This is a genomic window from Cellulosimicrobium sp. SJTW-1 (genome assembly GCF_047716875.1).
Lineage (GTDB): Bacteria > Actinomycetota > Actinomycetes > Actinomycetales > Cellulomonadaceae > Cellulosimicrobium > Cellulosimicrobium funkei.
This window is the reverse complement of sequence record NZ_CP136680.1, coordinates 1-57,487: the sequence shown is the minus strand read 5'-3', so window position 1 is coordinate 57,487 and position 57,487 is coordinate 1. Positions and strand designations below refer to the sequence as shown.

51 protein-coding genes and 3 tRNA genes (1 of these 54 cut by a window edge) are annotated in these 57,487 nt (G+C 72.4%); 24 read left to right on the top strand and 30 right to left on the bottom strand.

The window, feature by feature from the left end; translation table 11 throughout:
- The 4 genes from RSE42_RS00270 to RSE42_RS00255 all read left to right on the top strand — a co-directional run.
- Positions 1–229 carry the 3' portion of a hypothetical protein gene (locus tag RSE42_RS00270; RefSeq protein ID WP_415297585.1) on the top strand. It extends 413 nt beyond the left edge of the window, so only the last 229 of its 642 coding nucleotides appear in the window; its start codon lies off the left edge, out of view; its stop codon occupies positions 227–229.
- Positions 230–293: 64 nt separating this feature from the next.
- On the top strand, positions 294–902 hold the full coding sequence (locus RSE42_RS00265) for a DUF1992 domain-containing protein (protein WP_415297584.1): 609 nt from the start codon (positions 294–296) through the stop codon (positions 900–902).
- A gap of 95 nt (positions 903–997) precedes the next feature.
- Entirely contained in the window at positions 998–2,146 is a 1,149-nt protein-coding gene (locus RSE42_RS00260; protein ID WP_415297583.1) for an alpha/beta hydrolase, read from the top strand.
- A 163-nt stretch (positions 2,147–2,309) separates the two neighbouring features.
- Positions 2,310–2,918 (top strand): VanZ family protein, encoded by a 609-nt coding sequence (locus RSE42_RS00255; RefSeq protein WP_415297582.1) that lies wholly within the window; start codon positions 2,310–2,312, stop codon positions 2,916–2,918.
- On the opposite strand, the gene RSE42_RS00250 is transcribed toward RSE42_RS00255, so the two are convergent.
- Positions 2,901–3,425 carry a low molecular weight protein-tyrosine-phosphatase gene (locus RSE42_RS00250; protein WP_415297581.1) on the bottom strand — a complete coding sequence of 175 codons (525 nt, stop codon included), beginning with the start codon at positions 3,423–3,425 and terminating at the stop codon, positions 2,901–2,903. The two genes, RSE42_RS00255 and RSE42_RS00250, sit on opposite strands and share 18 nt — an antisense overlap.
- 86 nt (positions 3,426–3,511) lie before the next feature.
- Here RSE42_RS00250 and RSE42_RS00245 point away from each other — a divergent pair, with 86 nt between their 5' ends.
- On the top strand, positions 3,512–4,420 hold the full coding sequence (locus RSE42_RS00245; RefSeq protein WP_198163138.1) for an SDR family oxidoreductase: 909 nt from the start codon (positions 3,512–3,514) through the stop codon (positions 4,418–4,420).
- A gap of 358 nt (positions 4,421–4,778) precedes the next feature.
- Here RSE42_RS00245 and RSE42_RS00240 read toward each other — a convergent pair whose 3' ends face one another.
- Complete coding sequence (locus RSE42_RS00240) at positions 4,779–5,627, bottom strand: class I SAM-dependent methyltransferase (protein ID WP_085386948.1); 849 nt, start codon at positions 5,625–5,627, stop codon at positions 4,779–4,781.
- A gap of 195 nt (positions 5,628–5,822) precedes the next feature.
- Between RSE42_RS00240 and RSE42_RS00235 the strand changes: the two genes are divergently transcribed.
- Genes RSE42_RS00235 through RSE42_RS00225 form a run of 3 tightly spaced genes read left to right on the top strand, consistent with a single transcriptional unit; the run spans position 5,823 to position 8,376 of the window.
- Positions 5,823–6,827, top strand: a complete 1,005-nt coding sequence (locus RSE42_RS00235; RefSeq protein ID WP_137281383.1) for a hypothetical protein — start codon at positions 5,823–5,825, stop codon at positions 6,825–6,827.
- On the top strand, positions 6,824–7,639 hold the full coding sequence (locus RSE42_RS00230; protein ID WP_085386949.1) for a hypothetical protein: 816 nt from the start codon (positions 6,824–6,826) through the stop codon (positions 7,637–7,639). The genes RSE42_RS00235 and RSE42_RS00230 overlap by 4 nt, the downstream gene beginning before the upstream one ends.
- Complete coding sequence (locus tag RSE42_RS00225) at positions 7,636–8,376, top strand: hypothetical protein (protein WP_144722894.1); 741 nt, start codon at positions 7,636–7,638, stop codon at positions 8,374–8,376. The genes RSE42_RS00230 and RSE42_RS00225 overlap by 4 nt, the downstream gene beginning before the upstream one ends.
- Before the next feature lie 35 nt (positions 8,377–8,411).
- On the opposite strand, the gene idi is transcribed toward RSE42_RS00225, so the two are convergent.
- Entirely contained in the window at positions 8,412–9,008 is a 597-nt protein-coding gene (gene idi / locus RSE42_RS00220; RefSeq protein WP_086150146.1) for an isopentenyl-diphosphate Delta-isomerase, read from the bottom strand.
- A 183-nt stretch (positions 9,009–9,191) separates the two neighbouring features.
- On the opposite strand from idi, the gene RSE42_RS00215 reads away from it, so the two are divergent.
- The 4 genes from RSE42_RS00215 (at position 9,192) to RSE42_RS00200 (ending at position 13,411) form a co-directional block, all read left to right on the top strand.
- A complete protein-coding gene (locus RSE42_RS00215) occupies positions 9,192–10,286 on the top strand; it encodes an iron chelate uptake ABC transporter family permease subunit (RefSeq protein ID WP_144722895.1) in 1,095 nt (364 codons plus the stop codon).
- Positions 10,283–11,365: an iron-enterobactin ABC transporter permease gene (gene fepG, locus RSE42_RS00210; RefSeq protein ID WP_253705713.1), complete on the top strand. Its 1,083-nt coding sequence runs from the start codon at positions 10,283–10,285 to the stop codon at positions 11,363–11,365. The genes RSE42_RS00215 and fepG overlap by 4 nt, the downstream gene beginning before the upstream one ends.
- A 116-nt stretch (positions 11,366–11,481) precedes the next feature.
- On the top strand, positions 11,482–12,264 hold the full coding sequence (locus RSE42_RS00205) for an ABC transporter ATP-binding protein (RefSeq protein ID WP_031315990.1): 783 nt from the start codon (positions 11,482–11,484) through the stop codon (positions 12,262–12,264).
- A gap of 91 nt (positions 12,265–12,355) precedes the next feature.
- On the top strand, positions 12,356–13,411 hold the full coding sequence (locus tag RSE42_RS00200) for an ABC transporter substrate-binding protein (RefSeq protein WP_144722897.1): 1,056 nt from the start codon (positions 12,356–12,358) through the stop codon (positions 13,409–13,411).
- Here the strand turns inward: RSE42_RS00200 and RSE42_RS00195 are convergent.
- From RSE42_RS00195 to RSE42_RS00185, 3 genes are read right to left on the bottom strand one after another with little or no spacing between them, the layout of a single operon-like run.
- Positions 13,336–14,418 (bottom strand): squalene cyclase, encoded by a 1,083-nt coding sequence (locus RSE42_RS00195; protein WP_144722898.1) that lies wholly within the window; start codon positions 14,416–14,418, stop codon positions 13,336–13,338. The genes RSE42_RS00200 and RSE42_RS00195 overlap by 76 nt on opposite strands.
- A gap of 39 nt (positions 14,419–14,457) precedes the next feature.
- Positions 14,458–15,834 carry a permease prefix domain 1-containing protein gene (locus RSE42_RS00190; RefSeq protein ID WP_415297580.1) on the bottom strand — a complete coding sequence of 459 codons (1,377 nt, stop codon included), beginning with the start codon at positions 15,832–15,834 and terminating at the stop codon, positions 14,458–14,460.
- Positions 15,834–16,208: a PadR family transcriptional regulator gene (locus tag RSE42_RS00185; RefSeq protein WP_415297579.1), complete on the bottom strand. Its 375-nt coding sequence runs from the start codon at positions 16,206–16,208 to the stop codon at positions 15,834–15,836. Before RSE42_RS00185 ends, RSE42_RS00190 begins: the two co-directional genes overlap by 1 nt.
- A 90-nt stretch (positions 16,209–16,298) precedes the next feature.
- On the opposite strand from RSE42_RS00185, the gene RSE42_RS00180 reads away from it, so the two are divergent.
- On the top strand, positions 16,299–16,748 hold the full coding sequence (locus RSE42_RS00180) for a DUF6389 family protein (RefSeq protein WP_415297578.1): 450 nt from the start codon (positions 16,299–16,301) through the stop codon (positions 16,746–16,748).
- A 123-nt stretch (positions 16,749–16,871) separates the two neighbouring features.
- Here RSE42_RS00180 and RSE42_RS00175 read toward each other — a convergent pair.
- Positions 16,872–16,955, bottom strand: a tRNA-Leu gene (locus tag RSE42_RS00175).
- A 400-nt stretch (positions 16,956–17,355) separates the two neighbouring features.
- On the opposite strand from RSE42_RS00175, the gene RSE42_RS00170 reads away from it, so the two are divergent.
- The 7 genes from RSE42_RS00170 (at position 17,356) to pknB (ending at position 26,961) form a co-directional block, all read left to right on the top strand.
- The gene (locus RSE42_RS00170; protein ID WP_021480387.1) at positions 17,356–18,063 is read left to right on the top strand and encodes an FhaA domain-containing protein; all 708 of its coding nucleotides are present in this window, start codon (positions 17,356–17,358) and stop codon (positions 18,061–18,063) included.
- Between the two features lie 10 nt (positions 18,064–18,073).
- Entirely contained in the window at positions 18,074–18,577 is a 504-nt protein-coding gene (locus tag RSE42_RS00165) for an FHA domain-containing protein (protein ID WP_034652653.1), read from the top strand.
- Between the two features lie 6 nt (positions 18,578–18,583).
- Positions 18,584–20,014: a Stp1/IreP family PP2C-type Ser/Thr phosphatase gene (locus tag RSE42_RS00160; protein WP_171467149.1), complete on the top strand. Its 1,431-nt coding sequence runs from the start codon at positions 18,584–18,586 to the stop codon at positions 20,012–20,014.
- Positions 20,014–21,654, top strand: a complete 1,641-nt coding sequence (locus RSE42_RS00155) for an FtsW/RodA/SpoVE family cell cycle protein (RefSeq protein ID WP_415297577.1) — start codon at positions 20,014–20,016, stop codon at positions 21,652–21,654. Before RSE42_RS00160 ends, RSE42_RS00155 begins: the two co-directional genes overlap by 1 nt.
- Positions 21,651–23,117 (top strand): peptidoglycan D,D-transpeptidase FtsI family protein, encoded by a 1,467-nt coding sequence (locus tag RSE42_RS00150; protein WP_415297576.1) that lies wholly within the window; start codon positions 21,651–21,653, stop codon positions 23,115–23,117. Before RSE42_RS00155 ends, RSE42_RS00150 begins: the two co-directional genes overlap by 4 nt.
- Positions 23,114–24,775, top strand: a complete 1,662-nt coding sequence (locus tag RSE42_RS00145; RefSeq protein ID WP_415297575.1) for a protein kinase domain-containing protein — start codon at positions 23,114–23,116, stop codon at positions 24,773–24,775. The genes RSE42_RS00150 and RSE42_RS00145 overlap by 4 nt, the downstream gene beginning before the upstream one ends.
- A gap of 110 nt (positions 24,776–24,885) precedes the next feature.
- On the top strand, positions 24,886–26,961 hold the full coding sequence (pknB, locus tag RSE42_RS00140) for a Stk1 family PASTA domain-containing Ser/Thr kinase (protein WP_396049789.1): 2,076 nt from the start codon (positions 24,886–24,888) through the stop codon (positions 26,959–26,961).
- A 116-nt stretch (positions 26,962–27,077) separates the two neighbouring features.
- Here pknB and RSE42_RS00135 read toward each other — a convergent pair whose 3' ends face one another.
- The 4 genes from RSE42_RS00135 to RSE42_RS00120 are packed head-to-tail and all read right to left on the bottom strand — an operon-like array spanning position 27,078 to position 29,504.
- Positions 27,078–27,737 carry an aminodeoxychorismate/anthranilate synthase component II gene (locus RSE42_RS00135; RefSeq protein WP_076404157.1) on the bottom strand — a complete coding sequence of 220 codons (660 nt, stop codon included), beginning with the start codon at positions 27,735–27,737 and terminating at the stop codon, positions 27,078–27,080.
- A complete protein-coding gene (locus RSE42_RS00130) occupies positions 27,734–27,928 on the bottom strand; it encodes a hypothetical protein (RefSeq protein ID WP_034650515.1) in 195 nt (64 codons plus the stop codon). The genes RSE42_RS00135 and RSE42_RS00130 overlap by 4 nt, the downstream gene beginning before the upstream one ends.
- Entirely contained in the window at positions 27,928–28,707 is a 780-nt protein-coding gene (locus RSE42_RS00125; protein WP_061268265.1) for a class E sortase, read from the bottom strand. Before RSE42_RS00125 ends, RSE42_RS00130 begins: the two co-directional genes overlap by 1 nt.
- Positions 28,704–29,504: a DUF881 domain-containing protein gene (locus RSE42_RS00120; protein ID WP_251177172.1), complete on the bottom strand. Its 801-nt coding sequence runs from the start codon at positions 29,502–29,504 to the stop codon at positions 28,704–28,706. Before RSE42_RS00120 ends, RSE42_RS00125 begins: the two co-directional genes overlap by 4 nt.
- Before the next feature lie 321 nt (positions 29,505–29,825).
- On the opposite strand from RSE42_RS00120, the gene RSE42_RS00115 reads away from it, so the two are divergent.
- Positions 29,826–30,077: a cell division protein CrgA gene (locus RSE42_RS00115; RefSeq protein ID WP_021483485.1), complete on the top strand. Its 252-nt coding sequence runs from the start codon at positions 29,826–29,828 to the stop codon at positions 30,075–30,077.
- A gap of 106 nt (positions 30,078–30,183) precedes the next feature.
- On the opposite strand, the gene RSE42_RS00110 is transcribed toward RSE42_RS00115, so the two are convergent.
- A complete protein-coding gene (locus RSE42_RS00110; protein ID WP_241005661.1) occupies positions 30,184–30,993 on the bottom strand; it encodes a rhomboid family intramembrane serine protease in 810 nt (269 codons plus the stop codon).
- Positions 30,994–31,100: 107 nt separating this feature from the next.
- Positions 31,101–31,640, bottom strand: coding sequence for a peptidylprolyl isomerase (locus RSE42_RS00105; protein WP_021483785.1), 540 nt, complete (start codon positions 31,638–31,640; stop codon positions 31,101–31,103).
- Positions 31,641–31,780: 140 nt separating this feature from the next.
- Between RSE42_RS00105 and RSE42_RS00100 the strand changes: the two genes are divergently transcribed.
- Positions 31,781–32,947 carry a hypothetical protein gene (locus tag RSE42_RS00100; protein WP_308821213.1) on the top strand — a complete coding sequence of 389 codons (1,167 nt, stop codon included), beginning with the start codon at positions 31,781–31,783 and terminating at the stop codon, positions 32,945–32,947.
- A 287-nt stretch (positions 32,948–33,234) separates the two neighbouring features.
- Here RSE42_RS00100 and RSE42_RS00095 read toward each other — a convergent pair whose 3' ends face one another.
- Positions 33,235–33,627, bottom strand: coding sequence for a very short patch repair endonuclease (locus RSE42_RS00095; protein ID WP_354804997.1), 393 nt, complete (start codon positions 33,625–33,627; stop codon positions 33,235–33,237).
- A gap of 210 nt (positions 33,628–33,837) precedes the next feature.
- On the opposite strand from RSE42_RS00095, the gene RSE42_RS00090 reads away from it, so the two are divergent.
- Positions 33,838–34,671, top strand: a complete 834-nt coding sequence (locus RSE42_RS00090) for an HNH endonuclease (protein WP_415297574.1) — start codon at positions 33,838–33,840, stop codon at positions 34,669–34,671.
- Here the strand turns inward: RSE42_RS00090 and RSE42_RS00085 are convergent, their stop codons facing one another.
- The 11 genes from RSE42_RS00085 to gyrB form a co-directional block, all read right to left on the bottom strand.
- The gene (locus RSE42_RS00085) at positions 34,672–36,132 is read right to left on the bottom strand and encodes a DNA cytosine methyltransferase (RefSeq protein WP_354804994.1); all 1,461 of its coding nucleotides are present in this window, start codon (positions 36,130–36,132) and stop codon (positions 34,672–34,674) included.
- 212 nt (positions 36,133–36,344) lie between these two features.
- A complete protein-coding gene (locus RSE42_RS00080) occupies positions 36,345–36,623 on the bottom strand; it encodes a hypothetical protein (protein ID WP_043651527.1) in 279 nt (92 codons plus the stop codon).
- 2 nt (positions 36,624–36,625) lie between these two features.
- A complete protein-coding gene (locus tag RSE42_RS00075) occupies positions 36,626–37,492 on the bottom strand; it encodes a hypothetical protein (protein ID WP_415297573.1) in 867 nt (288 codons plus the stop codon).
- Entirely contained in the window at positions 37,489–38,598 is a 1,110-nt protein-coding gene (locus RSE42_RS00070) for a hypothetical protein (RefSeq protein WP_389300931.1), read from the bottom strand. The genes RSE42_RS00075 and RSE42_RS00070 overlap by 4 nt, the downstream gene beginning before the upstream one ends.
- Positions 38,595–41,438, bottom strand: a complete 2,844-nt coding sequence (locus RSE42_RS00065; RefSeq protein WP_415297572.1) for a Z1 domain-containing protein — start codon at positions 41,436–41,438, stop codon at positions 38,595–38,597. The genes RSE42_RS00070 and RSE42_RS00065 overlap by 4 nt, the downstream gene beginning before the upstream one ends.
- Positions 41,439–41,916: 478 nt before the next feature.
- A tRNA-Ala gene (locus RSE42_RS00060) sits at positions 41,917–41,989 on the bottom strand.
- Positions 41,990–42,027: 38 nt separating this feature from the next.
- A complete protein-coding gene (locus tag RSE42_RS00055) occupies positions 42,028–42,147 on the bottom strand; it encodes a DLW-39 family protein (RefSeq protein WP_415297571.1) in 120 nt (39 codons plus the stop codon).
- A gap of 27 nt (positions 42,148–42,174) precedes the next feature.
- Positions 42,175–42,248, bottom strand: a tRNA-Ile gene (locus RSE42_RS00050).
- Positions 42,249–42,375: 127 nt separating this feature from the next.
- Positions 42,376–43,377, bottom strand: coding sequence for a DUF3566 domain-containing protein (locus RSE42_RS00045; RefSeq protein WP_415297570.1), 1,002 nt, complete (start codon positions 43,375–43,377; stop codon positions 42,376–42,378).
- Positions 43,374–46,013, bottom strand: a complete 2,640-nt coding sequence (gene gyrA / locus RSE42_RS00040) for a DNA gyrase subunit A (protein ID WP_396050517.1) — start codon at positions 46,011–46,013, stop codon at positions 43,374–43,376. Before gyrA ends, RSE42_RS00045 begins: the two co-directional genes overlap by 4 nt.
- Before the next feature lie 183 nt (positions 46,014–46,196).
- On the bottom strand, positions 46,197–48,272 hold the full coding sequence (gene gyrB / locus RSE42_RS00035; protein ID WP_031315400.1) for a DNA topoisomerase (ATP-hydrolyzing) subunit B: 2,076 nt from the start codon (positions 48,270–48,272) through the stop codon (positions 46,197–46,199).
- 561 nt (positions 48,273–48,833) lie between these two features.
- On the opposite strand from gyrB, the gene RSE42_RS00030 reads away from it, so the two are divergent.
- On the top strand, positions 48,834–50,396 hold the full coding sequence (locus RSE42_RS00030; RefSeq protein WP_114552591.1) for a hypothetical protein: 1,563 nt from the start codon (positions 48,834–48,836) through the stop codon (positions 50,394–50,396).
- Positions 50,397–50,486: 90 nt separating this feature from the next.
- Here the strand turns inward: RSE42_RS00030 and RSE42_RS00025 are convergent, their stop codons facing one another.
- The 5 genes from RSE42_RS00025 to dnaA all read right to left on the bottom strand — a co-directional run bounded on the left by RSE42_RS00025 (position 50,487) and on the right by dnaA (position 57,487).
- On the bottom strand, positions 50,487–50,987 hold the full coding sequence (locus tag RSE42_RS00025) for a DUF721 domain-containing protein (RefSeq protein WP_061268303.1): 501 nt from the start codon (positions 50,985–50,987) through the stop codon (positions 50,487–50,489).
- A 106-nt stretch (positions 50,988–51,093) separates the two neighbouring features.
- The gene (recF, locus tag RSE42_RS00020) at positions 51,094–52,398 is read right to left on the bottom strand and encodes a DNA replication/repair protein RecF (protein ID WP_061268277.1); all 1,305 of its coding nucleotides are present in this window, start codon (positions 52,396–52,398) and stop codon (positions 51,094–51,096) included.
- A 37-nt stretch (positions 52,399–52,435) separates the two neighbouring features.
- Positions 52,436–53,374 (bottom strand): phosphogluconate dehydrogenase (NAD(+)-dependent, decarboxylating), encoded by a 939-nt coding sequence (gene gnd, locus RSE42_RS00015; protein WP_034651935.1) that lies wholly within the window; start codon positions 53,372–53,374, stop codon positions 52,436–52,438.
- Between the two features lie 53 nt (positions 53,375–53,427).
- Positions 53,428–54,558, bottom strand: a complete 1,131-nt coding sequence (gene dnaN, locus RSE42_RS00010) for a DNA polymerase III subunit beta (protein WP_034651929.1) — start codon at positions 54,556–54,558, stop codon at positions 53,428–53,430.
- 1,507 nt (positions 54,559–56,065) lie between these two features.
- On the bottom strand, positions 56,066–57,487 hold the full coding sequence (gene dnaA / locus RSE42_RS00005; RefSeq protein ID WP_043651559.1) for a chromosomal replication initiator protein DnaA: 1,422 nt from the start codon (positions 57,485–57,487) through the stop codon (positions 56,066–56,068).

Genomic DNA, 57,487 nt, shown 5'->3' with positions numbered 1-57,487 from the left:
CCCGACGGCGAGCCGCGCCGTGGGCGTGACGGCGTGGGTCGTGCTCGCGGTCGCGGTCGTGACGCAGGTGCCGCAGCTGCTCGAGGTGGCGTCGCAGTTCACCGGGTGGACGCCGCCGTTCGTGCCGGACCTCCCGGGGCCGGTGAACACGGTCCTCACGGTGGGCGGCGTGCTGGCCGCCCTCGACCGGGCCCTGCGCCGCCGGTACCACCCGCTCCTCGACGGCTGAGCTCTCCGCTCGTCCGGCCGGACCGGGGCTGCCTACGCTGGGCGGAGACGACGAGGAGGTGCTCGTGTTCCGACGACGTTCCCGCACCCCGGACGACGACCCCGTCCGGCGGGCCGCGCAGTACCGGGTCGAGCGGGAGGCCGCGCGCGAGGCCGCGGAGCGGGAAGCGTCCGACGACGACCCCGCCCGCCGTGAGCCCGTGGACGCGCCGGGCGAACCCGGCACGCGCGGCGCGGCCGAGGCGCGCGAGGACGACCTCCCGGCCGGGGGCCCACGTCGTGTACGACCCGAGGACCGTGCGATGTACGTCGACACGGTGATCGACCAGGCCGTCCGGCGCGGCGAGTTCGACGACCTCCCGCTCGCGGGCAAGCCGATCCCCGGGCTCACGGGCACGCACGACCCGGACTGGTGGCTCAAGTCGGTCATCGAGCGCGAGCAGCTCACCGGTCTCGGGCCGCCGGCGATGCTCCTCAAGACCGAGGACCGCGAGCTCGACGACCGCCTCGACCGCGAGCTCGACGAGAAGGCGGTCCGCGAGATCCTCGCCGACTTCAACGCGCGCGTCGTCGACGCCCGTCGTCAGCTGCTCGGCGGGCCGCCCGTCGTGACCCCGACGCGCGACGTCGAGCACGAGGTCGCGCGCTGGCGCGCCCGCCGCGCCGCCCGCTGACCACCGGAACCGACTCGACCGGACCCGACCCCGCCCGACCGGTCCGCGACCCGCCGGGCGGGCGGTCGTCGTCGGGCCCGCCTAGGGTCAGCGGAATGGCGGACTGGCAGCCCGACGTCCTGGGCGACGACTACGAGCAGCTCACGCTGCCGCTCTCGCCCGACGAGGAGGGCGAGGTCGTCGCGACGCTCGTGCGGCGTCGGCGCCCGGGGCCCGACCCGTACCTCGACGTGCTGTACGTGCACGGCTGGTCCGACTACTTCTTCCAGACCGAGCTCGCCGACTTCTGGGAGGCGCACGGCGCGCGGTTCCACGCGCTCGACCTGCGCAAGTACGGCCGCAGCCTGCGGCCCGGCCAGACGCCCGGGTTCGTCGCCGACCTCGCGACGTACGACGAGGACATCGAGGCCGCGCTCGTCGCGATGGGCCACCGGGGCGACGGGCGGTCCCCGCGCGAGGTCGTGCTCATGGGCCACTCGACCGGCGGCCTGACGCTGAGCCTGTGGCTCGCGCGCCACCCCGGGCGCGCGGCGGCGCTCGTCCTCAACAGCCCGTGGCTGGAGTTCCAGACGCGCGAGGTCGGCCGACTCCTGCTCGAGCCCGTGATCGGCGCGCGCGCCCGGCTCACGCCCACGCGTCCGCTGCCCAACGTCGACCTCGGCTTCTACACGCGCTCCGTGAGCAAGGAGTTCGGCGGCGAGTGGTCGTACGACCTCGCCTGGCGTCCGCAGCACGGTTTCCGGACGACGCCCGCGTGGCTGTCCGCCGTCTTCCACGGCCAGCAGACGGTCGCGCGCGGCCTCGGGATCGGCGCCCCCGTGCTCGTCCTGCTCTCGGCCCGGAGCACGCTGCTGCCCCGCTGGTCGCCCGAGATGATGCGCACGGACACCGCGATCGATGTCGACGGCGTCGCGCAGCGCTCGGTCCAGCTCGGCGACCTCGTCACGGTCGCGCGCCTCGACGGCGCCCTGCACGACGTCGTCCTCTCCTCCCGGCCCGTGCGCGCGCTCGCCTACGGGCGGATCGCGCAGTGGGTCGGGGCGTACCTGCCGCGGCCCGCCCCCGTCACGTCGCCCGTGCCCGACGCCGCCGCCCCCTCTCCCCGCGGCGCGCCGCGCGCGACGGGCGGCGTGGGCCGCGCGCTCGGCCGGCTCGGTGCCACGGTGCGTCACGCGGGACGGTCCGTCGCGCGGTCCGTGGGCACCGCCGTCGGGACGCTGCGCGGGCGGACCCGCCGCCGCTGACGCTCGACGACACCCGATGAACCTCGGGCGGCGCGCCCCGGTCCACCCGCAGGGGGAGGGCGCCGCGGCCGGGGTCGCACCGTCGGGGGATCTCCCGGGTGGCGGGGCACCGCTACCGTCGGCGACGTCGTGCGTGGCGTCGTCAGCTGAAGGAGCGGTTCGAGTGTTTCGCGAGGTCCCCGTCCTCCCCGTCGTCGTCCCGCTGGGGGCGGTGGTCCTCGGGCTGCTGCTGTGGCGCCTGCACCGGTCCGGTCGTCTCACGCTGCCGCGGGCCGCCGTCGCGCTCGCGCTCGCCGTCTACGCGGCCGGGGTCGTGGCGAACACGGTGTTCCCGATCTTCCTCGACAAGCCGGCGAGCAGCGCCGCGTGGGACGCCCACCTGGTCCTCGTGCCCCTCGTGGACTACGAGGTCGCCGACGCGGTGATGAACGTCCTCGTGTTCCTGCCGCTGGGCGTGCTCCTGCCGCTCCTCCTGGCGCGGCCGTCGTGGTGGCGCGTCGTGCTCACGGCAGCGGCGTTCAGTCTCGCGATCGAGGTCACCCAGTACGTCACCTCGCACCTGCTGGGTGGCGGTCACGTCGCGGACGCCAGCGACCTGCTCTTCAACGTCGTGGGCGGCGCGCTCGGCCTCGGGCTGTTCACCGTGCTGTGCCGCGTCCCCGCGCTCGACGCGTTCTTCGACCGCTTCCGCTGGTCCACGGCGCCGCGGCCGCGCGGGTCGCGCGGCGACGGGACGGACGCCCGTCGCGCGCGCTCAGCCGTCGAGCTCTGAGCGCACGAGGTCCACGATCCCGTCGGCCGCGGCCTCGACCTCGGCGAGGCAGTCCTCGAAGTCCTGCTGCCCGCCGTACCAGGGATCGGCGATGTCGAGCACGTGCTCGGACCCGCCCGGCTCGACGCGCGGCGCCGCCGGGTCGAACGAGCGGTACAGGCGCACCGGCGCCGACGCGTCGAGACGCCGCAGCGCCCGCGCGTGCTGGGCGGTCATCGCGAGCACGAGGTCACGCGCGGCGAGGTCGCCCGCGCGCACCTGACGCGCCCGGTGCGTCCCGTCGACGGCGTACCCGTGCTCGGCCAGGACGGCCCGGGCGCGGCGGTCGATCGGGTTCCCCCGCTCCTCGTCGCTGATCCCGGTCGAGTCCACCACGACGCGGTCGCCGAGACCGGCCGCCTCGAAGCGGTCGCGCAGCACCACCTCGGCCATGGGGGAGCGGCAGATGTTGCCGGTGCAGACGGTCATGACGCGGTAGGGCCCGGGGCGGGTCTCGGCACTCGACATGGCCCCATTCTGCGCGAGGAGGGCGTTCCCCTCCCGTCCAGGTCGGTCGTCGGGCGGCCCGTGACCAGGGCGCCTACCGTGAGGAGATGATGATCGGGGCGGGGTCGGGACGGGTCGCCGTGACGGGCGCGAGCGGTCTCCTGGGGTCGAAGCTCGCGTTCCGGCTCGCCGCCGAGGGCGCGCCGCAACGCCTCGTGGTGCGCGACGCCGCCCGCGCGCCCAGCCTGGGCGACGACCCGCTGCCGGAGTCGGACGTCGCCGTCGTCGCCGGGTACACGGACACGCGCGGCATGGTCGAGGCGTTCACCGGCGTGGACACGGTCCTGCTCGTGTCCGCGCGCGAGGACGTCGACCGCGTCGCGCAGCACCGCGCGGCCGTGGACGCGGCCGTCGCGGCGGGCGTCCACCGCATCGTCTACGTGTCGTTCGTGGGCGCCGCCCCCGACGCCGTGTTCACGTTCGCGCGCGACCACTGGCGCACCGAGGAGTACATCCGCGCGACGGGCGTGCGGCACACGTTCCTGCGCGACAACCTCTACCACCGCGGGCTCGCGCTCATGGTGGGCGACGACGGCGTGATCCGCGGCCCCGCGGGCGACGGGCGCGTCGCGTCGGTCTCGCACGACGACATCGCCGACGTCGCGACCGTCGTGCTGCTCGACGCCGACGCGCACCGCCACGACGGCGTCACCTACGACGTCACGGGCCCCGAGGCGCTCACGCTCGCCGAGGTCGCGGCCGAGCTGTCGTCGGCCACGGGCCGCGAGATCACGTACCACCCCGAGACCGTCGACGAGGCGTACGCGTCGCGCGACCGGTACGGGGCGCCGCGGTTCGAGGTGGACGGCTGGGTGTCGTCGTACACGGCGATCGCCGCGGGCGAGCTCGCGCACGTGAGCGACACGGTCCCGCGGCTCGTCGAGCGACCCGCGCAGTCGTTCGCCGCGTGGCTCGACGACTACCCCGAGGAGTGGGCACACCTGCGCCCCGCCTGACCCCGGTGACCCGGCGGGTCGCTCCACGGCGGTTCCACGCCGTGGGCGAAAACCCCTGGCGTGGCCGCGGGAGGCGGACGTACCGTCGTCGTACACGCGAAAGGAGGTGGTCCTGGAAGTGAAGATTCTTCGGACTCGTGAGGTGGTTGCGCGCTAGTCGTCGCGCAACCGATCCAGCAACGGACCGGATGCGGTGAGCCCGTGAACCGGGCGGGGTCTCCCGAGGGGAGCCCCCGGCGGCGAGCGAGTACCACGCAACCACCGGAGCCCGCGGGTGTCGTGCCCTCGTCCAGCACGACAGGAGGAACCCTCCAGCCCGCGGGCTTCTTGCTGCCCGCACGCCGACGCTGAGTCGGCGTCAGAAGGGCTTGCGCGCGACCACGAGGAAGCGCGGCGCCTCGTCGACGAACTCGTGGCCCGCGGCGAGGTGCAGGTGCAGGGCGCGCAGGGGCGCCTCGTAGCGCGCGACCGCCTCGGGCGAGAGCGACGCGAGCTCCGGCACCTGCCAGGCCATGAGCCGCAGGTACCAGAGCAGGGCGGACAGGTCCCGGAACCGGCGCAGGCCCTCGTGCTCGCGCGCGGCGTCGACCACGAACCCGGCCTCGCGGAGCACCTCGACCGCGGCGTCGAGCGTGACCGAGTCCGGGTCCCACGCCGGCTCGGCACCGAGCGCGGTGCTCAGACGCACGCCGTCGCGCGAGTCGGCCTGCTGCGTGAGGAAGACGCCGCCCGGCTCCAGGACGCGGAGCACCTCGTCCGGGTCGAACTCCTCGTGCCGGTCGAGGACGACCGCGAACTGGCCGTCGAAGAACGGCAGGAGCTGCTCGTCGTCGCCCTCCACGGGCCGCACCTCGACGCCGAGGGGCTCGAGCCGCCGTCGGGCCACCGGCAGGTTCGGGGCCCAGCCCTCCGTCGCCGCGGAGCCCGCGGGGAACGGGCCGAGCGTGGAGAGGAGCTCGCCGCCGCCCGTGCCGAGGTCGAGCACGGGCCCGCGCCCGCTCGCGACGAGCTCGCGCGCGAGCGCCACGTAGTCCCACGGCAGCGGGTCCTCGACGACGCGGCCCGCCACGGGGGAGAGGTCGAACCCGACGACCGGGACCGCGCGGGCCCACGCGACGTGCTCCTCGAACGAGGCGTCCCGGGCGGGCACCGGCGCCTCGCTCGCGCGGTCGGGGGTGGCGGGGGTGTCGGGTACCGCGTCAGGCATGGGTCGATTGTCACCCGCCCGGGCGCCGGAGCCGAACGCGAGCGGTGCGCGGGCGCGGGCGCGCCACGACCCGACGGGGAGGACTCCCCATCGTCCGCACCACGGCGCGCACGATAGCCTCCCCGGTGCCCGCCTCGCGCGTCCCGGACACCGGGTGCCGGCGGGCCGGACGACCGACGAGGGGACGAGGACGACGTGAGCGGTATGTGGGGCGCGGACGTCAACGAGCTGCGGAGGCTGGCGCAGTCGCTGCGGTCCGCCTCCGACCAGCTCGTGAGCACGACGTCCGAGGTCAGCGGCCTCGTGGAGGCGGCGGGCCGCTGGCAGGGCGGCGACGCCGACCAGTTCCGCAGCGAGTGGACCGGCACGTCCGTCGCGCTGCTGCGCGGCGTGAGCCAGACGCTCTCCGAGGCGTCGCAGGCCGTCCTGCGCCACGCGGACCAGCAGTTCGCGACGAGCACCGAGGGCGGGTCCATCCCGTCCCCGGGCGTCCCCGGGCCCGGCGTGCCGACCGGCCCCGGCGGCGGCCCTCCCGGCGCGGGCGACCCGCTCGACGGGTCGATCTGGGACGTCGGCGACACCGCGCTGTCCGCGTGGGGCGCCGGGAGCGGCGCGTGGATCGCGTACCGCACCTTCCTCGCCGCGCGCGGCTTCCTCGACGCGAGCCGGCTCGCGGCGCTGTCGCCCGCGGCGGCGAGCGCCCTGCAGCTCACGCGCGGGATGGCGGTCGGGGACGCGCTGAGCGTGCTCGGGCGGGCCACGACGTTCTCCCGGTTCATGGGCTTCGCCGGCGGTGCAGCCGGCGTGGTCGGCGGCATCAACCAGATCGTCAACACCCAGTACGACGGCGTGCGCGGCGGCGTCGACCGCGGCATGGGCGTCCTGTCCGTGATCGGCGGCGCGGGCACCATGGCGATCGCGGCGGGGCTCCTCACCAACCCGGTCGGCATCGCGGTCGTCGCGGGCGCGGCGGCGGTCGCGGGCGTCTGGGCGCTCGGCAACCTCGTCTACGACAACTGGGACTCGATCACGGGGTTCTTCTCGGACCCGGGCCCGTACCTCGCGGACGGCTGGAACGACGTCACGAGCTTCGTCGGGGACGCGGCCGATACCATCGGCGACGTCGCGTCCGACGTCGGTGACGCGATCGGCGACGGGCTCTCCGCCGCCGGCGACTTCATCGGAGGCCTCTTCTCGTGACCCAGCAGCCGACCATGCAGTGGTCCGCGGCCGACATCGCGGCCGCCGAGCAGACGCTCGCGCGCACGGCGCCCGGCGAGGTGACGCACGTCGTCACGCTCACGGACGAGGAGGTCGCGATCCTCGACGGGCTCCAGAACCCGCAGCTCGTCCCGCTGCCCTGGCTCGACGCGCAGGAAGGCGCGGACCGCACGCTCGTGGGGCGCGTGGCCCTGCGGTCGCTGCTCGCGCGGGGTCTCGTGGTGCCGTCCGACGAGGAGCGCCCGCCCGGGCCGGGCGGCGAGCCGCAGGTCGGGATCGACGCGGTCCCCGAGGTGACGGGCCCGCTCGTGCTGCGGCGTACGGCGTCGGCCATCCTCTCCGCGGACCGCACGACGGCGCTCGGCAAGCACTGGGTGTACGTCTACCTGCACGACGAGGACCGGGTGCTCGAGGAGGAGGTCGGGCCGAGCGGCCACCACTCCTTCAGCGTCTACCCGCTCGCCGAGCTCGCGGGGCGCCTCGCGGTGTTCCTCGACCCCGCGGCGAAGGCCGTGCTCGACGGCCGCGCCCGCACCTTCACGACCGAGCAGTTCGCCGCGGAGGCCCGCACGTCGCCGGAGCTCTCCGGAGCGGTCGCCGTCACGGTGCTCGGGGCGGTGCGCGCAGGCTCGGACACCCTCGTCCGGGTGAGCGTCTACGCGACGCCGGACGGCGTGTACGTCGTGCGCGGCGGCGAGCACGACGCCGACGGCGCGCCCGTCACGCTCGAGCTGTCGGAGGTCGGGCCGGCGACGCTGCGCCGCCTCCCCGCCGAGCTGCTCGGCCGATGACGGCCGCGCCGACCGGCGACCGCGCGACGCGCAAGGTGCGCCACTGGGCCGACGCGTCGCGCCTCGGCCGCCTGCGGCACGTCGAGGCCGCGACGCCGAACGGCCCCGCGTGGGCCGTGGTCCTCGTTCTCGTGCTGCTCGCGCCGGTCGCCAGCCTGGCCGACGGCGAGGTCGTCGCCGCGGCCGTCCTGCTCGTGGCCGTCGCCGCCGTGCTCGGCGTCCTGCTGTGGTTCCTGGGCTCGGAGAAGCTGCTCGTGCTCGACGGCGGCATCGTCGTGGGCTCGTTCGCACCGTTCCTGCGCCCGACGGTCATCCCGTGGTCGGGGATCGACCCCCGCACGGTGTCCGCCGTCGTGGGCAACCAGCGCACGATCGGGCTCCTCCTGGCCGACCGCGGCGTGAGCGGCGCGTCGCGCACGGTGCTCTGGTCGCGCCGGCCGGTCACGTTCCTGGCGGTGTCGCCGGTCGTCGCGCGGCACGCGTGGGCGCAGGGCCAGCCCGTCGACCTCGCGACCGCCCCCGGCTTCGACCTGTGGGTCTTCTCGACGCGGCGGCCGTCCCGGCAGGCGCCCCTGGTGCACGCGCTCGCCGCCGCGATGCACGACGCGCGGGTCCCCGGCGCCGACGCGGTCCTGCCGCACGCGCTCCCGCCGCGGCGGCTGCGCTCGACCGCCGAGGACGCCGACCACCTGGGCATCCCCGAGCGGTTCCGCCGCGCGCAGCTCCGGCGCGTCTGACTCCTCGCCCCTGCCCGGTCGCGGGCCGGGCGCGGTCAGGCGGAGGCGGGACCGAAGGCCGCGGCGAGGGGCGCCGTCGGACCGTCGCCGGCCGTGCTCGCGCCGCCCAGCGCGCCGACCTGGAGCACCATCCACGGGCTGAACGCCCACGGCGTGGCGGCGACCCCGCGCGCGACGTCCCGCGGGTCGGCCCAGGCGAGCTCCATCACCTCGTCGGGGTTCGCCTCGACCGGGCCCGCAGCCCGGGCGGCGTAGACGGGGCAGATCTCGTTCTCCACGACGCCCGACGCGTCGACGGCCCGGTAGCGGAACCCGGGGACCGCGACCTCCAGGTCCGCGATCTCGAGCCCGAGCTCGTGCCGCGCGTGGCGGACGATCGACTCCTCGGTCGACTCCGTCCAGCGCGGGTGGCCGCAGAACGAGTTGGTCCACACGCCGGGCCACGTGCGCTTCGCGAGCGCGCGCCGCGTGAGGAGCAGGCGGCCCGCGTCGTCGAGCACGTAGCAGGAGAAGGCGAGGTGCAGGGGCGTCTCGGTCGTGTGGACCGCGGCGCGCTCGAAGGTACCGGTCCGGCGACCCTGGTCGTCGACGGTGACGACGTGGTCGGCGGCGACGGGGACGTGCGAGGTCATGCGGCCACTCTCGCACACGCCGCTCGCGGACCGGCAACCCCCTCCGGCAGCGACGGTGAGCGGGGTCACTCCACCGGGTTCGCGGACGACCTTGCCGGACCCTCCGGGGCGTGAATTAAGGTGAGGGTAACCTCACTCGTGTTGACCCGCCGGGCCGAGCGCCCCCGAGCAGATCCGAGCACCATGACCTCGCCCGCGACCGCCGCCACGACGGCCGACGTCCCCGGCGGCACGGCACCGGCCGGGACCGACCCCGCCGACCGCCCGGCCGGGGTCGCCCGCACGAACGCGGGGCGCAGCGTCGGCCTCCTCGTCGCCCTCGCGGTCCTCGTGCTCGCGATCGTGCTGAGCCTCGTCGTCGGCTCGAAGCCGGTCCCGCTCGGCACGGTCTGGGACGCCCTCACCGGCTACGACGGCTCGGGCGACCACGTGATCATCCGGGACCTGCGCCTCCCGCGGACGGTCGTCGGGCTGCTCGTCGGCACCGCGCTCGGCGTCTCGGGCGCCCTCATCCAGGCCATGACACGCAACCCCCTGGCCGACCCGGGCATCCTCGGGGTCAACGCGGGCGCCGCGTTCGCCGTCGTGCTGGCCGTCGCGTTCCTCGGGCTCACGGACATCGGGTCGTTCATCTGGTTCGCGTTCGCGGGCGCCGTCGTCGCGACCGTCGCGGTGTACGCCATCGGGTCGCAGGGCCGCGGGGGAGCGACGCCCGTGCGCCTGACCCTCGCGGGGGTCGCGCTGGGCGCGGTGCTCGGCGGTGTCTCGCAGGGCATCACCCTGCTCGACCCGGCGGCGTTCGACCGCATGCGCTTCTGGGGCGCTGGCTCGCTCGCGGGCCGCACGATGGAGATGGCGGGGACGATCGCCCCGTTCGTCGTGATCGGGCTCGTCATCGCGCTCGTCGTCGCGCGCCCGCTCAACACCGTCGCGCTCGGCGACGACCTCGCGAGCTCGCTCGGCGCGCACGTCGGGCGCACGCGCGTGCTCGTCGGCGTCGCGGTCATGCTCCTGTGCGGCGCGGCGACGGCCGCGGCCGGGCCCATCGCGTTCGTCGGCCTCATGGTGCCGCACGTCGCGCGGTGGACGGTCGGCCCGGACCAGCGCTGGATCCTCCCGTACTCGGCGGTGCTCGCGCCCGTCCTGCTGCTCGTGTCCGACGTCGTCGGCCGGGTCGTCGTCATGCCGGGCGAGCTCCAGGTCGGGATCGTCACGGCGTTCGTCGGTGCCCCGGTCCTCATCGCGCTCGTGCGCCGCTCGAAGGCGAGCGGGCTGTGAGCGCCCCGGTGCAGGACCGTCTCCCGGCCGGGGCGGACCGGCGCGTCGACTTCGGCCGCCCGACGCGCGTCGTGCGCGGCCGGGGCGTGAGCCTGCGGCTCGACCTGCGCACGCTCGCGGTGTGCGGGGCGCTCCTGCTCGTCGCGCTGGCCGTCGGCGTGGTGGCGCTCACCACCGGCGACTACCCGCTCACCGTGCCGCAGGTGCTCCAGGCGCTCGTCGGCGCGGCCGACGGCCCGGTGCACATGGTCGTCGTCGAGTGGCGCCTCCCGCGCGCGCTCATGGCGCTCGTGCTCGGCGCGGCGCTCGGCGCGAGCGGTGCCATCTTCCAGTCGCTCACGCGCAACCCGCTCGGCAGCCCCGACGTCATCGGCTTCAACACGGGCGCGTACACCGGGGCGCTCGTCGTCATCATGCTGCTCGGCGGCGGGTACGTCGGCGTGGCGGCGGGCGCGCTCGTCGGCGGGATCGTCACCGCGGGGGTGGTGTACGTCCTCGCCTACCGGCGCGGCGTGCAGGGGTTCCGCCTCATCATCGTCGGCATCGCGGTGTCGGCGATGCTCGCGTCCGCCAACCAGTGGCTCATCGTCAAGGCCGACCTCGAGACGGCGATGGCCGCCGCCGTGTGGGGCGCGGGGTCGCTCAACGGCATGACGTGGGCGCAGGCGGTCCCCGCGTGCGTGCTCGCCGCGCTCCTGGCCCTGCCGCTCGTGTGGCTCGCCCCGCGCATGGGCCTGCTCGAGCTCGGGGACGACGCCGCGGCCGCCCTGGGCCTGCGCAGCGAGCGGGTGCGGCTCGCGCTCGTCGTCCTCGGCGTCGCGCTCACCGCGCTCGTCACCGCGGCGGCCGGCCCGATCGCGTTCGTCGCGCTCGCCGCACCCCAGCTCGCGCGCCGCCTCACGGGCAGCGCGGGCGTGCGCATCCTGCCCGCCGCGTGCATGGGCGCGGTGCTCCTGGCCGCGAGCGACCTCGTCGCGCAGCGCGCGTTCGCCCCGACCCAGCTCCCCGTCGGCGTCGTCACCGTGAGCGTCGGCGGCGCCTACCTCGTCTGGCTCCTCGTCCGCGAGGCCCGCAAGTGACCCCGACCCCGCAGACCGGAAGGACCCCGGTGGCACCCACCCAGCTCGCGGACGCCCCGCACGACGCGGCCGCGCCCGGCACCGCCGACCGCCCCGCGGCCCCCACCGCCGACCGCCTGCACGCCGACGGCATCACCGTCGGCTACGACGACCGCGTCATCTCCTCGGGGCTCGACGTGACGATCCCCGACGGCTCGTTCACGGTGATCGTCGGGCCGAACGCGTGCGGGAAGTCGACGCTGCTGCGGGCGCTGTCGCGCCTGCTCAAGCCGTCGCAGGGCGAGGTCGTGCTCGACGGCCGCTCCATCTCGTCCATCCCCGCGAAGGAGGTCGCGCGCCGCCTCGGCCTCCTGCCGCAGTCGTCGATCGCGCCCGAGGGGATCACCGTCGCAGACCTCGTCGCGCGCGGGCGCTACCCCCACCAGAAGCTCCTGCGCCAGTGGTCGCGCGAGGACGAGGCGGCCGTGGTCGCCGCGCTCGCCGCGACCGGCACCACGGACCTGTCTGGCCGGCTCGTCGACGAGCTGTCCGGCGGCCAGCGCCAGCGTGTGTGGGTCGCGATGGTCCTCGCGCAGGAGACGCCCCTCCTCCTGCTCGACGAGCCGACGACGTTCCTCGACATCGCCCACCAGATCGAGCTGCTCGAGCTGTGCGCCGACCTCAACCGGGACCGCGGGCACACGCTCGTCGCCGTCCTGCACGACCTCAACCACGCGTGCCGCTACGCGACCCACCTCATCGCCATGAAGGACGGCGCGATCGTCGCCGAGGGCGCGCCGGGCGAGGTCGTCACGGCCGAGCTCGTCGAGGACGTGTTCGGCCTCCCGTGCCGCATCATCGCCGACCCCGTGACGGGCACCCCGCTCGTCGTGCCCGAGGGCCGGCCCCGCCGCGCCTGACGCGGCCCCGTTCTCCCGGTCGGACCACCCCGCCCGACCGGCCCCCCACCGTCCTGCGCTCGCCCGCACCGCCTCGTCGGAGGAGCACCGCATGACCCGCACGACCCGTCCCTCGTCCACCCTGCCCGGCGCGCCCCGTGCGCGGCGCCGGCCCGCGCGCGCGGTCGCGGCGGCCACGCTCGCGCTCGGTCTCACGGCCGTCGTCGCGGCGTGCTCCCCGGGCACCGACGCGGGCTCCGACGGCGCCGGGGACGACCAGCCGTCCGCGAGCGCCGACGGCTGGTCGTGGACGTCCTCGGGCCACGGCACGACGTACGAGCTCGACGAGGCGCCGGACCGCCTCGTCGTCGACGGCTACTCGGCCGCCGCGCTGTGGGACTACGGCGTGCGGCCCGACGGCGTGTTCGGGTACGGCTTCTCCGACACGGGCGCGCTGTCGATCGGCAACGCGCGGGTCGACGAGATGGAGGTCGTCGGCACCGACGCCGAGCTCAACCTGGAGAAGCTGCTCGCGCTCGACCCCGACCTCGTGATCGGGTTCGGCACGGAGGACGGCACGGCGTGGCGGTGGTGGGACGAGAAGATCACCGAGGAGGCGACCGCCGTCGCGCCGTTCGTCGGGATGAAGTTCTCCGGCCGGCCCGTCGTCGAGGTGATCGAGGACTACGCGTCGCTCGCGGAGGCGCTCGGCGGCGACGCGGACACCCCGGAGGTCGCGGAGGCGCGCGCCGCGTTCGACGAGCGCCTCGACACCCTGCGGGCGATCGCCGCGGAGAAGCCGCTGACGATCCTGCCGCTCAACGGGGCCGAGGAGCTGTGGGTCGGGCAGCGGACCCTGGGCCAGCTCGCGCTGCTGGAGGAGCTGGGCTTCACGATCGGCGGCCCGCAGGACCAGCAGGCCTGGGCGGAGCTCAGCTGGGAGCGCGTGCCGGACTACCCGGCGGACGTCGTGCTCAGCTACACCGGCTCCGACGAGGCCATGGCGGCGAACCCCGTGTACGCAGGCCTGCCCGCGGTCCAGGCGGGGCAGGTCGTGGGCTGGGACGACAAGCGCCCGTTCACGTGGGCGAGCTACGTCGAGTGGTTCGACGAGCTCATCGCGGTGCTCGACGGCGCGGAGGTCGTCTCCGGGCCGCCCGCGTCCTGACCGTCCCACCAGTCGAGGACGACGGTCGCGTGGTACGTGAGCCAGCGTGACGGTTCGCCCGCGGGCGCGTCGACTTCGAACCACACGCGGCCCGGATGGCGCCGGCCCTGGAGCCAGGTGCCGTCCGGGCGCCGCGCGCGGCGGACGTGCTCGACCGCGTCCGCCGCGCGCGGGTCCGGCGGCGTGCCGTCGAGCAGCGACGCGGCGCGCAGGTAGACCAGCGCGTTGAGCACGCTGTAGTACCAGCGGAACGGGTAGGCGAGGCGGAACGCCCAGTCCCCGACGGGCTCGCCGGTGCCGAGCCGGCGGAACAGGCCGCGGCGGAGCAGGTACTCCTCGCCGGCGCGGCGCGCGGCGCGCAGCTCGTCCGTGGCCCCGGCGTGCTCCTGGTAGGCGAGGAGGCCCTTCAGCGCGTTGAGCGTCGAGTGGTACGACGACACGGTCGCGCCCTCGACCCACGCGCAGTTCCACCCGCCGTCGGGCAGCCGACCGTCGAGGACGGTGCGGAGCAGCGCCGTCACGTCGACGCCGAGCCACGCGCCCGCGGCGAGCGTGTACCCGTTGATGCACCAGTCAACCTCGCCACCCCAGTAGGGCAGGTCGTCGTACTCCCAGCGGCAGTGCTCGGCGAGCAGCTCGGGCGTGCGGCGCGCGCGGAGCACCTCAGGGTCGAGACCCCACTCGCGCAGCGCGACGAGCGACCAGGTGGTCGCGGTCCAGGGCTGGCCCTCCTCGGGCCTGCCCTCGGCGTCCGGCGGGGCCGCGCCGTCCCCGCCGACGTCCGCGGGGAAGTACGCACCGCCCGCCCACTGCCCGTCCGGGTCCTGGTGGCCGAGCAGCCGGGCGCCGAAGCCCTCCGTCGCGACGCGCGCCCGCGTCGCCCGCCACACGGAGGGCGGGGCGTGCACGACGTCGCGCTCCACCTGCCAGCGCAGCGCCGGGTCGGCGTCGAGGAGCCAGCCGACGACGTCGTCGTCGACCGGCCCGCCGGACGGTCGGTCGGCCATCCCGTCACGCTACCCCCGGGGACGGCCGACCGCCGTCGGTCAGACGAAGCCGAACACGGGCGGGAACACGAGGGCGACGACCGCCGCCCACGCCGCGTAGACGGGGAGGAAGCGCGTCTGCCACGCGACGAGGTCGGCGAACGGCCGACGCCCGCGGAGGAACGCCGTCGCGAGCACGGCCGACCACGCGAGGTGGACGAGCAGCAGGAGGTTGAGCCCGAGCGCCGCCGCCTTGTTGGGGCTGACGCCGAACTCGGCGATGCGCGTGAGCATCGCGGTGAGCGCGACGGCGTCGACGGCGAGCGCCGCGCCGACGAGGACCACCAGGAGCCCGTCGAAGAACGACCCGGGCGCGAGCGGGTCGCGGGCCGAGACGGAGTAGAGGAGCAGGCACAGGACGAGCACGAGGATCGCGTCCATGAGGATGAGCAGCTCACGGTCCACGGCCGCGAGGTTCCCCGCGGTCGCGAGGACGACGAACGCGGCGAGGAGCATGACGAGCGTCAACGGCGTGAACACGCGCGTGAGCACGGGCGCGATGTTCTCGACGACGTTCTGCTTGGCCTCGACGAGCCACGCGGCCACGATGAGCGCCGCCGGCACGCACAGGGTGAGGATCCAGGTGTCGAGGTAGGGCTCGAGGTCGACGCCGGCGAGCGAGAAGACCCCGATCGTCAGGCCGAGCAGCACCCCGCCGCCGAGCGCGATGAGCGTGTAGTACACGGCGAGCTCGCCCGTGAACCGCACGAAGTCCATGCGACGCGCGTCCGAGCGCCACCGCCCGCCCACGTAGGCGAGCCCGACGACGGACCACAGCGTCACCGGGGCGGCGAGCGCCGCGAGGACGAACGTCGCGTCCGTGGGCGCGAACGGGTACACGTTGAGCACGACGCCCAGCACGACGAACGGCACGACGAGCGCGCCGACGACACGCAGCGTCACCTGGCGCTTCCACGCGAGGTAGGCCGTGAGGAACGGCAGCACGAGGAGCCCGACGTTGAGGCCGACCGTCTCCCAGGGCAGGAGCACGGTCGCGACCTTGACCGTGACGCCCACCGCGACGGCGAGCCCGAGCACGACCGCGAGCTCGCGCCACGAGCGGGTGCGGCCGGGCTGCTGGCCCACGAGGACGAGCTGCTTCCACAGGCGCTCGGAGTGCTCCTGCGCGAACTCGCGCGACAGGTCGTCGAGCGTGCCCATGCGCTTCACGGCGACGAGGAACGCCTCGTCGTCGTCGAGGCCCGTCGCGCGCAGGTCCTCGACCCGCTCGCGCAGGTGGTCCTCCATCTCGTCGACGTCCGCGGCGGAGATCGCCTCCCGGCGCCGGACGTACCCGCGCCACTGGTCGATCTGCGCCTCGAGCGCGGCGTGCGGGCCGGGGCTCGCGCCGCCGGCCGGCGCGGTCGTGGCGCCCATCAGGCCCACCCCTCCGCGACGCGCGGCGGGCTCTGCAGCCCGTCCTGGGCGGAGCGCCACACCTGCTGGAGCGCGTGCGCGACGACGTCCCACTGCGCCTGGCGCTCGACGAGCGCCTCGCGCCCCGCGACCGTGATCGCGTAGTGCTTGCGACGCCGGCCGATGTCGGACGTGCCCCACGACGCCTCGACGAGCCCGAGGCGCTCCAGCCGGTGCAGCAGCGGGTAGAGCATGCCGTCGGTCCACTGCATCCGGCCGCCCGAGAGCTCGTCCACGCGCTTGAGGATCGCGTAGCCGTAGGACTCGCCGTCGGCGAGGATCCCGAGCACGAGCGGGGTGGCCGAGGCGGCCACGAGGTCCTTGTCGATACGCATAACGCTCCTATGCCTAGTTGTTCTAGGGTTTACGACCCTAGCAGATCTAGGGTTGGCCTCGGCAGGCGTGTCCGGCGCTACCGTGGCGCGATGGACGCCGCGACCCACGCCCGCCTCGTGCGAGCCCACCTCGACGCCGCGACGCCGGAGGCCGTGCGCCGCCTGCGCGCCGTCGTCGACGCGCTCCCGGACCGCGCGGAGGAGATCGTCGTCACCGTCTTCCCCGACCAGGACGGCGAGGGCACGTTCGACGTCGTCGTGTCGCTCGACGGCCCCGACGCCGCCGTGCTCGACCGCGCGATCGCGCCGCACCGCACGCTGTTCGAGGTCGTGCACGGCGAGGACGGCCCCGTCCCGGACGTGCCGCTCGTCGCGCCCGGCCGCGAGCCGTACGACGCGCGCGACGTCGTCGTCGACACCGCCGCCGACTGGGTCGTGGAGGTGTGGGACGCCGCAGCGCGCGGCAGGTCGCGCGTGCCGGGCGTGGTGGAGGGGCACGACGGCTACGGCACCTCCGTGCCGCGCGCGCTCGCGCCGTGAGCGGGGGAGCCGGGCCACGCCTGGTCCCCGGGGGCGACCCCCGAAGGCGCCGCTTGGAGGAAGAGCAAGGGCCGGGAATGCGAAAGTCCCGGTCAGGGACGACCTGACCGGGACCTCGTCACGTGCGCGAGGGGGGAGTTGAACCCCCACGCCCTTTCGGGCACACGGACCTGAACCGTGCGCGTCTGCCTATTCCGCCACTCGCGCGTGCCGCAGAAGACTAGCACGGCGCGGGCGACCGACCGGCACCGCGCCGTCCTGCGTGACGCCCGCCACCCGGACGCACCGCGGCGCGGCCCCGTCGCCGACCACGACCTTCGTCGCCCTCGAGCACGTCGTCGCTCCCGGGAAGAGCGGCGAGACGACGGCAACCTCGTGCTCGGCGGGGGAGCGGACGCCCGACGTTCACACGCTCCACCACGAAAGCGCCACATCCGTCCGGTAATCGTCCGACGAAACGGGCCTGCTGGTCCGACGCGATCGATACGATCTAGGTAGTCTGCCCGGACGCGGGTGCGCGGGGGGCCACCGGAAAGGGCGCCGGCAGAGCAGACGAGATCCGCGCGGCGTCAGCCGCGGCACGAGCGAGCACGAGGGAGGAGGTGGCATGGGAGTCCTGGACCGCTTCGAGAAGGGCGTCGAGCGCGTCGTGAACAACGCCTTCGCCAAGGTCGGGCGCAGCGAGGTCAAGCCCGTCGAGCTCGCGAGCGCGCTGCGGCGCGAGGTCGACGACCGCGCCGCCGTCGTCGACCGCGAGCGCACGGTCGTGCCCAACGAGTTCACCATCGAGCTGTCGGTGGACGACTTCGGCCAGGTCGAGGGGTGGGGCGCGGAGACGCTCGCCGACGAGCTGGCCTCGAACGTCACCCAGTACGCCGCGTCGCAGCACTACGCGTTCGTCGGCCCCGTGAGCGTGAGCTTCGAGCAGAACGACACGCTCGACGTCGGCCGCTTCCAGCTGCGCTCGGCGAGCGTGCGCGGCAACGTCGCCCCCGCCACGACGGCGTCCCCGAGCACGCGCCACCCGCTCGTCGACATCGACGGGCAGCGCTACCTGCTCACCGGCCCGGTCACCGTGATCGGCCGCGGCTCGGAGGCCGACATCGTCGTCGACGACCCTGGCGTCTCGCGGCGCCACCTGGAGATCCGCGTGACCCCGGAGGGTGTGATCGCGACGGATCTCGGCTCCACGAACGGGCTGTTCGTCGAGGGGCACCAGGTGCCGGCCGCGACGCTGCTCGACGGGAACTCCCTGACGATCGGCCGGACCCGCATCATGTTCTGGACCGGCGCGTCCGACAACGAGGAGTGGTGATCCGGCCCGCATGACCGATCTCACGTTCACCCTGCTCCGGCTGGGCTACCTGGTGCTGCTCTGGGTGTTCGTGCTCTCCGCGATCGGGGTGCTGCGTCGGGACCTGTACGGCACGAAGATCACGCCGCGCCGCGGCAAGAAGGGCGGTCCGGCCCCGGCCGCCCGCCCGACGTCGGGCCCCACCCCCGCCGCCCCGGAGCCGTCGCGGCCCGCCGCGCCCGCGGGACCGTCGCGGCTCGTCGTCACCGCCGGCCCGCTGACCGGCACGACGATCCCGCTCACGACGTCGTCGATCCTCATCGGCCGCGCGCCGAGCTGCACGCTCGTCCTCGACGACGACTACTCGTCGTCGCGCCACGCCCGCATCTTCCCGCAGCACGGGTCCTGGTTCGTCGAGGACCTGGGCTCCACGAACGGCACCTACGTCGAGGACCAGCGGATCGCCCAGGTCACCCCCCTGGGCCCGGGGACGCGGGTGCGGATCGGTCAGTCCGTCGTCGAGCTGCAGAGGTAGCCCGCAGTGAACATCGCCCTGCGCTACGCCGCGCGCTCCGACGTCGGGCTCGTGCGCTCCAACAACCAGGACTCCGGCTACGCGGGCCCGCACCTGCTCGTCGTCGCGGACGGCATGGGCGGCCACGCGGGGGGCGACGTCGCGTCGTCCATCGCGATCGCCGCGCTCGCCCCGCTCGACGGCGAGTCGCACGGCCCGGACGACGCGCTGGCCGAGCTCGAGCGCTCGATCGACCACGCCCGCCAGGACCTCGTGGACCGCAGCGTGACCGACCCGGAGCTGGTCGGCATGGGCACCACCGTCACCGCGATCCTGCGCGCCGGCAACAAGCTCGCCATGGCGCACCTCGGCGACTCGCGCGCCTACCTGCTGCGCGACGGCGAGCTCAACCAGGTCACGACCGACCACACGTTCGTCCAGCACCTCGTCGACACGGGGCGCATCTCGGCGGACGAGGCGGAGACCCACCCCCAGCGCAACGTCGTCATGCGCGTGCTGGGCGACTTCGACATCGACCTGACGCCGGACATGTCCGTGCGCGAGGCGAAGCCGGGCGACCGCTGGCTCCTGTGCTCGGACGGCCTGTCCGGGTTCGTCAGCCAGGAGACCATCGCGCAGACCCTCGCCGACACGGACGACGTCGACGCGTGCGCCGACCACCTGCTCCAGCTCGCGCTGCGCGCGGGCAGCACGGACAACGTGACGGTCGTCGTCGCGGACGTCGTGGACGTCGACGCCCTGCCCGACGGCGGGGCCCCCGGCACGGGCGCGCAGGTCGTCGGGTCGGCGGCGATCGACCGCGACGCCCCGACGTCGGCCGCGGACGGCCCGGCGGCACGCGCGGCCGCGCTCATGGCGAGCACGAAGGCGACCGCCCCGGCCGAGGACCCGGACGCCGACGCGGCGGACGAGGACGGCGCGGAGGGGCGCACCGCCGCCGAGGGCTCCGGCGACGACGAGGACGACGTGCGCCCCGGCCGCGCGCCCCGGCGCTGGGTCACCGTGGTCGCGATCCTGCTCGTGGTCGCGGGTCTGGGCGTCGCGGGCTGGGCGGGCTACCGCTGGACGCAGTCGCAGTACTACGTGGGCGTCGCCGACGGCCAGGTCGCGGTGTTCCGCGGCATCCCGGAGAACGCGGGCCCGGTCACGCTGTCGACCCCGATCGAGCTCACGGGGACGCGCGTCGACGACCTGCCGGGCTACGTCGTCGACCGCCTGGAGACCACGATCCCCGCGCAGTCGCTCGAGGACGCCCGCGCCCGCGCCGAGCGGCTGGTCGCCGAGGCCACGGAGGACACCACCGAGACCCCCGCGACCGACGGCTCGACCGAACCGCCCGCGGACGGGACCGTCGACGGCGCGACGACGGGGACGCCGGACGCCGACGCGCCGGACGTGACCCCCGCGCCCACCGACGGCGCCGGCTCGGGGGCCTGATGGCCACGGTGGAGACCACCGAGGTGCGCCCCGGCCGGGGCGCGGAGCTCGGTCTGCTCGTCCTCGCGCTCGCGCTGGGCATCGGGGCGTACGCGCTCGTGGGCCTGCGGCTCACGGGCGAGCTCCCGGGCCGCTTCTACGTGTACAGCATCGGCACGGTGGTGCTCGCGGGCGCCGCGCACGTGCTGCTGCGGTTCAAGGCGCCGTACGCGGACCCGGTGATCCTGCCGATCGCCGTCGCGCTCAACGGCATCGGCCTCGCCATGATCTTCCGCCTCGACCTGGGCTCGCAGGTCACGGGCGGCGAGCAGGACCTCGCGCCCCGCCAGCTCCAGTGGACGGCGCTCGGCATCCTCTGCGCGTTCGCCCTCGTCTGGTTCCTGCGCGACCACCGGACCCTGCGCCGCTACACCTACACCGCGATGATCGCGGGCATCGTGCTCGTCGCGCTGCCGCTCGTCCCGGGCCTGGGCACCCGCATCAACGGCGCCCAGATCTGGATCAACCTGTTCGGCTTCTCGCTCCAGCCGGCCGAGTTCGCCAAGGTCGCGTTCGCGATCTTCTTCGCGGGGTACCTCGTGACGAACCGCGACACGCTCGCGCTCGCCGGCCCCCGCGTGCTCGGCCTCCAGCTCCCGCGCCTGCGCGACCTCGGGCCGATCATCATCGTCTGGCTCGTCTCGCTCGCGATCCTCGTGTTCGAGCGCGACCTCGGGACCTCGCTCCTGTTCTTCGGCCTGTTCGTCGCGATGCTCTACATCGCGACCGAGCGCGTGAGCTGGGTCGTCATCGGTCTGCTCCTCATCGCGGTCGGCGCAGTGCTCGCGGCGTCGACGTTCGGGCACGTGCAGGCGCGCGTCGACGTGTGGCTGCACCCGTTCGACCCGGAGATCTTCGGCCGCAAGGTCGGCGGGTCCGGCCAGCTCGTGGGCGGCCTGTTCTCGCTCGGCAACGGCGGCCTCTTCGGCACGGGCTGGGGCGCCGGTTACCCCCGCACGGTCCCGTACGCGTTCTCCGACTTCATCTACGCGTCGCTCGGCGAGGAGCTCGGCCTCACGGGCCTCATCGGCATCCTGCTCGCGTACCTCGTCCTCGTGGAGCGCGGCCTGCGCACCGCGATCGGCGTGCGCGACGGGTTCGGCAAGCTGCTCGCGGGCGGTCTCGCGTTCGTCATGGCGTGGCAGCTCTTCGTCGTGGTCGGCGGGATCACGCGGATCATCCCGCTCACCGGCCTGACCATGCCGTTCGTCGCCCAGGGCGGGTCGTCGCTCCTCGCGAACTGGCTCGTCGTCGGGCTGCTCCTGCGCATCTCGGACGACGCGCGGCGCCCCTCCTCCCTGCCCGTGCGCGGGCAGGTCGCGCCCGGCGGGGCGCGCAGCCGCACCGACTCCGACCCGGTCGCGGTCGTGGGCGGCGGCGCGGCCGTGGGCGCCCTGCCCGACGACGCCCCCACCACGGTCGGCGCGCCCGCCGTCCCCGGTCCGCCCACGGGCCCCGCGCGCGCGACGACGGGCGTCCAGCCCGCCGTCGGCCGCACCGGGGAGGTCCCCGACCACCCGGACGACCTGCGGACCGAGGTCGTGCAGCGACCGGACGCGGGTGCCGAGACCGACCGTGACCCCTGGGGAGGAGCCCGGTGAACGTCCCCCTGCGTCGCGTCGCGACCGTCGTCCTCGTGATGTTCCTCGCGCTCATGGTGTCGACGACGTACATCCAGTTCGTCCAGGCCGACTCGCTCAACAACGACTCGCGCAACGCCCGCACGATCTACCGCGAGTACAACAAGTTCCGCGGCCCGATCGTCGTCGCGGGCGACGCCATCGCGTCCTCGACGCCGGTGGACGATGCGTTCGGCTTCCAGCGCCAGTACTCCAACGGCCCGCTCTACGCGCCCGTCTCCGGCTTCCTGTCGCTCACCAACGGGCGCACGGAGATCGAGGACAAGGAGAACGACTACCTCAACGGCGAGGCGAGCTCGCTGTGGCTCGACCGCCTGAGCGCGCTCTTCACGGGGCAGCAGCCGCAGGGCGCGTCCGTCGAGCTGACGATCGACCCGGCGGCCCAGCAGGCCGCGTGGGACGCGCTGGGTGACCAGCGCGGCGCCGTCGTCGCGATCGAGCCGAAGACGGGCCGCGTCCTCGCGCTCGTGTCGAAGCCGAGCTACGACCCGAACGAGCTCGCGACGCACGACACCGCCCTCGCGCGCCAGCGCTACCAGGAGCTGCTCAACGCCGAGGGCAACCCGATGTCGAACCGGGCCATCCGCGGCAACACGTACCCGCCGGGCTCGACGTTCAAGATCGTCACCTCCGCCGCGGCGCTCGAGAGCGGGCAGTACACGTCCGAGACCGTGATCCCGGCCCCGGACGAGCTGCCGTACCCCCAGTCGACGCAGACGATGAAGAACTTCGGCGGCACGCGCTGCTCGCCCACGGGCGAGATGACCCTCGCGGACGCGCTGCGCATCTCGTGCAACACCGCGTTCGGCGACCTGGCGATGACCCTCGGCGAGGACGCGATGCGCGACCAGGCCGAGGACTTCGGCTTCGACGCCTCGCTCGAGATCCCCATGGACGTCACGCCGAGCCGCTTCCCCGCCGAGGGCACGCCGGGCGCCGACGCCGCCGGGATCGCGCGCGCCGGCATAGGCCAGGGCGAGGTCAAGGTCACGCCGCTCCAGATGGCGATGGTCGCCGCCGCGATCGCGAACGACGGCGTGCAGATGGCCCCGTACACCGTCGAGACGATCCGCAACCCCGACCTCGACGTCGTCCGGCAGTCGGAGCCGCGCCGTCTGCGCACCTCGGTCTCGCCGTCGACGGCCGAGCAGCTCACCCAGATGATGGTGGGCGTCGTGCAGAACGGCTCCGGGAAGTCCGCGCAGATCCCGGGCGTGCAGGTCGCGGGCAAGACGGGCACCGCCGAGACGGGCGGCAAGGCCGCGCCGCACGCGTGGTTCACGAGCTTCGCCCCGGCCGACGACCCGCAGGTCGCGGTCGCGGTCATCGTCGAGAACGGCGGCTCGATGGGCAACGAGGCGACGGGCGGCGCGATCGCCGCGCCGATCGCCCGCGCCGTCATGGAGGCGGTGTTGAACGGATGAAGCCGGTCCGGGGGCTGACGCTCGGCAACCGCTACCGCCTCGTGCGGCGCATCGCCGTCGGCGGCATGGGCGAGGTGTGGGTCGCGGCCGACGACGCGCTCGGCCGCGAGGTCGCGGTCAAGGTCCTGCGGAGCGAGTACGCGGGCAACGAGGACTTCCTCAACCGCCTGCGCACCGAGGCCCGCAACAGCGCGGCGCTCTCGCACCCCAACATCGCGCAGATGTACGACTACGGCGAGACCAACGGCTCCGGGTACCTCGTCATGGAGCTCGTCGTGGGCGAGCCCATGGCGGACCTGCTGGAGCGCGAGCCGGTGCTCCCGCCCGCGCGGCTCCTGCCGATCCTCGCGCAGACCGCCCGGGCGCTGCACGCCGCCCACCTGTCCGGCGTCGTGCACCGGGACGTCAAGCCCGGGAACATCCTCATCGACCGCTCCGGCACGGTGAAGATCACCGACTTCGGTGTCTCGCTCGCGGCCAACCAGGTCCCGATGACCGCGACGGGCATGGTCATGGGCACGGCCCAGTACCTCTCGCCCGAGCAGGCCGTCGGCCAGGCCGCCACCGGCGCCTCGGACATCTACGCGCTCGGCATCGTCGCGTACGAGTCCATCGCGGGGAACCGCCCGTTCACGGGCTCCACGCCGGTGGACATCGCGGTCGCGCACGTCAACGAGCCGGTGCCGCCGCTGCCCACGTCGGTCGACCCGGAGCTCGGCGAGCTCGTCATGGTCATGCTCGCCAAGGACCCGCTGGCGCGGCCCCACCCGGCCGACGCGCTCGCACGCGTCTTCGAGGGCATCGCCGCGCGCCTCGCGAGCGACCCCTGGTCCGCCCGCACGGGGGCGCCCGCCCCCACGCGCCGCGCGCGCCGGGCCCGCACCACCGCCGACGACGTCCCCGCGCCCGAGCCGGACCCAGCACCCGTCATCACGCCGCTCGTCATCCCGGCCGCGGTGCGCGACCCGCACGCGCCCGACCCGGCGAACCCGTGGGTCGCCCCCGAGCCGCGCCGCGCCGCGCACGCGGAGGTGCCGCCGTCGGCCGCGACGCCCCCCGGGCCGCCCGACGACGACGCCACCCGCGTCCGCCCGCTCGGCCGGCACGGCGGGACGGTCCCGGAGACCGCCGAGCCCGTCCCGGCACCGCCCGGACCGGACGACGCCGCGCCCGGCCCGGCCCTCCCGTGGGAGCGCCCCGTCCCCGCGGCCCCGGCGGACGACCCGGCCGCCCCGCGGTCGTACCCGCCGCGCCGCGAGATGCACGGTCCGACGCGCTCCTCACGACGGCCGCAGCCCACCCGCGCGGGCACGCGCCCGGCCGGCGCGGCCGGGGGCTCGACGCGCGCCGAGCCCGTCGCCCCGGCGACCCGCGCCGAGGCCCGCCGTCAGTCGCAGTCGGCACCCGTGCCCTCGCGCTCCGCGGGGCGCCGCACGTCGACCACGACGGGCCGCCGCCTGGGAGGCCTGCCCAACGGCCTGACCTGGCCGCTCGTCGCCCTCCTGGGTCTCCTGCTCGTGCTGGTGATCGCGACGATCGCCACGCTCGGGGACCGGGACGGCGACGGCGGCGACGCCGCCCCCGTGCGGGGCGCGGAGACCTCCGTCGAGGTCGCCGTGCCCGACGCCGAGACGCTCCCCGGACGGGTGACATCGTGACGACATCGTGGTGTTCCCCGCGTGGCCGCAGGGTCGCGGGTGGGATGATTGCGCCAGCCGTGCCGTGGGCGGACGCGCCCACGGCTCCGACGACACCGAAGGACGAATGAGTGGTGGACAACGCTCCCCGAGTGCTTGCCGGGCGCTACCAGGTCGGTGAGCTCATCGGCCGTGGTGGCATGGCCGAGGTGCACATCGGGCACGACAACCGCCTCGGTCGTACCGTCGCGATCAAGATCCTGCGCTCCGACCTCGCGCGCGACCCGTCGTTCCTCGCGCGCTTCCGTCGCGAGGCGCAGGCAGCGGCCTCCCTGAACCACCCGGCCATCGTCGCGGTCTACGACACGGGCGAGGACGTGCACGAGGACGCCACCAGCAACGCGGTGCACGTCCCGTTCATCGTCATGGAGTACGTCGAGGGCCACACCGTGCGGGACATCCTGCGCGACGGTCAGGCCGTGCCCATCGACGAGGCGGTCGAGATCACGGCGGGCGTCCTCGCGGCGCTCGAGTACTCGCACCACGCCGGGATCGTCCACCGCGACATCAAGCCCGCCAACGTGATGATCACGCCGACGGGCGCGGTGAAGGTCATGGACTTCGGCATCGCCCGCGCGGTCGCCGACTCCGCGGCCACCATGACCCAGACGCAGGCCGTCATCGGCACCGCGCAGTACCTCTCCCCGGAGCAGGCGCGCGGCGAGACGGTCGACGCGCGCTCCGACCTGTACTCGACCGGCTGCCTGCTCTACGAGCTGCTCACGGGGCGCCCGCCGTTCATCGGCGACTCGCCCGTCGCAGTGGCCTACCAGCACGTGCGCGAGGCGCCCGCAACGCCGAGCGCGATCGCTCCCGACGTGCCCGAGGTGCTCGACCGCATCACGCTCAAGGCGCTCGCGAAGGACCGCACGGCGCGCTACTCGAGCGCCGCCGAGTTCCGGGCCGACCTGGAGAACGCCGTGCGCGGCGGGTCGATCACGGCCCCGGCGCTCGGGGTCGCGGCCGCCGCCGCCGGCCTCGGTGCCGCCGCCGCGGCCGCCGACCTCCAGCCGACGATGGTCGAGTCCGCGACGCAGGTCATGGCACCGGCCGCCGCGGCGGCGAACCCCTGGGCGACCAGCGCGGCGCCCGCCGTCCCGCCGGGGGAGCAGCCGCCCGGCGAGGACGACGAGCAGCCCAAGAGCCGCAAGGGCCTCATGTGGACGCTCATCGCGGTCGGCGTGCTCGCCATCGCGGCGATCGTGACGATGCTGCTCATCAACCAGAACAAGGACGTCGAGCCGGAGCTCGTCACCGTGCCGACGGTCCAGGCGGGCATGACCCAGGAGGAGGCCGCCGCACTCTTCGACGGCCTGGACCTCGAGTTCAACCCGCTCCTCGAGGAGAACTCCGACGTCCCGGAGGGCGAGTTCATCCGCCAGAGCCCCGCCGGTGACGCCCAGGTCGACCCGGGCACCTCGGTCGACGTCTGGTTCTCGACCGGTCCCGACGCCGTCACCATCCAGGACCTCAAGGGCAAGACGCAGGAGGAGGCCCGGCAGTACCTCTCCGACGCCGGGCTCAACGTCGGCGACGTCAACACGGAGGACTCGCCGGACGTCCCGAAGGGCGCGGTGACGAAGACCGACCCCGGCGCCGGCCAGTCCGTGCCGGCGGGCTCGACGGTCAACCTGTTCGTGTCGAGCGGCCTCGTCGCCCTCCCGGACGTCACGGGCCAGCAGTTCGACGCCGCGAAGTCGACCGTCGAGGCGCTCGGCCTGAAGGTCGACCGCAGCGAGGAGGAGTCCGACGAGCCGGAGAACCAGGTCCTCTCGCAGCAGCCCAACGCGGGCAGCGTCCCGCAGGGGTCGACCGTGACCCTCAAGGTCGCCATCCCGCGCGCGGCGGAGACGACGACGGTGCCGACGAACCTCGCCGGCATGACCGAGCAGCAGGCCCTCGAGGCGCTGGGCGGTGCCGGGCTCGTCCCCGGGGCACGGCAGACCCAGGAGTCCGAGCAGTGGCCGGCGGGCACGGTCATCGGCTCCGACCCGCGGGGCGGGACCGAGCTCGAGGTCGGCTCAGAGGTGCGCCTCATCGTCTCGACCGGTCCCGGACCGTCGAACGGCGGCGGCGACAACGGCGGCGGGAACAACGGCGGCGGCAACGGGAACGGCGGGGGCAACGGCGGGGACGGCGAGGGCTGACCCACCGCCCCCGGGCCGTCCACGACGACGGGCCCTCACCTCCACGGAGGTGAGGGCCCGTCGTCGTGCGGGGCGTCCGAGGGCGGCAGACCGGGGCCGGTGCCGCGCGGTGCTCGCTACTGGCGCACGAGCGGGGCCATGCCCGCGGAGCGCTCGACGGCGCCCTCCAGGCCGCACGCCTCGAGCCAGTTCGCGAGCAGGCGGTGGCCACCCTCGGTGAGCACGGACTCCGGGTGGAACTGGACCCCGTGCAGCGGCAGGTCCTTGTGCTGGAGGCCCATGATGACGCCCCCGGCGGTCGTCGCCGTCACCTCGAGCTCCGCGGGCACGGTGTCGCTCACGACGGCGAGCGAGTGGTACCGCGTCGCGGTGAACGGGTGGGGGAGGCCCGCGAGCACGCCCTCGCCCTCGTGCTCCACGAGGCTCGTCTTGCCGTGCATGAGCTCGGGCGCGTGCGTGACCGTCGCGCCGTATACCTCGGCGAGGGCCTGGTGGCCCAGGCACACGCCGAGCATCGGCGTGCGCGACGCGGCGCACGTGCGGATCACGTGCTCGCTCTGCCCGGCCTCCTTCGGCGTGCCGGGCCCGGGGGAGACGAGGACGCCGTCGAACACGGTGCCGTCCGCGTCGCGGAAGCGCCCTTCGGCGTCGGGCTCCGGCACCGCGTCGTTGCGCACGACGACGGTCTGCGCGCCCAGCTGGTCGAGGTAGCCGACGATCGTGTAGACGAACGAGTCGTAGTTGTCCACGACGAGGATGCGGGTCGGGTGGGTCATCGCGGGGCCTCCACGGACGCTGCGCCGGCGGCGTCGGTCTGGATGTTGGGGTCGTTGAACGGCATGTACTCGGACACGAGCGGGAACAGCCACTCGAAGCACGCGAGCACGACGGCGGCCGCGAGGACGAGCAGGATCAGCACCCGCAGCCACGCCGGGCCGGGCAGCACGCGCCACAGCGCCCCGTACATCACGAGCCTCCTTCGGCGGCGGGAGCGGTCTGGCCGACGAGCTCCGGCGGCGTGCCGTCCTCGACGGGCATCCAGTAGTCGAACTTCGCGTTGACGATGTACCGCGCGACGAGCGAGTTGAGGCCGATCGGGTGGCACGTCGTCAGCGTGAGGTACCGCTCGGTGGGCTCGACGCCGGGCTGCCACGGGACGGGCGCGATCGCCTCGACCTGGTCGGGCTTCACGGCCTGCATGTGGTCGACGCGGTAGACGTACCACGTGCCGTCGGCCTCGACGACGATCGGGTCGCCGATCTCGAGCTCCTCGACGTCGTGGAAGATCTTGCCGTACGTCTGCCGGTGCCCGGCGAGGGAGAAGTTCCCGACGGCGCCCGGCATGACGGTCTCGGGGTAGTGCCCGGCCATCGCCTGGTCGAGGATCGACCGCTTGTCGGTGCCTTCCGCGATCGGCATCATCTTGCCGTCCCAGCGCGGCACGTAGAGCGTGCCCCACACCTCGCCGAGCGCGGGCGCGGCGGGGACGGGCGGGTCGTCACGCAGGATCGTCGTACCGACGTCCGCCGCGTCCGGCGTCGGCGCCTGGATCTCCTCGAGCACCTGCGCCTGGACGCGGTCCGCCTGGACGTCCGTCCACCAGAGCTGCCAGACGACGTACAGGCCGAGCAGGATCCCCAGCGTGATGAGCAGCTCGCCGAGCACCCCCACGACGGCAGACACCGGACCGCGACCCGAGCCGCGGTGCCCCGCGTGGCGGGCCGGTGCGGGGGTCGTCGCGGTCACGACGCCACCGCGTCGGACGGGCGCGCGTAGCGGAGCTCGAGCGCCCCCTGGTAGCCCGGCATCTCGATGTCGCTCTCGTCCTCGACGGACCAGCCGAGGTTCACCGCGTCGACGTACTCCTTGTACACCTGGACGCCCGGCGAGCGGTCGAGCGCGTCGCGCAGGGCCTCGGGGTCGCCCACGGCCTCGACGACGTAGGGCGGGGAGTACACGCGGCCGTGCAGCAGCAGGATGTTGCCCGCGCAGCGGAACGCCGACGTCGCCGTGACGCGCTGCCCCTGGAGCGTCATCGCCTCGGCACCGCCCGCCCACAGCGCGTTGACGACGGACTGGATGTCCTGCTGGTGCACGACGAGGTCGTCGGGGCGGATCCCCGCCGGGTAGCTGCCCTCGGGGGGCGCGTCGTCGAGCGTCACGGAGACGCCGGCACCCTGGACGGGCGTCGTCCCCGCGGCGACGGCGGTGCGCGCCGCGAGGTCGGGGTCGACGCCGGCGGGCGCGTCCCCGGTCTGCGACAGGCCAGCGACCTCGGCCGTCAGGGCGTCGACCTGCGTCGCGAGGTCGGCCACGCGGTCGGACTCGCGGTCCACGAGCTGCGCGAGGTTCTCCGGGTGCCGGGACTCGTCGCCGCGCGCGAGGCGCGCGTTCGCCGTGAACATGACCCCGGCGAGCGCGAGGACGAGCGCGACCGTCACGGCGGACCGGACGCGACGCGCGCGCGGCGTGCCGCCCGGGGCGGACGACGGCCCCTCGGCGGGGTCGTCCGGGCCCGTGGCGGCAGGGTCCGTGGTGCTCACGCGACCGTCTCCTTCCTGGGGCGGACGAGGTCGTCGACCGGGTCTGCGTCGTGCGTCGGCGTCGTGCTGAGGTCGTGCGGCGCACACCTCGCGGCACGTCCTCCGCGCGCGGTGTCCGTGCCTATTGTGTGCGCCCACTACGCTAGTCGACGAACGTCGTCCACGATCGTGACGGACCTGTGCTCCGGCAGAGCCTCGCGGCCCGTCGACGACCTTCGCCCGACCCATGCACGGTTCCTGCACGACGACGGCAGGCGTCCGCTCCCGCGGTGCGTCTCGGCGCCGGCGCAGCGAGCCCCACCAGGACAGGAGCCCACCCTCGTGCCCGAGTCGAAGTCGCGCAAGAAGCCCAAGCCGCAGCGTCCGCCGAGCGTGCCGAAGCCCGAGACGGGCAACCCGCGCTGGCTCGTGCCCACGATGCTCGGGCTCATGCTCGTCGGGCTCGCCTGGATCGTGCTGTTCTACCTGAGCGGTCCGAAGCAGCTCCCCGTCCCGCCGCTCGGCGCGTGGAACCTCGGGGTCGGCTTCGCCTTCATCATCGCGGGCTTCGCGCTCACGACGCGCTGGAAGTAGCCGCGCGCCGGGCGGGGCCTGGGCCCCGCCTTGGCGCGTCGGGCCTCACACCGGTGTAGTTCCACACCTGTGAGTAACCCTGGGGATAACTCTTGTGGCCGCCTCGTCAGGCGAGGTGGCCGAACTGGTCCGCGGCGGCGTAGGTGAGCCAGGAGGCGGCGACCAGCGCCACCACGACGACGACCGTCGCCCCCACGGACACGAGGGTGCGACGCTCGCGCGGCGCGTACGCATAGGCGGCGCCGAGCGCGAGCCCCACCACGAGACCGCCCAGGTGCGCCTGCCACGCGATGCCGGGGAAGAACAGCCCGATCGCGAAGTTGATGCCGATGAGCACGACGATCTGCATCGCGTTGCGGCCCGTCCGGCGCAGGACGAGCAGGATCGCCCCGAAGAGGCCGAAGACCGCGCCCGAGGCGCCGACGACGGGCTGGTACCAGGCCTCCGACGTCGGCCCCCCTGCGAGGAGCAGGTAGCCGACGGAGCCGCCGAGCGCGGAGAGCAGGTAGAGCGCCGTGAAGCGCAGCCGGCCGAGCTGCTGCTCGAGGAACGGGCCCGTGATCCACAGGGCGTACATGTTGAAGAGGATGTGGACAGGGCTCGTCGAGTGCAGGAACGCCGCCGTGAGGAAGCGGTAGGGCTGCAGCTCGCCGACCCAGGGCGCGAACGCGAGCATGTTCGTCCACGTGCCGCCCGTGACGAGCTGGAGGAGCCAGCTCACGACGCACAGGCCGATGATCGTGAACGTCACGACGGGCGGCCCGCCTCGCACCTTCCCACCCAGCGCGGTGCGCTGCGTCGGCGCCTGGCGGGCGGCGTCGCGCACGCAGTCGACGCACTGGATGCCGACCGCGGCCGGTCGCTGGCACTCGGGGCACGCCGGGCGCCCGCACCGCTGGCAGCGCACGTACGACACGCGGTCCGGGTGCCGCGGGCACACCGGCGGGACGGCGGGACCGTCGTGCGGTCCGGCCGTCCCGTACGCCGGCGGGCCGGGTGGCCCGGGAGGTGTCGCCGAGATGGTCAGTCCTCGATGGTGACGGACGTGATGACGATGTCCTCCTGCGGGCGGTCGCCCGGACGCGTGGGCGTCGCGTTGATCGCGTCGACGACGGCGCGGGACTCGTCGTCCGCGACCTCGCCGAAGATCGTGTGCTTGCCGTTGAGCCACGGCGTGGGGACCGTCGAGATGAAGAACTGGGACCCGTTGGTGCCCTCGGCCTCGCCCGTCACCGGGTTGCGGCGCACGCCCGCGTTCGCCATCGCCAGCAGGTACGGGCGGTCGAACTGGAGCTCGGGGTGGATCTCGTCGTTGAACGTGTAGCCGGGGCCGCCGGTGCCGGTCCCGAGCGGGCAGCCGCCCTGGATCATGAAGTCCTGGATCACGCGGTGGAAGATCAGGCCGTCGTAGAAGGGCTCGGTGCGCTCGGCCCCGGTGCGGGGGTCGGACCACGTCGTGGTGCCCTGGGCGAGCCCGACGAAGTTCGCCACCGTCTTCGGGGCGTGGTTCGGCAGGAGCTCGATCCGGATGTCACCTGCGGTCGTGTGGAGGGTTGCGAACATGGGCACCATCTTCCCACGAGACCCGCGCCCGACCCGTCCGGGGCGATGTCTCGCGGCGTGGCCGGGGTGGTGGCAGAGTGGGCGGAAACGCATCGCATCCGCACATTCGTCCCGTCGGACGACGACCCCGGGGAGCACGCATGACCCGTACTCGCTCAGCGAGCGACTCCGTCAAGGACACGCTCGAGTCGATCGACACCGAGAAGCTGAAGGAACAGGCTGCGCAGGCCGCCGCGACGGCGCAGAGCGCCGCGACCCAGCTCGCGGACCAGGCCAAGGACGCCGCGGTGCACGCCAAGGAGTGGGGCACGCCCAAGGTGGAGGCGTTCCTCGAGTGGCTCCAGCCGCGCGTCGAGAAGGCGTGGCAGGACAGCATCCAGGCCGCCGCGCCGCGCGTCGAGAAGGCCGCGACCAAGGCCGCGCCCGCCATCGACACGGCGCACGACCGCCTCGTGGAGGACGTGCTGCCGAAGATCGTCGCGAGCTTCAACGCCGCCGCCGCCAGCGCGGCAGACTCCGCCCAGCGCGCCGCGGACAACGCGGCCGAGGCGACCGCCGCCGCCACGGCCGCGGCAGCCGCCGCGTCGGGCAAGAAGGCGCGCAAGCTCGCGAAGCAGGCCAAGAAGGCGACGGCGGAGGCCGCGAAGCAGGCGCAGAAGTCCGCGGGCAAGGCCGGCAAGAAGGCCGCCAAGCACGCCGACAAGACCGCGGAGAAGGCGGCCGCCAAGCTCGCCGCGGCCGCGGACAAGGCGGCGGCCAAGGCCGCCGAGGCGGACTCCTCGAAGGGCAAGGGCCGCACGCTCTGGTGGATCGCCGGTGGCGTGACCGCCGCGGGCGTGGGCTACGTGCTCTACCGCCGCGCGCAGCCCACGACCGACCCCTGGGCCGAGCCGTGGGAGCAGGAGCAGCAGCAGGTCCACTTCGACGACGTCGTCGGCGACGCCAAGCACGCCGTCGGGGACGCCGCCGAGTCGATCGGCGAGGCCGCGGGCGCCGCCGTCGCGAAGGGCCGCGAGGCCACGGACAAACTGGCCGAGCGCGCTGCCGAGGTCCGCGACGACGTGACCGACCGCGTCACCGAGGCCGTCTCCGACGCGAAGGACGCGGCGAAGAAGGCGACGAGCCGGGCGCGCAGCACCACCCGTGGCGGCGCTGCCGGCGCGAAGGACGCGGTGAAGGACACGGCGGAGGACGTCAAGGACGCCGCCGCGGACGCCAAGGACGACCTGGGCGACGCGGGCAAGAAGGCCCGCGAGGCCGCCGAGTCCGCGGCGCAGGACGCCGCCAAGGAGGCCGACGACGCCTGACGCTCCACCCCGCCGTCCTCGGACGGCGACAGACGACGAGGGGCCCGTCCCAGCAGGGACGGGCCCCTCGTCGTCCCCAGGGGCGGACACCTCACGAGCGCGCCGACGCCTAGGCCGGACGCACGAAGACCCCGTCCGCGGCCGGACGGGGTCGCGCTCAGGCGGACTGGAGCCGATTTCCGACCGCCGTCGCACGCCCCAACCCCGCTGCCAGTGCGGGCTTGACGCTCCTCGTGAACGCACGTACCGGAAGAGCCCGGTGGCGAACCGGGCGAAGGAAGCGGTGCTCACTGGTGAGCACGCTTCGACGAACGTTGACTGACGACCGCCTCGACGCGGTCGCTCGCAGCATGGGGTGGCTCGTGCTCCCACACGCGCACCACCGCCCAACCGAGCTCACTGAGGAGGCGGTCGGTGTCGCGGTCGCGCGCTTGGTTGGCGGCGAACTTTGTCTTCCACCAGTCGCCGTTCGACCGCGGCATCATGCCGTGCTCGGGACAGCCGTGCCAGAAGCAGCCGTCGACGAAGACGGCGACCTTGGCTCGTGTGAAGGCGACATCGATGGTCCGCCTCCGCTGACCTGGGACCGGGTATGCGACGCGGTACCGCATCCCGCGTGCGTGTAGCTCGCGGCGCAGCGCGACTTCGGGGGCCGTGTCGCGTCGCTTGGCGACGCTCATTCGCCTCGAGACTACGACGGACGAGGAACCCGGGTGTGCAGGGACGTGTTGCGGGACGGGCCGCTCGGAGGTCACGACACCATCGTGCCGTCTCGACGCGAGGCGCCGAGGCGATGAAGAGTGCCCGCATCCCCCGTCCGAAGTCACACCGCGGCGAGCAAGCGGCGAGGGGCCGAACGGGGGGCCTCATGAGCCTGCTTGGATGGCGGCATGACAGCAGATCGGGTCAAGAAGGACGAGTATCCCAGGATCATCGCCGACTACCTGGGCATCTTGCCGATCGAGGGGGCGGGCGGTCCATGGATGTCCAGACAAGGCACTGTCATGAAGGAGTGGCTCGAAGCGGTTGGTGAGGCCATCGACGTGCCCTACCAGGGCGAGAAGGTCCGCACGATGGCAGCCCTCGTCGAGCGAGTACGCGGCAGGTGGGATTCCTCGACGATGTCGTCGAAAGAGACGAGGAGCGGCGGGGGAGGGAACATCACAGAAAGGGCGTTCATCGCGCTGCTCGAAGGGCTTGAGGCAGACGTGCCAGCGTCCATGGCTGCAAGAGCGCGCGAACTCCAGCATTCCGTGTCCCGCGGACAGAGCGCGCACGGTCAGGGCCCGGCGCACGTCAAATCGGGTCGTCCGTTCGATGCAACGACGCCAGACCGACACGACGATGACCGAGCGATCCGAGCCCTCCTCATCCGCAAGGGGCAGCCACAGTTCCGAGCTCACCTTCTGGTTACCTACGAAGGGCGCTGCGCCGTCACTGCATGTGGGGTGGGCGAGGTCCTGGAGGCCGCGCATGTCGTGCCTTATCGGCTGGGTGGCGCGTACGCCACCAGCAACGGCCTCCTGCTCCGCGCTGACTTGCACACGCTCTTCGACACCGGACTCCTCGCCTTTGACGACGACCGGCGGGTCGTCCTTCATCCGCGGCTTTCAGACAGCGAGTACCAGCCACTAGTTGGGGTCCAGGTTCGAGAGCCCGTCGATCCGAGCGATCGTGTCCCGACGGAGGCGCTGATCGCGCATAGGAAGCGCGTGGGTCTCTAGCTAGGCGGACGCCGCCAGCCGCCTCGACTCCGCGAACTTCGCGCGACCGCGGGCAACGACCGCATCGAGGCGGTCGTCCGGCGTCTTCGGTGCGTCATCGACAAGTGCCTTCAACAGCGCCGCTCCACGTTCGGTGGACCGCAGAATCCGAGCGTCGTTCTCCGCGTGCGCTCTCAGCACGTTCCACACAGCTCCGATGTTCACGCCGTTCCCGAGCTGCTTGTACGTCGCGGCCGCGGGCTGCGGTCCGAAGTCGAAGTTGTACGGGAAGCCCTGGAGGCGCGCGGCCTCGCGCGTTGAGAGACGGCGGCGAAGAGGTCCGATGATCGACGTCTGTGTGATTGCGACGAGCGCCGGCACGTGAGTCGGCCGCTTCGCCCGGATCCCCGACGGGCGGAACTGCAGCACGCAGTCCCACAGCGAGGCCGTCTGCTGGGCCTGCCACTCAAGTTTGCGGCGCGACGCCGGGAACGAAGCTAGGTCGTGACGGGAGGCCCACTTGTCGAGCTGTGCCTTGTACCGCGTGTAGAACTCAGCGTTCTTCAGGAGGAAGGTCTTCTTCCAACTCGGCACCTCGTCCCAGGTGTCGGGCACGTCGACGGCACGGTACGGAGACCGGCCACCGACCATCCAGACTGCGAGGTCCTCGGACTCGACCCAGTGGTCGGCCCAGATCGGGAACCCAGGGAGCGTGGCCAGCTTGCCGTCTGACTGTGCCTTCCGCACCTCGGTCCACATCGTGGTGACGAAGTCGTCCCACGCGTCGATCCACGAGACTTCGGGCGCCGACAGCTCCGTCCCGGGAACGTCGCGAGTCAGGTCGACAGGCAGGTCGTGGAGCAGGTCCCATTCCTCCTTGCCGCGCTGCGTCACGTTGGGGAGGGCAGGGAGCGCCTCGACGCCGTCAAGGATGCCGTCCGGGTCGTAGGTGGCGGTGATGAACACGCGCTCGCGTACCTGGGGGCGCCCGCCGCGTTCGAGCGGTAGCAGGTGGGGGGAGAAGACCGTAGGCGTGTGAGAGACGCGGTAACCCTCATCGCGCAGGGTTTGGATGATCAGCTCCCACTCGTGCCTGTGGCGCGGCCCGGCGAGGTTCCTGACGTTCTCCAGGAGGACGACGGTCGGGTGGTGTGCCTCAATGATCTTGAGGATGTTCCAGAAGAGCGTGCCTCGGGTCTCTTCCATGCCGCGCTGGGCGCCCGACTTGGAGAACGGCTGGCACGGGAAGCCGGCGGCCAGAAGGTCGTGCGCCGGGACGTTCATCACGCCGTCGTTGGCGTCCTTGGTGATGTCTCCGAGAGGCGAGTGACCCCAGTTGCGCTCGTAGACCTTGGCAGCCGCCTCGTCGATCTCGACGGAGTAGACACACTCGCCCCCGAACGCTTCGAGCGCGGCCGCAAAACCACCGATGCCCGCGAACAGGTCGATATATCGGAAAGGGGCACCGCTCGTCGTCGCCACCTGATCGCCTCCAGTCGCAGCACGTGTTCGAACGTACGTTCGAACAACTGTACGCTATCGGACAGCAAGTCGAGCTGCCAGCGCGTGTTCACAACCGAGCTTAGCTGAACCTTCAGCTAAACTCAACCGTGCGCAACCGATGTTTGCGTCTCGTCGCGCCCGTCATGCTCTGGGTGCCGCCAGATCTCGACGACTGCGCTGCTTGGCCCCAGCTAGTCGACGTAGAACCTCACCGCATCACGGACGGCCTGAAGGCCCTTAAGAGTCACGGTCCCTCCGCGAGACTCGAAGTCCGGTGCCCAGACCTCGCCGGTCGACTCGACGATCGCCTGCGCGATCTGGGGCTTCGTCAGCTCAGTCGACAGACCTAGCGCGAGCTCCTTGTTGACCATGTCGAAGATCGTGCGGGGCTCGGTCGACCCAGTGGACATCTTCGGTGCCTCCCGTCCGAGCGCGTCGGCAATCTCGATGACGACGTCCTTCTTCTGCACCCTCACAGCTCGCCTACCTCTTCCATGTGTTCCTTCAGGTCATTGATGGCCCCTGTGACCCAGCCCTGTGCGAGCTCGTCCGTCACGGACGGTGCCGCGAGACCGACGATCCTGATCCGGTCGAGCACCATGTACTTGAGAGCCAGCTCGTTCCAGATCGTTCCTGCTGCCAGTGCGGTCGGCGTCGCCAGCGCGGTCGTGGGATCGACGTCCATCGCCAACCAGGATCCCCACAGCCGCGTGTCGACATCCATGCCCTTTGCGAGGAGGTTCTCTTGCAGGGTGCACTGCACGAGCACCACCGGGAACCCAGCGCGGCCGTCAGGGAACGGACGCCATGCGACGACATCGACGCCGCCGTCCTTTCGGCGCGGCTGCCGGTATCCCTGCCCGACGTCCACGCCGATCTGCTGGGCGAGCCAACGGATCGCTAGGTCGAACTCTGGTGGTCGGCCGATGTCAGAGGGCCACCCGAACCGCAATGCGTGACCCGCGTCGCCCCAGATCCGCGAGGTTGCTTCCGCGACGACGTTCTCGAAGATGACCGCCATCGACTCGTCCGGCGCTGCACCCAAGTACTCGCGCACCGGGTTGCCGGGTGCCATCAGCGCAACGGTCACGTACGACGATGATGCAGCGTCCGGGTTCGCGCGGACCGCGAACTCGTTGACCCTGAACGGATACCTGTCGCCAAGCAACCCCTCCCGTCGAGCCATCTCGCGGACCCCAGTGCTCACCATCTGGGCCTCCAGCCCATGGCGTGCCTCGAGGAAGGCGTTCAGCGGATCGAGCCCGAGCGGTCGCGTACCGCGGACGAGCAGCATCGTCTCGATCCAGTCCGCGATCCGGTCACGGCCGCGAATCGTCACGACTCCTGCGCCTCTATCGCCGCTTGGTCGACGACGTTCCGCATGGACTCGACGAGGGACTCGAGGTCCGACAAGAGTCCGACGACCTGCTTGTCCGCGGCATACTCCGCGAGGTCGTCGCTCGCCGCGCCGAGTGCGTTCGTGGCCGCGGTGATGCGTCTGATGAGACGCTCCCGCGGGTCCATCCCCGCACTCTGAACCTGCTGCTTCGCCTCTTCGAGGCTCTTGCCGGAGCGGAGAGCGGACAGGCCCACCTCGCTGGACACGACGTTGCCGAGGGCGCTCATCTGTCGCGAGTCAGTGATGACCGGCTCTGCGTCCTCGTCGCCGAAGACCCAGGAGATGACCTCCTTGAGCTCGTTGATCTTGCCGGCGGGCACGGGCTCGTCGCCGGGCTCGAGCCGGGAGCCCAGAGGCGCGCCGATGTGATCGCGGAGCTTGGTGTTGCCCATCGCGACGGTCAAGAGCGAGAAGGCACCTTCGACGTTGCCCGTGTTCAGACCGACGGAAGCCGCCTGGCTGACGATCGCCTGGTCACGGTAGAGATCGGCAGCCTTGCTCTTGGTGATGCCGATCAGATCGGCAACCTCCTTGATGGTGCGGCCCTCGGCGACACGTGCGGCTATGAAACGCGCCTGCATGTAGGGCCGCCACTGGAGCTTGCCCACGACGTGCGCGCGCGACACCTCGACATGGGTGGCTTCGCGGCTCTGGTGGACAACGATCGGGACAGCGACATCGGGCGACATCGCGGCCTTGGAGGCGACCGCCTCCCACCGGATCGGCTCGATGAACTGCTCGCGAATCTCGGGGTGGGTCAGCCCGAGTAGAGCGGTCAGCCGGCGGTTTCCCTCGACGACGATGTACCTGCCGGGCTCATCGTCGCGGATGGCGATCAGTGGCTCGGCCGCGAAGAAGCCGTTGTCAGCGATGGATTGCGCGACAGCGAATGCATCGAACCCGAGTTCCAGGTCGATCGCGAGGTCCGCCTGCGCGCCACCTTGACGGGATGCAGGGAGCCGGGGGTTGTGGGGGTCGAGCAGGAGGGCCGAGATCGGCACGTGCACGAGCTCGCCGGATCGGACTCCGGACTGGCCATCAGTCATGCGAGGGTTCCCTTTCGGACGATCTTGCGGTCACCGAGATGCACGGCGAGCGTGAGCAGCTCATTGGTCGGGTCATCACGACGAACGACCCGATGGATCTGGACGACGAGGGCGCCGGGATCATCGGCGATGCCACCGATCACGCGGTCGCCGGGATAAGACGGTCCGCCGTTGTTCCGCACGTTGTCACGGCCTTGGAAGAGGTTGACGAACCCCGTCTCGACGTCCCACTTGCGCTTCCGCGCCTGCCCGTCGTCTTCCATGAGGATGACAGGAACGCTCTGCGACTGGTTGTGGTGTCTCTCCAGCGCATCAGTCACGTCGCGGAGGCGCCACGACGGCCCGTAGTCGTCGGCGGACCAAGGCAAGACGAGCCGTGCGACGACATCGGCCACCGTGAGTTGCACCGTGCGCAGAGACAGACGTCCGTAGTCAATGGCGGGCGCGTCCAGCAGACCGATAGCCTCCGTGAGCGATCTGTTCGTGGCGATCGCTTCGGGGGTGAGACGCGGTAGCCGCACCGAGGTCCATCCCATGCCCTGGTAGTCGAGCTGGCTCACAACCGCGTCGCGGGTCGGCTTCATGCCGTCGGGGAGCATGAGTCCGACGTCCCGCGCCCAAGAATGGACGGTGCCGCCTGCGTGGACGTGGTCCTGCAGCTGGGCTCGCAGGTCGTACTCCGTGAAGACGATGTCGCGGAGCGAGCGGATGGTTCGCTTCGTCGCGAAGAACTGGCAGTAGGGCAGCTGGTCCCGGCGGTATCCGAACGCACGAGCCCGTTGTTCGAGCGTGTCTACCTGGGCGCTCGGCGGTCGGTTCATGTAGGTGACCGTCAGTCCCTCGACGGTGAACCCGCGGTCGAGCTTGTTGCCGCCAATGAGGATGTGGACCGGAGTGACGTTCCACTCGACCTTGTTGAGAGCCGACGTCGAGTTGACGAGCCAGAGCGACGTCTCGCGCAGAACCCAGCGGACCTTCTCGAGGAATGACCCGTTGTCGAGGTCCGGGGCTCCGCGTTCCGTCAACGTGACGCGTTCCCTCTGCACGGCGTCAGGCAGGTCGGGGATTGACGCCGCCTTGTCGGCGACGGAGCGCCACTTCCGGAGCTCACGTTCGATGAGGAACCTGTACCGCTCCTGGACGTCGTTTCGTTGAGTCGAGTGAACGAGCATGCTCACCGGCGCGGCGTCGGGCTGGCGTTCGACGAGCATGGCGGCACCAGCGATGAACGACCCGAGCGCAGACGTGAGACTCAGCGGGAGCTCGAGAGGCAGCGTCTTGGGCGCCTGCTCGTCGAGGAGCGGGACGTCGCGGATCACCTGGTCAGCGAACTCGACGAAGAACTCTCGTCCGCCGGTGTACCCGCTGCCCGGCTCGAGGAACTCGACGAAGTCCGGGCTCAGCAAGTCGTCCGCGTCAAGCATGAGGGGTGCGTACGGAGTGGCCGTGTACTGGACGTAGAGGTGCTTTGGCACGCGCGAGCGGAGGATCCGGATCGCCTCGTAGGTCTTGCTCTCCGTCGCCGAGCTCGTGTTCAGCGACGCCTGATCCGCCTCGTCGTCGATGATGAGCACCGGCACCTGCTCGATCCCGGGCACGTTGTCGAGAACAGCGGCGAGCGCGTTCAGCCGACCAGCGTGCTTCAGCACAGGTATCAGGACCGCGCGACCGTTATCGACCCTGTCGCCGATCCGCTTGGCGGTTGCAATCCCGGAGGGGTTCGTCTCAGTGACCCATCGGTAGTCCTTGCGGGACTGTGTGCCGAGCGCGGACTCGAGTCGGTTCTTGTTCTGATCCAGGAGGAGGTTCGTCCCTCCGAGCACGGCGACGATGATCTGGTAGCCCTGATCGGCGGCCGCCGCGATGAGCGCGGTGATGGACGTCGTCTTGCCCGACTGGACGTAACCGAGCGCGAGCCCTGTCTGTCCGCCGACGCCGGTGCGCTGGGGTCCACGTTCGAGGATGCTGATCACGGACTTCCAGATGCGAGAACGACTCTCGTCATCCATCCGCGCCACGAGCTGCCCGTCGATGAGCAAGGCTTCCTTGCCGGTGAGCGCTTCGGAACTCATGGCTTCCCTCTCGATCAAGATGGTGCGGCGAGTCTCGTTCCACCCTCCGAGCCGTCCGCGGAGAACGCCGCTCGATGGTGCTCCTGGCGCGTGCTCGGTACGCCAGGTGTCGTACCCGTGGAACGACGCCGTGGGCCCGCTGTGCTCGACGTAGGTCCGTGCGAAGTGCCAGAGGTCATCGTCCGTCCACGACGACTGGTAGTCCCGCCGCCTGCGCCGCGAGCTTTCAACTCCGGCAAGCTCGCATGCAGCCGCCCAGCCATAGAGCTGCTCGATCCGGGCTGCGCTCGGACCGTGGATCTCGCCCTCGTCGATCAGCTCCTGGTACGCGTTGCGGGACAGCGGCCACTCGTATGTCGCGGCGGTGCCGAGAGCAGAGATGACGTCGTCCTCCGTCCATCGGACCGAGCCCCGCTTTGTCACGCCGAGGTACGCGGAGAGTTCCTTCCCGCCGATCCGTCGCACGGTTTCCTCGTCGACGTCCGACATGATGGCGACCTCTGCCGTCGAGCGGGCAAGTCCGGTCGCGACGACGGAGAACACGCGGTCTCGAACCCGCTGATCGCGCCCCTCCCGCTCGGTGAAGCGCGCAGCCCGCACAGCTGCGCGGTCGACTCCACCCATGTTGCTGACGATCTGCCGGACACGCTCGCGGGTGAGGCCGAACTCTTGCCCCACTTCGTCGAGCGTGGCGCCTGCTTGGCGCATCTCGTAGATCTGCCGATCGCGGTCCTGGGTCGTCGTCCAGTTCCGGGTCGCTTTACCCAAGCGTCACCTGCTTGCTCATGTCAACTGCCGACCTCATCGCCGGACATCCAGAGGCTACCGATAAGCGCCGACAATGACCGAGATGACACCTGGGATCGGCCGGGTGAAAGCGAGTCACGGACCGAAGGCGCGAGTCGAAGGATGACGGGCGACTCCGGTGCCCTCGGCCGCGTACAGTGCGTAGGCGTCGGCCGGGTCAGAGAGTCCCCATCGAAAAGATCTCATGCCTCATGGGTCACTTCGGCATCCGCTTTCACCGAGGACGTCTACCGCCACGAGCTCAGACCTGTCATCCAGTCAGCAGCGAACGTCATGGACGACGTCTTCCGGAACGTCCCGACAGCCGCCGACGCCGACGAACGACCGACCCCCAAAGATGCCCAGTCAGCCACAGGATCCGGGAACGATAGACAGACTCCGCTCCTTGAACGCAAAGAAGATGACCTGGTCCGAACGCATCGGACCAGGTCATCTGATGTGGAGCCAGGGGGACTCGAACCCCCAACCCCCTGCTTGCAAAGCAGGTGCGCTACCAATTGCGCCATGGCCCCGGGTGACGCGGCCGGGGCCGGTCAGCGGCGAGAGGTGCTCACTCGAAGGTGTCGGTGACCTCTGCCCAGAGGTCGCGCTCGGCGTTGTCCTCCGTGTACTTGCGCCACACGAGGTACCCGGCGCCGGCGGCGAGGAGCAGGAGCAGAAACTTCTTCATGGTGTTCCCCCTCGAGTGGGTTGGCAGTGGGCCTAAGAGGACTTGAACCTCTGACCTCTTCCTTATCAGGGAAGCGCTCTAACCGTCTGAGCTATAGGCCCGCACGCGCCTCGCCGGACAGCCCCAGGAGGGCTGCTCCGCTCGCAGGCAGCGATTGAGGTTACCCCACCGGGAGCCGCAGACCCAAACCGAGGGCCCGTGCCTCCCGGTCGGGGAGCCGGTGCGCGGTCAGTCGTCGGTGAGCGTGAGGTGCACGCCACCCACGAGCGCCGCGACGATGTTGTACAGGAACGCCATGATCGTCGAGAGCGCCGTGATGATGACGACGTTCACCACGCCGAGCAGCGTGGCGATCGAGATCACGCGGCCGAACGCGACGTACTGACGGATGTCGACGTCTGTCTCCGTGCCGACGATCTGCGTGAACAGCTCCTCGATCTTGTAGAAGACCTGCATGCCGTCCAGCACGTACCAGACGACGGCGGTCGCGACGACGGTCATGATCCCGATGGCGACCGCGAGGAGGAAGCCGAGCTTCATCGCGGACCACGGGTCGATGCGCGAGACCGCGAGCCGCACGCGGCGCGGGCCGCCGTCGGGCCGGACGGCGGGCGTCGCGCCCGTCGCGGTCCCGACGGCGGGCGTGGCGCCCGTGAGCGGGCTCGCGGTGCCCGTCACGCCGGCGGCGGAGTAGTGCATGGAGGCCCCGGCGGGAGCGCCGGCGGCCGCCGCGCTCGTGGGGGCCGAGGTGGTCGTGGGCACGCGCCTCACCGTCTCGTCGTCGATCTCGTCGTGCCCGCGCTCGGGCTCCGTCTCTGCGGGTGCGGCGGGGACCGCCGCCGACACCTTCTTCGCGGCCGTCTTCGCCGCCGCGATCGCCGCGGCCGCCGCCTTCACGGCCCCGGCCCGGGCGACCGCGACACGGCTCTCGCCCGACGCGCGCTCCATGCCGTCGTCGTCCACCGTGCCCTGCGCGGGCGCGGCCTGGGCGGACGGGCCCGGCGGGGGCGGGGGAGGCGGCGGGACGGCGGCCGACGCGCCGTCACGCGGGGTCGCCGGTGCCGAGGCGCCCTTCGACGAGCCCTTCTTCGACGAGCCGTTCGACGACGTGCCGTCCGCCTCGCCGTGCCGGCTCGGGGACGTGCCCCCGGAGCGGGCCGCGTCCGTGTCCGGTCGCGGCACGGTCAGCCGCGGCGTGATGGTCGGCGGTGCGTTGTTCTCGCTGCTCATCTGGTTTCCTCGGTGGTTCCGGGGGCCGGGTCGGTCCCGCCCGCCCCGTCGGACGAGGCGGTCGCGTCGGTGGTCGGTGCGCTGCTCGTGTCGGTGACGCCCGGGGCCGTGCCGGTCCCGTCCTCGCCCTCCACGGTATCCCGATCCTCTCCGAGGCGACGCTCGACGTTCCGCGCGACCGCGATGATGCGGTCGCCCTTGTCGGGCTTCGCGAACGTCACCCCCTGCGTGTTCCGACCGGTGAGGTTCACCTCGCCGACCGCGGACCGCACGATCTTCCCGCGTTCCATGATGACCAGCACCTCGTCGTCGGCCTCCGTCACCAGAGCCCCCACGAGATCTCCACGAGCCTCCACCAGGTTGGCGACCTTGATGCCCAGACCGCCACGGCCCTGGACGCGGTACTCGTCGATCCGCGTGCGCTTCGCGAACCCGCCCTCCGTGACCACGAAGAGGTCGGAGCCCTCCTCGACCACGTCGGCCGAGAGCAGCTCGTCGCCGTCGCGGAACTTCATGCCCGTGACGCCCGACGTCGCGCGGCCCAGCGGCCGCATCGTGTCGTCGTCGGCGGGGAAGCGGATGGACTGGCCCTTGCGCGACACGAGGATGAGGTCGTCGTCGGCGTCCACGAGGAGCGCCGCGACGAGCTCGTCGGGCGTACCGGTCTCGTCCTCGCGCAGGTTGATCGCGATGAGGCCGCCCGACCGGGGCGAGTCGTACTCCGACAGCCGCGTCTTCTTCACCAGGCCGCGACGCGTCGCGAGCACCAGGTACTCCGCCGCGTCGTAGTCGCGCAGGTCGAGGACCTGCGCGATCTTCTCGCCGGGCTGGAACGCCAGCAGGTTCGCCACGTGCTGGCCCTTGGCATCGCGCCCGCCCTCGGGGAGCTCGTACGCCTTCGCGCGGTAGACGCGGCCAAGGTTCGTGAAGAACAGCAGCCAGTGGTGCGTCGTCGTCACGAAGAAGTGGTCGACGATGTCGTCCTCGCGCAGCTGCGTGCCGCGCACGCCCTTGCCGCCGCGCTTCTGGGCGCGGTAGCTGTCGCTGCGCGTCCGCTTCACGTACCCGCCGCGCGTGATGGTGACGACCATCTCCTCCTCGGCGATGAGGTCCTCGATGGAGACCTCGCCGTCGAACGGGAGGATCGTCGTCCGACGCTCGTCGCCGTACTTCGCGACGATCTCGCCCATCTCGTCGCCCACGATCGACCGCTGCCGCTCCGGCTTCGCCAGGATGTCCTGGTAGTCGAGGATCTGGCGCTCGAGCGCGTCGTGGTCGTCGAGGATCTTCTGCCGCTCCAGGGCCGCCAGACGGCGCAGCTGGAGGTTGAGGATCGCGGTCGCCTGGACCTCGTCGACGCCCAGCAGCTCCATGAGGCCCGTGCGGGCCTCCTCGACGTCGGGCGAGCGCCGGATCAGCGCGATGACCTCGTCGAGCGCGTCGAGCGCCTTGAGGTACCCACGCAGGATGTGGATGCTGCGCTCGGCCTCCGCCAGCAGGTACCGCGTGCGGCGCACGACGACGTCGAGCTGGTGCGTCGTCCAGTGCCGGACGAACGCGTCGAGGCTCAGCGTGCGCGGCACGCCGTCGACGAGCGCCAGCATGTTCGCGCCGAACGTGTCCTGGAGCTGGGTGTGCTTGTACAGGTTGTTGAGGACGACCTTCGCCACCGCGTCGCGCTTGAGCACGACGACGAGGCGCTGGCCCGTGCGGCCCGACGTCTCGTCGCGGATGTCCGCGATCCCCTGGATGCGGCCCTCCTTGACGAGGTCCGCGATCTTCGCGGCGAGGTTGTCCGGGTTCACCTGGTAGGGGAGCTCCGTGACGACGAGGCACACGCGGCCCTGGATCTCCTCCACGTTGACCACGGCCCGCATGGTGATCGAGCCGCGGCCCGTGCGGTACGCCTCCTCGATGCCCTTGTGGCCGAGGATCGTGGCGCCCGTGGGGAAGTCCGGGCCCTTGATGCGCTGCAGCAGCGCCGCGAGGAGCTCCTCGCGCGAGGCGTCCGGGTGGTCGAGGTGCCACTGCACGCCCGCCGCGACCTCGCGGAGGTTGTGCGGCGGGATGTTGGTCGCCATGCCGACGGCGATGCCCGCCGAGCCGTTGACCAGCAGGTTCGGGAACCGGGCCGGCAGGACCGACGGCTCCTGGGTGCGGCCGTCGTAGTTGTCCTGGAAGTCGACGGTGTCCTTGTCGATGTCCCGGACCATCTCCATGGCGATCGGCGCCATGCGGCACTCGGTGTACCGCGGGGCGGCCGCCGGGTCGTTGCCGGGGGAGCCGAAGTTCCCCTGGCCGGCGACGAGCGGGTAGCGCAGCGACCAGTCCTGCACGAGGCGCACGAGCGCGTCGTAGATCGCGCTGTCGCCGTGCGGGTGGAACTTGCCCATGACGTCGCCGACGACGCGCGAGCACTTCGAGTACGAGCGGTCGGGGCGGTAGCCGCCGTCGTACATCGCGTAGAGCACTCGCCGGTGCACGGGCTTGAGGCCGTCGCGCACGTCCGGCAGCGCACGACCCACGATGACGCTCATCGCGTAGTCGAGGTACGACCGCTGCATCTCGAGCTGCAGGTCCACCTGCTCGATGCGCCCGTGGTGCACCGCGACCGCCGTCCCGTCGGCGTGCACGATCTCCTCGGACCCGTCGCCGGGAGACGTGGGCTCGTTCTCGGGGTTCTGCTCGTCGGTCACGGTCTACCTCGTTCGTTCGTCTCTTCGTGCGTCGTCGTCCTGGAAGACCTCCGGACCCGCCCGGGAGGGCGGGCCGCGCCGGGGCGTCCGGTCCTGCCGCCCCCCGGCTCCGCGAGGAGCGGCTCAGATGTCAAGGAACCGCACGTCCTTCGCGTTGCGCTGGATGAAGCTCCGGCGGGACTCCACGTCCTCGCCCATGAGGACGGAGAAGATCTCGTCGGCCGCCGCGGCGTCGTCGAGGGTCACCTGGTTGAGCGTGCGGTGCTCGGGGTCCATGGTCGTGTCCCACAGCTCCGAGTAGTCCATCTCGCCCAGACCCTTGTAGCGCTGGATCCCGTTCTCCTTGGGGATCCGCTTGCCGGCGGCCTGCCCGGCGGCGAGGAAAGCGTCGCGCTCCTTGTCGGAGTACACGTAGTCGTGCGGGGCGTTCGACCACTTGAGCCGGTAGAGCGGCGGCTGCGCGAGGTAGACGTGCCCGTTCTCGATGAGCGGACGCATGTACCGGAACAGCAGCGTGAGCAGGAGCGTCGCGATGTGCTGGCCGTCGACGTCGGCGTCGGCCATGAGGACGATCTTGTGGTACCGGAGCTTCGTGAGGTCGAAGTCCTCGCCGATGCCGGTGCCGAAGGCCGTGATGATCGACTGGACCTCCTGGTTCGACAGGGCCCGGTCGAGGCGCGCGCGCTCGACGTTGAGGATCTTCCCGCGGATCGGCAGGATCGCCTGCGTCCGGGGGTTGCGCCCGCGCACGGCCGAACCGCCCGCCGAGTCACCCTCGACGATGAAGATCTCGCACTCCTCCGCGCGGTTCGACTGGCAGTCGCGCAGCTTGCCCGGCATGCCGCCGGACTCGAGCAGGCCCTTGCGGCGGGTGGCCTCGCGTGCCTTGCGGGCGGCGAGGCGCGCCTGCGACGCCTGGATGGCCTTGCGGATGACGTCGCGACCCTCGTTCGGGTGCGCGTCGAACCAGTCGGTGAGCTGCTCGTGCACGACGCGCTGCACGAACGTCTTCGCCTCGGTGTTGCCGAGCTTCGTCTTCGTCTGGCCCTCGAACTGCGGCTCGCCGAGCTTCACCGAGATGACCGCCGTCAGGCCCTCGCGGATGTCGTCGCCCGTGAGGTTCTCGTCCTTCTCCTTGAGGATGCCCTTGTCGCGCGCGTAGCGGTTGACCAGCGAGGTCATCGCCGCACGGAAGCCCTCCTCGTGCGTGCCGCCCTCCGTCGTGGAGATCGTGTTCGCGTAGGTGTGGACGGACTCCGAGTACGCGCTCGTCCACTGCATCGCGATCTCGACCGAGATGCGCTTCTCCGTGTCCTCCGACTCGAAGTCGATGACGTCGGGGTGGACGAGCTCGACCTTCTTCGCCGTGTTGAGGTGCTTCACGTAGTCGACGAGGCCGCCGTCGTACTTGTAGGTCACGGTGCGCGCGGGGGACGAGCCGGCCGCGGCGGTGCCGTCGGCCTCCGAGACGCCGTCGGCGTCCGCCGCCGCGTCGTCCCCGCCCGTCACCTCGTCGCCGGTGTCGAGGTGGGCCGGACGCTCGTCCGTGAGCGTGATGCGCAGCCCCTTGTTGAGGAACGCCATCTGCTGGAAGCGCGCCCGCAGGGTCTCGAAGTCGTAGTCGGTCGTCTCGAAGATCTCCGGGTCGGCCCAGAAGGTCTGCGTCGTGCCCGTCTCCTGCGACGGCTCGAGCCGCTCGACCGGCGCGACCGGCTTCCCGCCCTCGGTGAACTCCTGCCGCCACGCGTACCCGTCGCGCCGGACCTCGGACACCATGCGCGTCGAGAGCGCGTTGACGACCGACATGCCCACGCCGTGCAGACCGCCGGAGACGGCGTACCCGCCGCCGCCGAACTTGCCCCCGGCGTGGAGGATCGTCATGACGACCTCGAGCGTCGGCTTGCCCTCGGTCGGGTGGATCGCCACGGGGATGCCACGGCCGTTGTCGACGACGCGCACGCCGCCGTCGGCCAGGAGCGTCACGTCGATCGTGTCCGCGTGCCCGGCGAGGGCCTCGTCCACAGAGTTATCCACAATCTCGTACACAAGGTGGTGGAGACCGCGCTCACCGGTGGAGCCGATGTACATGCCCGGACGCTTGCGGACCGCCTCGAGGCCCTCGAGGACGGTGATGTTGCTCGCGTCGTAGCCGCCGCCCGCCGAGGGTGCCGCCTCCGCGGACGCCGTCGGGTCGGGGATGGCGGTGTCGGTGTGCTCTGCCACGGGCAGGACTGCTCCTCGTCGTCGTGCGCGCGACCGCCGTGTCCGTGCCGGACCGGCCGCCGCTGCTCAAAGGTTCCGGGCCCGCACCGCCGCCTGCGCCGGCTCCGTGCGAGGAGCGTCCGACCGGCCGCGGACGGCCGGTGGAGGCGCCGCGGACGGGTTGCGCGGGCGGGTGGTGACAAGACCCGGAATGACCTCCCCAGTCTACCCGCCACGAGCCGAATTCCGCGGATCTCGGCCGTCCTGAGGACATCTCGCAGGACATTCGCGACGCGATCCGCGCCGTCCCGGCGGAAGTTCTCCACACGGTTGTCCACAGGCTCTGTGCACGACGCTCGGGCGACCGTCGACGGTCGCCGGAAAAGTGCCCGCAGCAACCGCCCTGCGCTCCAGGTGGGAGCGCTACCGCAGCGGACAAGTCGGGAATCGGTGTTTCACGCGGAAAGTGGTCTAATACCACACACCATCCTGATTCGCGCGTCGTCCGCGCAGCAGCGATACCACGCGGGCGGCTCGACCCCGAAGGGACCCCACTCAGTGAAGAGACTCCTCGCGAGCGCTGCGGCGACAGCGCTCGCGCTCGGCGGCCTGCTCGTGGCCACCGCGGCACCCGCCTCCGCTCACACGCCCGACGTCACCGCCGACTGCACGACGCTCTCGGTGAAGCTCTGGGCCTACTCGAAGAAGAGCAACGAGCTCACCGTCACCGTGGACGGGAAGGAGGTCGAGTCCACGACCTTCGAGCGCCAGCTCACACGGTCGTACGACCTCGACCCCACGCAGGACCACACCTGGACCGTCTCCGTCGACGCGTCCGACGGCCGCCAGTACGACTACGAGCAGTCCGGCTCGACCCGGGCCTGCGAGACGCCCGACGCCCCGGTCCAGGTCGGCGTCTACGTGTACCCCAAGCTGGACCGCACGAAGGACGCGGCCTGGGAGAACTCCGGTCCGCAGAAGATCGTCACGAGCGCCGAGATCGCCGCGCCCGAGAAGCCGTGGGACAAGGCCTGGGTCGTGCAGCCCCTCGACCTGGACGACGTGCGCGAGGTCGCCCGCGCGATCCAGCCCGGCGTCGACACCGCCGAGCTGTGCACCGCCTGGGCCGTCCAGCAGGATCTCGTGGACCTGCCCGGCGGTCTCGACGACCTCCCGACGGACATCCGCTACTCGCCCGACGGCAAGCACCTCGGGGAGTTCCCCGAGGGCACGCTCGTCGCGTGGGACCACCAGGACCTCGCCGACCTCCTCCCCGAGGGCGCGTGCGACACCCCGAGGCCCGGTGCGCCTGCCCAGCCGGTCCAGGAGGAGGTCGACGTCCTCGTCACGCCGGACGTGCCGACCGCCGTCGAGGTGTGCGGCACCGAGCTCACCGAGCAGAACCTCCCCGCCGAGTCGGAGGACGTCCGGTACACCCTCACCGAGGAGGGCGTCGTCGCCGAGCCGAAGGACGCTGAGGCGACCTTCTCCCTCGAGACCGAGGGTCTCGGCTACCTCGTGACCGAGGACGGCCGCTTCGCGCTCTTCCCGCTCGAGGACCTCCTGCCGTCCGACGAGGCGTGCGCCCTCGTGCCCGGCGAGATCGGCGCCGTCTGCCAGGGCGACGTCCCGTACCTCGGCTACGAGATCGGCCTGCCCGAGGGCGTGACGGTCGACTCGGAGACCCCGCTGACGATCACCTTCCTGCACCCGAACGGCGGCGAGGACTACGTCGTGACGGACCAGCCGCTCAGCGGGACCCTCCTGTGGCCCGGCGCCTCGGCCGAGGAGCCGAGGCAGTGGCCCGGGTTCGTCCGGAACGAGGACGGCTCGTACACGGAGACCGACGGCAACTACGCCTGGACCCGCGACGGCGCCGAGGTGCTGTTCGAGGTCAACCCGTCGTACTCGACCGTGGTCGAGTACCCGCCGGCGACGAGCGCGTGCGCGAACCCGCCCGTCGCCCCCGTGGCCGTCGAGGACGTCGCCGGACCCGAGGAGCCGACCGGCCCCGCGCTCGCCACGACCGGTGCGACGGTCGCCGGCGCGGCCGCGTTCGCCGCGCTGCTCGTCGGCGGCGGGGCCCTGGTGCTCTGGCTGCGCCGCCGAGCCCAGGCCTGACCCCCTGACGTGGTGACCAACGCCCCGGTCACCACCGCGAGGCCCGCCGTGCCCCCTGCACGGCGGGCCTCGTCGTCGGTCCGGACCTTCTCAGCCCCAGGTGTCGCGGGGACCCGGACCCCGGACGGACTTCTTCCCCCGGCGGAAGCTCGGTCCCGCCGGCCCGAGGACGGTCACCGTCTCGACGACCCCCTCGCCCACCTCGCGCGCGAGACGTTCGAGCAGCTGCGGCGTGAGGAGCCGCACCTGCGTCGCCCACGCCGTCGAGTCGGCCCGCACGACGAGCACCTTGTCCTCGAACGTCTCGGGCTCGCAGTGGTCGGCGACCTGGTCGCCCACGACCTCCCGCCACCGCCCGACGACGCCCCCCACCGACACGTCCGCGACCCAGTCCCGCTCGCGCAGCAGGCGCGCGACGACGTCGCCCAGGAGCTGCGGGTCGCGACCGCCCGGGCGCGCGCCCGACGTCGGCGGGTCCGCGAGGATGCGTCGGCGAGGCTCCTGCCCGGGCCGGAGCCCCTTCGCGCGCGCCGCCGCCTTGGCGCGGTTCAGGGCCTGCCGCGCCACCTCCGCCGGCGGGGTCAGCTCCACGACGTGGCCGACGGGCAGCCCCGTCGTGCGTCGCTCCGGGAGGTCGTCGGCCGGGCCGGGGCGCGCGTCGTCGTCCTGGCGGTCCGCCCCGTCCCGGTCCGCGGGCTCAGTCCTCGACACGGTGCACCGTCCCGTCGTGCACGGCGAACCGCGCGCCGTCGAGCCGGCTCGGGACGTCGTCGGGCACGGCCGCGGTGATGATCACCTGGCCCGCGTCGGCCACGAGCTCGGCGAGCCGCTCGCGCCGCCGGACGTCGAGCTCGGCGAACACGTCGTCGAGCACGAGGATCGGCTCGCCGTCGGGCCCCCACTGGTCCGCCCAGAGGAGCGAGTCGAGGCCCGCGGGGGCGCCGTCGCGCAGCAGCCGGTACGACGCCAGCCGCAGCGCGAGCGCGAACGACCACGACTCGCCGTGGCTCGCGTAGCCCTTCGCCGGGAGGCCGCCCAGGGTGAGGACGAGGTCGTCGCGGTGGGGACCGACGAGGTTCACCCCGCGGTCGACCTCCTTCGCGCGCACGGCCTCCATGGCCTCCAGCATGCGCCTCTCGAGGGCCGCCACGTCGGGGATGCCCGACGCCGGTGCGTCGCCCGGGTCCGCGGCGTCACCCGCCGCGGGCGGCCTCACGGGACCGTCGTCCGCGTCGAGCGCCTCGTCCACGGACGAGCGGTACGCGATGCGCGCCTCGCCCTGCCCCGCGCTGACCTGCTCGTACGCCTCCGCGACGTAGGGCGTGAGCGCGGCCACGAGCTGCAGGCGCAGCGCCGTGATCTCCGCGCCGAGGCTCGCGAGGCGCGCGTCCCACACCTCGAGCGTCGCGAGCGGCGAGGCCGCGGTCTCGGGTGCGTCGTCCTCGGGCGGCGGCTCGACGGCGGACGGCCTCCGCCGGCCGCGGCCGCGCAGCGCCGTCGCCGACTTCAGCAGCGCGCCGCGCTGGCGCAGCACCCGGTCGTAGTCCGCGAGGAGCGCCGCCACGCGCGGCACCAGGAGCACCGCGAGCTGGTCGAGGAAGCGACGCCGCCCGTCCGGGTCGCCCTTGACGAGCGCGAGGTCCTCCGGCGCGAAGAGCACCGTCCGGACGATGCCGAGCACGTCGCGCGGCCGCTGGGCCGGGGACCGGTTGATCCGCGCCCGGTTGGCCCGCCCCGACGCGATCTCGAGCTCCACGGTGCTCGCCCGGTCGCCCCGCACGACGCGCGTCCGCACGACGGCGCGCGTGGCACCGGCACGGACGAGCGCGGCGTCGCCCGCGACGCGGTGGCTCGCGAGCGTCGCGACGTACCCGATCGCCTCGACGAGGTTCGTCTTGCCCTGCCCGTTCTGCCCGACGAGCGCGTTCACGCCCGGGACGAGCTCGACGTCGACGGACTCGTACGAGCGGAAGTCGACCAGGGAGAGGTGCGAGACGTACATCGGTGCGGCGAGGGTCGAGGAGGTCGGCGGGGAGCGGTCAGGCCGGGGGTTCGAGCGGCCCGGCTCCCGGGGAGGCGGGCCCGGCCGCCTTGACGGCGTGCCCGCCGAACTGCTGGCGCAGCGCGGCGACGGCCTTGAGCGCGGGCGACTGCTCCTGGCGCGAGGCGAAGCGCGCGAAGAGGGCGGCGGAGATCACCGGCAGCGGGACGGCGTTGTCGATCGCCTCGTCGACCGTCCAGCGGCCCTCGCCGGAGTCGTCGACCCAGTCGTCGATCGCGGCGAGCTGCGGGTCCTCCTCGAGCGCCTTGACGAAGAGGTCGAGGAGCCACGAGCGCACGACCGTGCCACGGGTCCACGCCTTCATCGTGCCGTGCACGTCCTTGACGAGCTCGCTCTTCGCGGCGAGGAGCTCGTAGCCCTCGGCGTACGCCTGCATGAGCCCGTACTCGATGCCGTTGTGGACCATCTTCGCGAAGTGCCCGGCGCCGACCTCGCCCGCGTGGACGAAGCCCTCCTCGCGCGGGCCGTCGGGACGCAGCGCGTCGAAGACCGGCATGGCCGCCTCGACGTACGTCCGGTCCCCGCCGACCATGAGCCCGTAGCCGTTCTCGAGGCCCCAGACGCCGCCCGAGACGCCGACGTCGAGGTAGCCGACGCCCTTCTCGGCCAGCTCCGCGGCCCGCGCCTGGTCCTCGGCGTAGTAGGAGTTCCCACCCTCGATGACGAAGTCGCCCTCGCCGAGCAGACCGCCGAGCTCGGTGACCACGCCGCGGGTCGCGTCGCCCGCCGGAACCATGACCCACACGATGCGCGGGCCGTCGTCGGGCAGGGCCGCGACGAGGTCGGCGAGCGTCGCGACGTCCGACACCTCGGGACGAGGGTCGTAGCCGACGACCTCGATACCGGCGGCGCGGACGCGCGCCCGCATGTTGTTGCCCATCTTGCCGAGGCCGACGAGGCCGATGCGCGTGACCATACGAGTCCTCCGGGGTGCGGTGGTGCGGTGCGAGCCGTCCGGCTCCGTCGGGATCAGCCGGCGAAGCGGATCGGCACCAGCAGGTAGCGGTAGTGGGACGAGTCCTCGCCGTCCAGGGAGTCCTGACCCGTGAACTCGACCGGCTTGTTCGGGTGCGTGAAGCTCAGGCGCACGAAGTCGGTGCCGAGCGCGCCCAGGCCGTCGAGCAGGAACTGCGGGTTGAACGCCACCGAGATGTCCTCGCCGACGAGCACCGCCTCCAGCGCCTCGGACGCCTGCGCGTCGTCGCCCTGTCCGGCGTCCAGGACGACCTGGCCGTCCGTGAACGACAGGCGGATCGGCGTGTTGCGCTCGGCGACCAGGGACACGCGCTTGGCGGCGTCGATGAGCGGGGCGGTGGGGACGACGGCGTGGATGGGCGTCTCGTCCGGGAAGAGCCGACGCACTGCGGGGTAGTCGCCGTCGACGAGCTGCGACGTCGTATGACGGCCCCCGGCCTCGAAGCCGATGAGGTCCACGCCGGCGCCCGTGTTGAGCCCGATGTTGACGAGGCCCGAGCCACCGAGGGACTTCGCCACGTCGTTGAGGGTGCGCGCGCGCACGAGGGCGACGGCGGAGTAGCTCGGGGTCACGGGCGTCCAGGTGAGCTCGCGCAGGGCGAGGCGGTACCGGTCCGTCGCGAGGAGCGTGATCTTCTCGCCCTCGATCTCGACGCGCACGCCCGTGAGGAGGGGGAGCGTGTCGTCGCGGCTCGCCGCCACCGTGACCTGCGCGACGGCGTTCGTCAGCTCGTCGCCCGAGACGGTGCCGGAGAGCTCGGGCATCGCGGGCAGCGCCGGGTACTCGTCCACCGGCATGGTGAGGAGCGTGAACCGGCTCGCGCCGCACGTCACCGTGACCTTGTTGCCCTCCAGGACGACGTCCACGGGCTTCGCGGGCAGCGCCCGGGAGATCTCGGCGAGCAGCCGGCCGGAGACGAGGACCGTGCCGGGCTCGCTGACCTCGGCGGGGATCTCCGAACGGGCCGAGACCTCGTAGTCGAAGCTCGACAGCCCGATGGTCCCCGACGCGTCGGCCTCGAGCCGGACCCCGGCGAGGACGGGCGCGGGCGGGCGGGTCGGCAGGGTTCGCGCCGTCCAGGTCACCGCGTCGGCCAGGACATCACGCTCAACCCGGAACTTCATCCCACACCCTCTCGTCCCCACGTCTCGGTCGGACCCGATCTTCACATGTGCCGTCCTGCTTCGCCGCGACGCCGGGCTCGCCGTCGGGGCCGCTCGTCCTCGCTCGTCCACCGGGCAGGTCTGCCTCTGTGGACACGAGGTGCCGGGTCGCAGGTCCGCGCACACGTGTCGTGCATGAACCCTACGCGAGGAGGCGGGTGGGAGGAACTGGAACGGCGGGCCTGGGGACGGAGGCCCGACGGCGGTCTCCGCCGACGTCGCGCGCTCACCACGGCTCGGCCAGGATCGGGAGCGGGCTCGTGGAGCACAGGTCGCACCGTCGGCCGCCGGGGCCTGATGAAGGCGTGTGGAATTTCCCCTCTGAGAACACTTTCGTCGTCGTCATAGGGGTTGTGGATCTCGTGGAAAACCGGTGTCCGCCCAGGTCAGAGGGCACAAATGCGTGTGGACGAACCGGTGAGCCCAGTGTGGGAAAGTCGCGGCGCCTGTGGGCGGCCGATCTGCCCCCACACGTCGTCCACCGATCGAGGGCGCCCCGTCCACACCGAGAGGGCCTTCGTCCACAGCTGTCCACAGAACTGTGCACAGACCCGGTCCGGGTGAGCCGTCCACAGGGTGTGTACGAAGGTCTTCGTCCACAGGTTTCGGGGGGAAAACCATGATGTTGTCAGGATTTGTCGCGACGCACGCGACCCTGTGGTCCACCGTCGTCGTCCGCATTCCGCGGATGTGAATACCCACAGGAGTCCTGTGGATGACTGTGGACAACTCCACCCACATGCTGTGTACGAGTGTCGTTCACGACCGTGGTTGGGGAGTCGCGTGGTCGCTTGGAGCCGATATCCACAGAATATGGCACCGCAGTGGGCAACTCTGTGGACAGCACGCGAGACCGGTGAGGAAGGGTCTTCGGGGTCCGTGACGAGCTGGCGACACCGTCCGGCGGCGGTGGACAAGGCCGATGACATGCCGCTCGGGGAGGGGTGCGTCCGGTCCGTCCGGGGTCGTCGGACGGCGTCTCGTCGCGACGAGGCTCGACAGCCGGAAGAAGATCGGATGGTCGCCGAGGGATCTCGGTGATCTCGGACCCGCTCCGCGGGGATAGCAGGAATCCGGGCAGAGGCCTGGAACGCGATCGATGTGGATCGTCCGAGCTCGACGCAGGTCGAGGAAGGCCACTGGGGGCGCGTGACACGGAGGGCCACCGGGGGCGTGCGGTGCGACGCGAGAGAGCCCGGCCGCGACGCCCGGCCGCGACGCCCGGCCGCGACGCCGGCCGCGACGCGTGCCGAGGGCTGCGTCGTGCCCGGGTGCGAGGCAGAGCGGCGGGGATGTGCGGTCGCCCGCCGTACGGCGGACCCGCCGTGGGCTCAGGGAGCCCCGGTGCGCAGGGGCGGCGGGAGCGACCCGCCTCGTCCGGGACCGAGCCGCACGGTGAGGGGAGAGAGCCGCGGTGAGCACGTCGTCGAGTCGAGGAGCAGCACCGTCCGGGCACGGCCGCGCCGCCTCAGCCGCGGTGCTGCTGCTTGATCCGGCTCGTGAGCTCCGTGACCTGGTTGTACGTGGAGCGGCGCTCGGCCATCTGCTCGGTGATCTTGCGGTTCGCGTGCATGACCGTCGTGTGGTCGCGGCCGCCGAACTGCTGCCCGATCTTCGGGAGCGACAGGTCGGTGAGCTCGCGGCACAGGTACATCGCGATCTGGCGAGCGGTGACGAGGACGCGCGATCGCGAGCTGCCGCAGAGGTCGTCGATCGTCAGGCCGAAGTACGCGGCCGTCTGCGCGATGATCGCGGCGGGGGTGATCTCCGCGCTGTCCTCGTCGGTGATGAGGTCCTTCAGCACGATCTCCGCGAGCGGGAGGTCGACCTGCTGGCGGTTGAGGTTCGCGAACGCGGTGACACGGATCAGCGCGCCCTCGAGCTCCCGGATGTTCGTCGAGATGCGCGACCCGATGTAGGACAGCACGTCGTCCGGAGCGGCGAGGCGTTCGCTCGACGCCTTCTTGCGGAGGATCGCGATGCGCGTCTCGAGGTCCGGCGGCTGGACGTCCGTGATGAGGCCCCACTCGAACCGGGAGCGCAGGCGGTCCTCGAACCCGTTGAGCTGCTTGGGGGGCAGGTCGGACGTGATGACGACCTGCTTGTTGGCGTTGTGCAGCGCGTTGAAGGTGTGGAAGAACTCCTCCATCGTCTGCTCCTTGCCCTGCAGGAACTGGATGTCGTCGATGAGGAGCACGTCGACGTCGCGGTAGCGCCGTTGGAACGCCCCGGCCTTGCCCTCACCGATGGAGTTGATGAAGTCGTTCGTGAACTCCTCCGAGTTCACGTAGCGCACGCGCACGTTGGGGTACAGGTTGTGGGCGTAGTGCCCGATCGCGTGCAGCAGGTGCGTCTTGCCGAGCCCGGAGTCCCCGTAGATGAACAGCGGGTTGTAGGCCTTGGCGGGTGCCTCGGCCACCGCGACCGCGGCGGCGTGCGCGAACCGGTTGGAGGAGCCGATGACGAACGTCTCGAAGACGTACTTGGGGTTCAGCCGGCTCGGCTCGGCCTGGGGACGCGGCGGGGGAGGTGCCGGCAGGTCAGGGAGGAGCACGTCGTCGGGCTCGATGTAGGGGCGCTCCACCGCCGGCCGCGACGCGGGCGCGAGGACGGGGTCGGAGCTGAGCTCCGGGTCGACGGTGATGCCGAACCGGACGTCGCGCCCGAGGCAGGACGACATCGCGGTCACCAGCTCGTCCCGGACGCGCGTCTCGAGGTACGTGCGGGTCTGCTCGTGGGGAACCGCGATGAAGACGGTGTCGTCCAGGATCGCGAGCGGCTTGGCCAGCCGGATGAACGCGATCTGCCGCGGGGTGATGTCCGGGCTCGCCTCGAGGATGCTCAGGGTCTGTGCCCAGACGTCGGCGATGTTCTCGTCCGGGTTGGCCAC

Coding starts and splice junctions, on each gene's coding strand:
- RSE42_RS00260 (WP_415297583.1), top strand. CDS start 998: ATGGCGGACTGGCAGCCCGACGTCCTGGGCGACGACTACGAGCAGCTC.
- RSE42_RS00250 (WP_415297581.1), bottom strand. CDS start 3,425: ATGTCGAGTGCCGAGACCCGCCCCGGGCCCTACCGCGTCATGACCGTC.
- RSE42_RS00245 (WP_198163138.1), top strand. CDS start 3,512: ATGATGATCGGGGCGGGGTCGGGACGGGTCGCCGTGACGGGCGCGAGC.
- RSE42_RS00240 (WP_085386948.1), bottom strand. CDS start 5,627: ATGCCTGACGCGGTACCCGACACCCCCGCCACCCCCGACCGCGCGAGC.
- RSE42_RS00225 (WP_144722894.1), top strand. CDS start 7,636: ATGACGGCCGCGCCGACCGGCGACCGCGCGACGCGCAAGGTGCGCCAC.
- idi (WP_086150146.1), bottom strand. CDS start 9,008: ATGACCTCGCACGTCCCCGTCGCCGCCGACCACGTCGTCACCGTCGAC.
- RSE42_RS00215 (WP_144722895.1), top strand. CDS start 9,192: ATGACCTCGCCCGCGACCGCCGCCACGACGGCCGACGTCCCCGGCGGC.
- RSE42_RS00200 (WP_144722897.1), top strand. CDS start 12,356: ATGACCCGCACGACCCGTCCCTCGTCCACCCTGCCCGGCGCGCCCCGT.
- RSE42_RS00195 (WP_144722898.1), bottom strand. CDS start 14,418: ATGGCCGACCGACCGTCCGGCGGGCCGGTCGACGACGACGTCGTCGGC.
- RSE42_RS00190 (WP_415297580.1), bottom strand. CDS start 15,834: ATGGGCGCCACGACCGCGCCGGCCGGCGGCGCGAGCCCCGGCCCGCAC.
- RSE42_RS00185 (WP_415297579.1), bottom strand. CDS start 16,208: ATGCGTATCGACAAGGACCTCGTGGCCGCCTCGGCCACCCCGCTCGTG.
- RSE42_RS00180 (WP_415297578.1), top strand. CDS start 16,299: ATGGACGCCGCGACCCACGCCCGCCTCGTGCGAGCCCACCTCGACGCC.
- RSE42_RS00170 (WP_021480387.1), top strand. CDS start 17,356: ATGGGAGTCCTGGACCGCTTCGAGAAGGGCGTCGAGCGCGTCGTGAAC.
- RSE42_RS00165 (WP_034652653.1), top strand. CDS start 18,074: ATGACCGATCTCACGTTCACCCTGCTCCGGCTGGGCTACCTGGTGCTG.
- RSE42_RS00155 (WP_415297577.1), top strand. CDS start 20,014: ATGGCCACGGTGGAGACCACCGAGGTGCGCCCCGGCCGGGGCGCGGAG.
- RSE42_RS00145 (WP_415297575.1), top strand. CDS start 23,114: ATGAAGCCGGTCCGGGGGCTGACGCTCGGCAACCGCTACCGCCTCGTG.
- RSE42_RS00135 (WP_076404157.1), bottom strand. CDS start 27,737: ATGACCCACCCGACCCGCATCCTCGTCGTGGACAACTACGACTCGTTC.
- RSE42_RS00130 (WP_034650515.1), bottom strand. CDS start 27,928: ATGTACGGGGCGCTGTGGCGCGTGCTGCCCGGCCCGGCGTGGCTGCGG.
- RSE42_RS00105 (WP_021483785.1), bottom strand. CDS start 31,640: ATGTTCGCAACCCTCCACACGACCGCAGGTGACATCCGGATCGAGCTC.
- RSE42_RS00100 (WP_308821213.1), top strand. CDS start 31,781: ATGACCCGTACTCGCTCAGCGAGCGACTCCGTCAAGGACACGCTCGAG.
- RSE42_RS00095 (WP_354804997.1), bottom strand. CDS start 33,627: ATGAGCGTCGCCAAGCGACGCGACACGGCCCCCGAAGTCGCGCTGCGC.
- RSE42_RS00090 (WP_415297574.1), top strand. CDS start 33,838: ATGACAGCAGATCGGGTCAAGAAGGACGAGTATCCCAGGATCATCGCC.
- RSE42_RS00070 (WP_389300931.1), bottom strand. CDS start 38,598: ATGACTGATGGCCAGTCCGGAGTCCGATCCGGCGAGCTCGTGCACGTG.
- RSE42_RS00055 (WP_415297571.1), bottom strand. CDS start 42,147: ATGAAGAAGTTTCTGCTCCTGCTCCTCGCCGCCGGCGCCGGGTACCTC.
- RSE42_RS00045 (WP_415297570.1), bottom strand. CDS start 43,377: ATGAGCAGCGAGAACAACGCACCGCCGACCATCACGCCGCGGCTGACC.
- recF (WP_061268277.1), bottom strand. CDS start 52,398: ATGTACGTCTCGCACCTCTCCCTGGTCGACTTCCGCTCGTACGAGTCC.
- gnd (WP_034651935.1), bottom strand. CDS start 53,374: ATGGTCACGCGCATCGGCCTCGTCGGCCTCGGCAAGATGGGCAACAAC.
- dnaN (WP_034651929.1), bottom strand. CDS start 54,558: ATGAAGTTCCGGGTTGAGCGTGATGTCCTGGCCGACGCGGTGACCTGG.